The 57,671-nt window shown below is 32.9% G+C and carries 50 protein-coding genes and 1 pseudogene (2 of these 51 cut by a window edge); 36 read left to right on the top strand and 15 right to left on the bottom strand.

Going from position 1 to position 57,671, the window contains the following annotated elements; translation table 11 throughout:
- From KO493_RS10485 to KO493_RS10460, 6 genes are all read left to right on the top strand, one after another.
- A protein-coding gene (locus KO493_RS10485; RefSeq protein WP_216067916.1) for a hypothetical protein crosses the window boundary here: on the top strand, positions 1-160 show its 3' end. Its footprint begins 251 nt before the window's first position; the window shows 160 of its 411 coding nt (coding positions 252-411); its start codon lies beyond the left edge, outside the window; the stop codon is at positions 158-160.
- A 565-nt stretch (positions 161-725) separates the two neighbouring features.
- On the top strand, positions 726-1,565 hold the full coding sequence (locus tag KO493_RS10480) for a type IV pili methyl-accepting chemotaxis transducer N-terminal domain-containing protein (RefSeq protein ID WP_216067915.1): 840 nt from the start codon (positions 726-728) through the stop codon (positions 1,563-1,565).
- Positions 1,566-1,861: 296 nt separating this feature from the next.
- Positions 1,862-2,638, top strand: a complete 777-nt coding sequence (locus tag KO493_RS10475) for a tRNA pseudouridine(38-40) synthase TruA (protein ID WP_216067914.1) — start codon at positions 1,862-1,864, stop codon at positions 2,636-2,638.
- A gap of 447 nt (positions 2,639-3,085) precedes the next feature.
- Positions 3,086-3,247, top strand: coding sequence for a DUF1328 domain-containing protein (locus KO493_RS10470; RefSeq protein WP_216067913.1), 162 nt, complete (start codon positions 3,086-3,088; stop codon positions 3,245-3,247).
- Positions 3,248-3,325: 78 nt separating this feature from the next.
- The gene (locus KO493_RS10465) at positions 3,326-3,511 is read left to right on the top strand and encodes a hypothetical protein (protein WP_216067912.1); all 186 of its coding nucleotides are present in this window, start codon (positions 3,326-3,328) and stop codon (positions 3,509-3,511) included.
- A 112-nt stretch (positions 3,512-3,623) separates the two neighbouring features.
- On the top strand, positions 3,624-4,304 hold the full coding sequence (locus tag KO493_RS10460) for a DUF2461 domain-containing protein (protein WP_216067911.1): 681 nt from the start codon (positions 3,624-3,626) through the stop codon (positions 4,302-4,304).
- On the opposite strand, the gene KO493_RS10455 is transcribed toward KO493_RS10460, so the two are convergent.
- Complete coding sequence (locus KO493_RS10455) at positions 4,301-4,717, bottom strand: glyoxalase (protein WP_216067910.1); 417 nt, start codon at positions 4,715-4,717, stop codon at positions 4,301-4,303. The genes KO493_RS10460 and KO493_RS10455 overlap by 4 nt on opposite strands.
- 235 nt (positions 4,718-4,952) lie before the next feature.
- Here KO493_RS10455 and KO493_RS10450 point away from each other — a divergent pair, with 235 nt between their 5' ends.
- The 5 genes from KO493_RS10450 (at position 4,953) to leuB (ending at position 10,266) form a co-directional block, all read left to right on the top strand.
- Positions 4,953-5,339: an acyl-CoA thioesterase gene (locus KO493_RS10450; protein ID WP_216067909.1), complete on the top strand. Its 387-nt coding sequence runs from the start codon at positions 4,953-4,955 to the stop codon at positions 5,337-5,339.
- A gap of 209 nt (positions 5,340-5,548) precedes the next feature.
- On the top strand, positions 5,549-6,943 hold the full coding sequence (gene leuC, locus KO493_RS10445; protein ID WP_216067908.1) for a 3-isopropylmalate dehydratase large subunit: 1,395 nt from the start codon (positions 5,549-5,551) through the stop codon (positions 6,941-6,943).
- 60 nt (positions 6,944-7,003) lie between these two features.
- Positions 7,004-7,600: a 3-isopropylmalate dehydratase small subunit gene (leuD, locus tag KO493_RS10440; RefSeq protein WP_216067907.1), complete on the top strand. Its 597-nt coding sequence runs from the start codon at positions 7,004-7,006 to the stop codon at positions 7,598-7,600.
- 3 nt (positions 7,601-7,603) lie between these two features.
- On the top strand, positions 7,604-9,127 hold the full coding sequence (locus tag KO493_RS10435; RefSeq protein WP_216067906.1) for an alpha-isopropylmalate synthase regulatory domain-containing protein: 1,524 nt from the start codon (positions 7,604-7,606) through the stop codon (positions 9,125-9,127).
- 80 nt (positions 9,128-9,207) lie between these two features.
- Positions 9,208-10,266: a 3-isopropylmalate dehydrogenase gene (leuB, locus tag KO493_RS10430; protein ID WP_216067905.1), complete on the top strand. Its 1,059-nt coding sequence runs from the start codon at positions 9,208-9,210 to the stop codon at positions 10,264-10,266.
- A 201-nt stretch (positions 10,267-10,467) separates the two neighbouring features.
- Here leuB and KO493_RS10425 read toward each other — a convergent pair whose 3' ends face one another.
- Positions 10,468-11,349: an NAD(P)-dependent oxidoreductase gene (locus tag KO493_RS10425; RefSeq protein WP_216067904.1), complete on the bottom strand. Its 882-nt coding sequence runs from the start codon at positions 11,347-11,349 to the stop codon at positions 10,468-10,470.
- 262 nt (positions 11,350-11,611) lie between these two features.
- On the bottom strand, positions 11,612-13,897 hold the full coding sequence (locus KO493_RS10420) for an alpha/beta hydrolase family protein (protein ID WP_216067903.1): 2,286 nt from the start codon (positions 13,895-13,897) through the stop codon (positions 11,612-11,614).
- Positions 13,898-14,187: 290 nt separating this feature from the next.
- Here KO493_RS10420 and KO493_RS10415 point away from each other — a divergent pair, with 290 nt between their 5' ends.
- The 6 genes from KO493_RS10415 to KO493_RS10390 all read left to right on the top strand — a co-directional run bounded on the left by KO493_RS10415 (position 14,188) and on the right by KO493_RS10390 (position 21,080).
- Positions 14,188-15,741 (top strand): DEAD/DEAH box helicase, encoded by a 1,554-nt coding sequence (locus tag KO493_RS10415; RefSeq protein ID WP_216067963.1) that lies wholly within the window; start codon positions 14,188-14,190, stop codon positions 15,739-15,741.
- 103 nt (positions 15,742-15,844) lie between these two features.
- A complete protein-coding gene (locus KO493_RS10410; protein WP_216067902.1) occupies positions 15,845-16,297 on the top strand; it encodes a cold-shock protein in 453 nt (150 codons plus the stop codon).
- A 48-nt stretch (positions 16,298-16,345) separates the two neighbouring features.
- Positions 16,346-17,260 (top strand): EamA family transporter, encoded by a 915-nt coding sequence (locus tag KO493_RS10405; protein ID WP_216067901.1) that lies wholly within the window; start codon positions 16,346-16,348, stop codon positions 17,258-17,260.
- Between the two features lie 16 nt (positions 17,261-17,276).
- On the top strand, positions 17,277-18,089 hold the full coding sequence (locus KO493_RS10400; RefSeq protein WP_216067900.1) for a DMT family transporter: 813 nt from the start codon (positions 17,277-17,279) through the stop codon (positions 18,087-18,089).
- Between the two features lie 536 nt (positions 18,090-18,625).
- Positions 18,626-20,092: a circularly permuted type 2 ATP-grasp protein gene (locus tag KO493_RS10395; RefSeq protein WP_216067899.1), complete on the top strand. Its 1,467-nt coding sequence runs from the start codon at positions 18,626-18,628 to the stop codon at positions 20,090-20,092.
- Positions 20,093-20,099: 7 nt separating this feature from the next.
- A complete protein-coding gene (locus KO493_RS10390; RefSeq protein WP_216067898.1) occupies positions 20,100-21,080 on the top strand; it encodes an alpha-E domain-containing protein in 981 nt (326 codons plus the stop codon).
- A gap of 34 nt (positions 21,081-21,114) precedes the next feature.
- On the opposite strand, the gene KO493_RS10385 is transcribed toward KO493_RS10390, so the two are convergent.
- The 4 genes from KO493_RS10385 to KO493_RS10370 all read right to left on the bottom strand — a co-directional run bounded on the left by KO493_RS10385 (position 21,115) and on the right by KO493_RS10370 (position 29,215).
- Complete coding sequence (locus tag KO493_RS10385) at positions 21,115-22,041, bottom strand: transglutaminase family protein (protein WP_216067897.1); 927 nt, start codon at positions 22,039-22,041, stop codon at positions 21,115-21,117.
- A gap of 1 nt (position 22,042) precedes the next feature.
- Complete coding sequence (locus KO493_RS10380) at positions 22,043-24,604, bottom strand: circularly permuted type 2 ATP-grasp protein (protein WP_216067896.1); 2,562 nt, start codon at positions 24,602-24,604, stop codon at positions 22,043-22,045.
- A gap of 19 nt (positions 24,605-24,623) precedes the next feature.
- A complete protein-coding gene (locus KO493_RS10375) occupies positions 24,624-27,956 on the bottom strand; it encodes a DUF2126 domain-containing protein (RefSeq protein WP_216067895.1) in 3,333 nt (1,110 codons plus the stop codon).
- 443 nt (positions 27,957-28,399) lie between these two features.
- Positions 28,400-29,215, bottom strand: coding sequence for a DUF1853 family protein (locus KO493_RS10370; protein ID WP_216067894.1), 816 nt, complete (start codon positions 29,213-29,215; stop codon positions 28,400-28,402).
- 123 nt (positions 29,216-29,338) lie between these two features.
- On the opposite strand from KO493_RS10370, the gene KO493_RS10365 reads away from it, so the two are divergent.
- From KO493_RS10365 to KO493_RS10305, 13 genes and pseudogenes are all read left to right on the top strand, one after another.
- Positions 29,339-29,890 (top strand): DUF4251 domain-containing protein, encoded by a 552-nt coding sequence (locus KO493_RS10365; protein ID WP_216067893.1) that lies wholly within the window; start codon positions 29,339-29,341, stop codon positions 29,888-29,890.
- A 72-nt stretch (positions 29,891-29,962) separates the two neighbouring features.
- A complete protein-coding gene (locus tag KO493_RS10360; RefSeq protein WP_216067892.1) occupies positions 29,963-31,612 on the top strand; it encodes a S8 family serine peptidase in 1,650 nt (549 codons plus the stop codon).
- Between the two features lie 201 nt (positions 31,613-31,813).
- A complete protein-coding gene (locus KO493_RS10355; RefSeq protein ID WP_216067891.1) occupies positions 31,814-32,437 on the top strand; it encodes a hypothetical protein in 624 nt (207 codons plus the stop codon).
- Positions 32,438-32,781: 344 nt separating this feature from the next.
- Positions 32,782-33,780 (top strand): metal-dependent hydrolase, encoded by a 999-nt coding sequence (locus tag KO493_RS10350; RefSeq protein WP_216067890.1) that lies wholly within the window; start codon positions 32,782-32,784, stop codon positions 33,778-33,780.
- A gap of 132 nt (positions 33,781-33,912) precedes the next feature.
- Positions 33,913-35,253 (top strand): DEAD/DEAH box helicase, encoded by a 1,341-nt coding sequence (locus KO493_RS10345; protein WP_216067889.1) that lies wholly within the window; start codon positions 33,913-33,915, stop codon positions 35,251-35,253.
- Positions 35,254-35,260: 7 nt separating this feature from the next.
- Positions 35,261-36,574 carry a DEAD/DEAH box helicase gene (locus KO493_RS10340; RefSeq protein WP_216067888.1) on the top strand — a complete coding sequence of 438 codons (1,314 nt, stop codon included), beginning with the start codon at positions 35,261-35,263 and terminating at the stop codon, positions 36,572-36,574.
- 81 nt (positions 36,575-36,655) lie between these two features.
- Entirely contained in the window at positions 36,656-37,096 is a 441-nt protein-coding gene (locus KO493_RS10335) for a KTSC domain-containing protein (RefSeq protein ID WP_216067887.1), read from the top strand.
- Between the two features lie 168 nt (positions 37,097-37,264).
- Positions 37,265-37,939 (top strand): NUDIX hydrolase, encoded by a 675-nt coding sequence (locus tag KO493_RS10330; protein WP_216067886.1) that lies wholly within the window; start codon positions 37,265-37,267, stop codon positions 37,937-37,939.
- A gap of 101 nt (positions 37,940-38,040) precedes the next feature.
- Positions 38,041-39,496: pseudogene (locus tag KO493_RS10325) on the top strand (nicotinate phosphoribosyltransferase).
- The gene (locus KO493_RS10320; protein WP_216067885.1) at positions 39,483-39,872 is read left to right on the top strand and encodes a hypothetical protein; all 390 of its coding nucleotides are present in this window, start codon (positions 39,483-39,485) and stop codon (positions 39,870-39,872) included. Before KO493_RS10325 ends, KO493_RS10320 begins: the two are co-directional and overlap by 14 nt.
- Positions 39,847-40,605 carry a phosphoribosyltransferase family protein gene (locus KO493_RS10315; RefSeq protein WP_216067884.1) on the top strand — a complete coding sequence of 253 codons (759 nt, stop codon included), beginning with the start codon at positions 39,847-39,849 and terminating at the stop codon, positions 40,603-40,605. The genes KO493_RS10320 and KO493_RS10315 overlap by 26 nt, the downstream gene beginning before the upstream one ends.
- Positions 40,606-41,155: 550 nt before the next feature.
- On the top strand, positions 41,156-42,034 hold the full coding sequence (locus KO493_RS10310) for a hypothetical protein (protein WP_216067883.1): 879 nt from the start codon (positions 41,156-41,158) through the stop codon (positions 42,032-42,034).
- A gap of 51 nt (positions 42,035-42,085) precedes the next feature.
- A complete protein-coding gene (locus KO493_RS10305) occupies positions 42,086-43,393 on the top strand; it encodes a hypothetical protein (protein WP_216067882.1) in 1,308 nt (435 codons plus the stop codon).
- Positions 43,394-43,495: 102 nt separating this feature from the next.
- On the opposite strand, the gene trxA is transcribed toward KO493_RS10305, so the two are convergent.
- From trxA to KO493_RS10265, 8 genes are all read right to left on the bottom strand, one after another.
- Positions 43,496-43,792, bottom strand: a complete 297-nt coding sequence (trxA, locus tag KO493_RS10300) for a thioredoxin (protein WP_216067881.1) — start codon at positions 43,790-43,792, stop codon at positions 43,496-43,498.
- Positions 43,793-43,821: 29 nt separating this feature from the next.
- Positions 43,822-44,727 carry an alpha/beta hydrolase gene (locus KO493_RS10295; protein ID WP_216067880.1) on the bottom strand — a complete coding sequence of 302 codons (906 nt, stop codon included), beginning with the start codon at positions 44,725-44,727 and terminating at the stop codon, positions 43,822-43,824.
- 215 nt (positions 44,728-44,942) lie between these two features.
- On the bottom strand, positions 44,943-46,103 hold the full coding sequence (locus KO493_RS10290) for an iron-containing alcohol dehydrogenase (protein WP_216067879.1): 1,161 nt from the start codon (positions 46,101-46,103) through the stop codon (positions 44,943-44,945).
- A gap of 14 nt (positions 46,104-46,117) precedes the next feature.
- Complete coding sequence (locus KO493_RS10285; protein ID WP_216067878.1) at positions 46,118-47,119, bottom strand: NADP-dependent oxidoreductase; 1,002 nt, start codon at positions 47,117-47,119, stop codon at positions 46,118-46,120.
- A gap of 5 nt (positions 47,120-47,124) precedes the next feature.
- Positions 47,125-47,757, bottom strand: coding sequence for an NAD(P)H-dependent oxidoreductase (locus KO493_RS10280; RefSeq protein WP_216067877.1), 633 nt, complete (start codon positions 47,755-47,757; stop codon positions 47,125-47,127).
- Positions 47,758-47,779: 22 nt separating this feature from the next.
- The gene (locus KO493_RS10275) at positions 47,780-48,439 is read right to left on the bottom strand and encodes an NAD(P)H-binding protein (RefSeq protein WP_216067876.1); all 660 of its coding nucleotides are present in this window, start codon (positions 48,437-48,439) and stop codon (positions 47,780-47,782) included.
- A gap of 1 nt (position 48,440) precedes the next feature.
- A complete protein-coding gene (locus KO493_RS10270) occupies positions 48,441-49,025 on the bottom strand; it encodes a TetR/AcrR family transcriptional regulator (RefSeq protein WP_216067875.1) in 585 nt (194 codons plus the stop codon).
- Positions 49,026-49,441: 416 nt separating this feature from the next.
- On the bottom strand, positions 49,442-50,341 hold the full coding sequence (locus KO493_RS10265) for an EamA family transporter (RefSeq protein ID WP_216067874.1): 900 nt from the start codon (positions 50,339-50,341) through the stop codon (positions 49,442-49,444).
- Positions 50,342-50,500: 159 nt separating this feature from the next.
- On the opposite strand from KO493_RS10265, the gene KO493_RS10260 reads away from it, so the two are divergent.
- From KO493_RS10260 to KO493_RS10235, 6 genes are all read left to right on the top strand, one after another.
- Positions 50,501-52,042, top strand: a complete 1,542-nt coding sequence (locus KO493_RS10260; protein WP_216067873.1) for an SLC13 family permease — start codon at positions 50,501-50,503, stop codon at positions 52,040-52,042.
- 185 nt (positions 52,043-52,227) lie between these two features.
- Positions 52,228-52,596, top strand: a complete 369-nt coding sequence (locus tag KO493_RS10255; protein ID WP_216067872.1) for a hypothetical protein — start codon at positions 52,228-52,230, stop codon at positions 52,594-52,596.
- A gap of 12 nt (positions 52,597-52,608) precedes the next feature.
- Positions 52,609-53,178 carry a hypothetical protein gene (locus KO493_RS10250; protein ID WP_216067871.1) on the top strand — a complete coding sequence of 190 codons (570 nt, stop codon included), beginning with the start codon at positions 52,609-52,611 and terminating at the stop codon, positions 53,176-53,178.
- Positions 53,179-53,334: 156 nt separating this feature from the next.
- Positions 53,335-55,011, top strand: a complete 1,677-nt coding sequence (locus tag KO493_RS10245; protein ID WP_216067870.1) for a patatin-like phospholipase family protein — start codon at positions 53,335-53,337, stop codon at positions 55,009-55,011.
- A 41-nt stretch (positions 55,012-55,052) separates the two neighbouring features.
- On the top strand, positions 55,053-56,810 hold the full coding sequence (locus KO493_RS10240; RefSeq protein WP_216067869.1) for a hypothetical protein: 1,758 nt from the start codon (positions 55,053-55,055) through the stop codon (positions 56,808-56,810).
- Positions 56,811-56,999: 189 nt separating this feature from the next.
- Positions 57,000-57,671: the start of a PQQ-dependent sugar dehydrogenase gene (locus KO493_RS10235; protein ID WP_216067868.1), read on the top strand. The gene runs 2,697 nt beyond the window's last position; 672 of the gene's 3,369 nt are visible here — the first part of the coding sequence; its start codon is at positions 57,000-57,002; the stop codon falls past the right edge of the window.

Genomic DNA, 57,671 nt, shown 5'->3' with positions numbered 1-57,671 from the left:
TTACGGTGCTAAGGACGATTTTGGATATCTTGATAATGATGCTTTGGGACAATTACAGTTTGTGTCATTAAGACATTGGCTTCCAGAAGATATCAAAGATTTAAAAGATGTTTGGGAAATATATAGTCTTAATGGGAAGATTTATTTTCTGAAAACTTAATTCAACTCGAATTTAATTTTTGACGTTGATATCGACTATATGAGTCGGATTTAATGGATAAAAAAATACCATTAACGAATAATCAAGAGGTTCAATTTCTACCCCAATTTTATAATATTTATTGCTTCAACAAACTTGAAATCTCCTTAAAACGGACTTTCTTAAGCAAAAACACCAATAATTTACAGTTTTTCTAATAAAAAGGGATTTTTTATAAATAATCTTTCTAAATACTCATACTCAGTCAATTGTATACTGTTTGTTTATTTTGATTCATCTTTTCTAATCATTTTAAAAACTGTCAAAGAAAAAAAATAGATATTTTCCTTCATTTTTATTAAAAAATTGAAATTATAATCATGAATTAATGATTTCTCAAATTATAACTTAGATACTAAAAATACATTCCTTTTTTGGAAAAACAAAACCTGCGAAAACGCAGTAAATACGCCATTTTCAAGTGTAAATTCAAGGCTTATAAATAGCCTATTTTGACTGATTAATTAAAACAAGTAATTTTACTTTATGTTAAAAAACATATTAATCAAACCAAATTATTTATTTCATGAAAACCAAATCTCATTTTATAGTATTGAATATAATTCTACTATTATTAACCGTTAATATTTCATTCTCTCAATCCCAAAAATATGGTTCTATAAGCTATAATAAGGCTATCAATATTTCTGGTAAACAACGTATGTTGTCTCAAAAAATGTCTAAAGCCTACTTATTATTAGCTAACGGTATTTATAATGATAAAATAAAAAAAGAACTAAGTTCGAGTAAGTTCATTTTTGAACGCCAACTCATGATTTTAAAGGATAATGCTGAAACAGATTTAATTAAATTACGAATTAAAAATATTGAGGGACTGTGGGAAGATTTCAAACCACTCATTACATCAAATCCAGATCTTAAAACCTCTAAAAAAATCATGAATATGAACACGAAATTGCTTAAATCGTGTAATGATTTGGTACTTTCCATTGAGTCTTTATCAAGTTATAGTAATAACTTTTTTAGTGATAACAACCAGGAATTGGTTGAAATCATAAATGTTTCAGGAAAACAACGTATGCTTTCACAACGATTGTGTTTATACTTTACAGCATGTTCATTATTTCCAAAAGAAAAAGATGAATACGAAAAAGTGTTAGAAGCAACATACTCTGAGTTTAATGATAAAATAGGATACTTGCTAATTAACAGCTACAATACAACGGAAACCGAAGAAGAATTTGGTTATATCATGGGCGAATGGGAGAGCTTTCAAGTTAACAAAAAGGACTTTTTAAAAGGAGAATTTGGCTTGGAAAGTGTTTTTAATACTACCAACCATCTCACAACTAGTTTTAATAAGATTACTGGTATTTATGAGAAAATGGTAAAACAAAAAGTATAGAACTCATATTTTATAACCAAAACTAATATCATATCATTAAAAAAAAGAGAGGGAGGAGAAGTGTTTAAGCTAATCTCCATGCCAATACGTTTTAGAATTTAATTTTACTAACAACCCACAACCACGAATATTTGAAATTGGTTTAATTTGACGAAAGTTCACTTTTAAACCCTCTCTTTTTTTTATTTTAATTTATTGAAAAACAGGATTTGTATTTTAAATACTCAAAATGCTTATTGCTATTTTAATTAAATGGAGTATTTTCATCGCTTTTAAAATTCTCAATTTCTAACGCTTTGAAAAAATATTTCTACGTTTTTAATATTCAATATTTAGGGTATCGTTTTCATGGATGGCAAAAACAGCCCGACGTGAAAACTTTGCATCTTATGGTGGATAGAACACTTAATTTTATCCTAGAAGGTAAAAAATTTAAGAGTTTAAGTTCTGGCCGTACAGATGCTATGGTTTCGGCCGAATCGGCTGCTTTTGAACTTTTTGTTCACGAGCCAATTGAAGATCAAGAAGCGTTTTTAGAATTATTTAATTACAACCTACCTCAAGACATCCGTGCTTTAAGTATGCGTGAAGTTGATGAAAAATTCAACATCATCAATAACTCTAAAATCAAGGAATACTTGTATTTATTTGCATTTGGTGAAAAGTGCCACCCTTTTTGTGCTCCAATCATGACGACGATTTTAGATGACCTAGATATTGAACTGATGAAAGCGGGTGCTAAACTTTTTCAGGGAGAACATTATGTTAAAACTTATTGTTATAAGCCTACAGATCACGGAATCTACAACAGGGAGATTTTAACTTGTGAAATTGTTGAAAATACGATTTATACTGCTAATTACTTTCCGAAGAAAACCTATTTACTACGGGTTAAAGGTAAAGGATTTATGAGAAACCAAATTCGCTTAATGATGGGGACTTTAATAGATTTAGGTAAAAGGAAACTTACTTTGGAAGATATAAGAATCAGTTTGCTTCCAGAAAGCACGGTTAAGATGAACTACATCGCACCTGCTTCAGGTTTAATTTTGAACAAAATAGACTTCATTTAATTATTTCATTTTTCCTAAAAGATATAATAACCCTACCTTTATTTATACACATGTTATGTGTAAAATAGAGTAACTCCCAACTGTTTTTAAAATTTAAATAAGTAGCTTGAGTCAAGAGTAATTCTGATATGATTGGAAAAACTCTAAATGCTTGCTAGCAACTATTAGTGTAAATAATTAAACAGTTCGAGGTTTTGTAAAAATTCTTACAAGTAAATTTCCGATTTAATTGATTCGGCGTGTTTCAGAATAGGGTTAGATTATAAGTGGTTGTTTTTTATAGTATTGTAATCCTGAAAATTGTTAAAATTGAATGGAGTTAACAATTGATTTTATGAGTTAATAAATTTTTTAGAGTGTAAGTAATATTTTACTAACTTTATAAAAGTAAATAACCACAGAATAATTTAATAGTAAATTATTCAATAACACTTAAAATCAAAAATTATGTTACGTTGGACAATCACATTTGTTATTATCGCTTTAATCGCTGGGGTGTTAGGCTTTGGTGGAGTTGCAGGGGCATCAGCCGGAATTGCTAAAATATGTTTCTACATATTTATTATACTATTTATTATCTCCTTGTTAAGAGGTGTTCTTAAAAAATAGGCAAGTGTCATTTGAAGTCTACTAAAAGTGCGGGCGTACAAATAGCATAGTTTAAAAATAAATTTTAAAATTAATATTATGAGAAAAATCTTATTAGCATTAGTCTTATTATTTACAGTTTCGACGATTTTTACAGGCTGTAGAGATGAAAAAAGTACAGGAGATAAAATTGAAGAAGCGGTTGAAGACACAGGAGACGCTATTGAAGATACAGCTGATGATGTTGGAGATGTTGTAGATGATGTGGTAGACGAAGTGGATTAATTTTCACTTTAATTTCAATCGAAATGCAAGTTGTTTCGTTGTATAAATATTAAGAAAAGTCCCGATTTATTGGGGGCTTTTTGTATTTTGGAATATTATAAAAAATAAATTAATGAGCAATTCAGTTCCAAAATCCGTTTTTACATTCTTTAGTAGATTGGAAAAAAATAATAATCGTGATTGGTTTAATGAAAATAAGCCCGAATTTAAAGCTTTAGAGAAGGAAGTGAAAGCTTTTTATAATGCAGTTTATGAAAATTTAAACATTCACGATGAAATTGATAAACTGAAAATTTTTAGAATTTATCGCGATGTGCGATTTTCAAAAAATAAATTACCTTATAAAACGCATTTTGGAGGATCGTTTCATAGAGCAAAACCACGTTTAAGAGGAGGGTATTATTTACATCTACAACCAAATAATGAAAGTTTTATCGCAACCGGTTTTTGGGAACCAGCTAAAGAAGACCTTTTAAGAATTCGAAAAGAATTCGAAATGGACGACTCTGAAATCCGTGAAATTATTGAAAATAAAAAATTTAAATCTGTTTGGGGAGAACTCGTTGGTGATCAAGTGAAAACAGCTCCAAAAGGCTTTAATAAAGCGCATGAAGCTATTGATTTGATAAGAAAAAAGCAGCATATTTTCGTTAAAAAATATAGTGATGTGGAAGTTTTAAATGCTAAATTTTTAGATGAAATAAGTGATGCGTTTAAAACAATTCGCCCATATTTTGATTATATGAGCGCTGTTTTAACTACAGATTTAAATGGGGTTTCAACTATAGATTAAACCGCTGTTAACAATTCTGGTTTATCAAATAATTGTATTTGACTTAATAAACGGTCTTTCACAAGATTCATCATTCGTTTGTTAAGCGCTGAAGAATTTTCTATGTAAATTTGGTATTCTTCAACAGTAAACTGCCCTATAATCATGCCTTTCATAGAATTTCTAAGTTTCATATCTCTTTGAATGGCATTTTCAACGTAAGACATGCGTTTTTCTAAAGTAAAATCATGGAAAATAGATTTGTGCTTTCTAATGTAATTTTTAAAAACTTCTACAAGTAAATCATTTTGAAGTTTGATGATTGGTCTTAAAACTAAGTTTTGAAAACGTTCATCACTACTCATGTTTTCTTTAATCGTCTCGCCTAAAATCTCAGGTCGAATGTTAGTCAGATTTGATTGTCTAGTGTTCATTTTTATGGAGATTTTACTTAAAAATAGAAATTAATAGAGCTGTTCATGTTAATTTAACTTTATATTTATTAACGAGTTTATTAACATAGAAGAATTTCATACCTTTATTCATTCTAAAAAATAACGTAGTTTTTGACTGGTATTTAAGGCTAAAACACGTGTTTTTGTACATCTATAAATCGTTTTGATTTATAACTAAATTTTTAAAGCAAAACTTAATACTTAAAACTAAAAGATGAATTTTCATACAAGAAAATGGATTAAACCTGAAGATTTAAATGCAAATGGAACTTTATTCGGAGGACGATTATTAGACTGGATAGATGAAGAAGCAGCGCTTTACACAATTATTCAACTAGAAAACCAAAAAGTAGTAACCAAATACATTAGTGAAATTGATTTTAAGGCCTCAGCAAGACAAGGTGATATTATCGAGATTGGTATCACGCCTGTTAAATTTGGAAGGGCCTCATTAACCTTAAGTTGTGAGGTTAGAAACAAAATGACAAGAGAAACTATCATTACCATTTCTAACATTGTTATGGTAAATCTTGGTCCTGACGGAAAAGCCGTTCCTCATGGAAAAACAGAAGTAGAATATGTTAAAGATAGACTGCAATAGGGCTGTTTGAAAAAAACAATCAATTTTAAGAATTTGTTGAATAAAATTCAATTTATAATCTATCCACTAGTAATTTTATAAAAATTAAATAACAAAGGGGCTTTAAGTTTTAAATACATGTAATAAAACATAAATTTGTAAGCCTTTATAGGCTCTTAGGTATTAATATGCCTAAGCTTGAAGCAACTTTAATACAAAATATAATATTTATGAGTAAATCATTGTTTGACAAAGTGTGGGATTCACATGTTGTAAGAAAAATTGAAGATGGTCCAGATGTGTTTTATATCGATCGTCATTTAATTCATGAAGTAACAAGTCCTGTAGCATTTGTTGGTTTAAAAAGTAGAGGTTTAAGCGTATTATATCCAGAGCGTACATTCGCTGTTGCCGATCACAATACACCTACAATTAATCAGCATTTACCTGTTGAAGATCCATTATCTGCTAATCAATTAAAAACATTAGAAAATAACGCGAACGAATACGGAATTAGTCACTGGGGCTTAGGGCACCAAAACAATGGTATTGTTCACGTTGTAGGACCAGAAAATGGTATTACACTTCCGGGAGCTACTATAGTTTGTGGAGATTCACATACATCAACTCACGGTGCTTTTGGAGCGATTGCTTTTGGTATTGGTACATCTGAAGTTGAAATGGTTTTGACAACGCAATGTATTATGCAGCCAAAACCAAAGAAAATGCGCATTAACGTAAACGGGACATTAAGTAAGGCTGTTACGGCTAAAGATGTTGGTTTATATATAATTTCTCAATTAACGACTTCTGGAGCAACAGGTTATTTTGTTGAATATGCTGGTGATGTTTTTGAAAACATGAGTATGGAAGGTCGTATGACGGTTTGTAACTTATCTATAGAGATGGGTGCACGTGGTGGAATGATTGCTCCAGATGAAAAAACTTTCGAGTATATCAAAGGACGTCCAATGACTCCAAAGGGAGCGGATTGGGATAAAGCCATGACATACTGGGAAACCTTAAAAACGGATGAAGGTGTAACGTTTGATAAAGAATTTAATTTTGATGCTAGTGATATTGAACCTATGATTACATATGGTACAAATCCTGGTATGGGAATGAGTATTTCTAAAAACATTCCTACTGCAGAATCTGTTGAAGGAGGAAAAGCAACATATGATAAGTCTTTAGCTTACATGGGTTACGCTGAAAACGATCAAATGATTGGAAAGAAAATTGATTACGTATTTATTGGTTCTTGTACTAATGGTCGTATTGAAGATTTCCGTGCATTTGCATCTATTGTAAAAGGAAGACAAAAAGCAGACAATGTAACGGCTTGGTTAGTTCCAGGATCACATATTGTTGAAGCTAAAATAAAAGAAGAAGGGTTATTAGCTATTTTTGAAGAAGCTGGTTTTGTTTTAAGAGAGCCAGGTTGTTCTGCCTGTCTAGCAATGAACGATGATAAAGTACCTGCTGGAAAATATGCAGTAAGTACATCAAATAGAAACTTTGAAGGTCGTCAAGGACCAGGGTCTAGAACATTACTTGCAAGTCCTTTAGTTGCAGCAGCTGCAGCAGTTACAGGAGTAGTAACAGATCCTAGAGATTTATTATAATCATTGAATTTTGAATGTTTCATTTAAACAAATCAACGATTAATCAAAAAAACAACAAAAATGGCTTACGATAAATTTACAACACTAACAAGTACTGCAGTTCCATTACCAATCGAGAATGTAGATACAGATCAAATTATACCAGCACGTTTTCTTAAAGCAACAACTCGTGATGGTTTTGGGGATAACTTATTTAGGGATTGGAGATATAACGGTGACGATACACCAAAAACAGATTTCGTATTAAACAACCCTATCTATAGTGGTAAAATTCTTTTAGGAGGTAAGAACTTTGGTTCTGGTTCTTCTAGAGAGCATGCTGCATGGGCGGTTTACGATTATGGTTTCCGTTGTGTGGTATCTAGTTTCTTTGCAGATATTTTCAAAAACAACTGTTTGAACATTGGCGTTTTACCAGTGCAAATTTCTCCTGAATTTTTAAATGAAATTTTTGAAGCGGTTTACGAAGATCCTAAAACAGAATTAGTAATCGACTTAGATGCTCAAACGATTACATTACCATCATCTGGTACTCAAGAATCATTTGATATTAACGGTTACAAAAAAGGTAACATGTTAAATGGTTTTGATGATATTGATTACTTACAAAGTATGAAAGGTGAAATTGAAACTTTCACAGAATCACGCCCTTTTTAGAGCATGAGTTTGAGAAAAATAGAAATAATGGATACGACATTACGCGACGGTGAACAAACCTCGAGTGTGTCGTTTTCTGCTTCTGAGAAATTAACAATTGCTAAGCTTTTATTAGATGAATTAAAGGTTGATCGCATTGAAATTGCGTCAGCAAGAGTGTCTGAAGGTGAACTTCAAGCCGTTAAGGATGTCACAAAATGGGCTGCTGAAAACAACCAATTAGAAGCTGTTGAAGTATTGACTTTTGTTGACAAAGGCATCTCCATAGATTGGATGCTTGAGTCAGGAGCCAAAGTGCAAAACCTGCTTACCAAAGGTTCGTTAAATCATTTAACACATCAACTTAAAAAGACGCCTAATCAGCATTTTGAAGAAATAAAAGAAAATATTTCTTTAGCTGAAAAACACAATATTATAACCAATGTTTATTTAGAAGATTGGAGTAATGGCATGCGCAATTCTAAGGCTTATGTTTTTGAGTTTCTAGAATTTCTTTCAACACAACCTGTGAAGCGTATTATGCTTCCGGACACCTTAGGGGTATTAACACCTGAAGAATCTTTTAATTTTATTAAAGAAATAAAAGAGAAGTACCCAAATTTACATTTTGATTTTCATGCGCATAATGATTACGATTTAGGTGTGGCTAATGTTATGGCAGGTTTAAATGCTGGAGCAGATGGTTTGCATTTAACGGTAAATGGTATGGGCGAACGTGCAGGGAATGCACCAATGTCTAGCACGATTGCTGTGATTAACGATTTCATGCCTCATGTTGAAATTGGAGTGAATGAAAAAATGCTGTATACAGTAAGTAAATTGGTTGAAAACTTTTCAGGATTGGTAATTCCTTCTAATAAACCCATTGTGGGAGCAAATGTTTTTACGCAAACTGCCGGCATTCATGCTGATGGAGATAATAAAAACAATCTATATTTTAGTGATTTAATGCCAGAACGTTTTGGTAGAACACGCCAATACGCTTTAGGGAAATCCTCAGGGAAAGCTAATATTCAAAAGAATTTACAAGAATTAGGACTTCAACTTAATGACGAAGACTTAAAGAAAGTAACACAACGTATTATCGAACTTGGTGATAAAAAGCAAGTTGTTACGAAAGAGGATTTACCTTATATTATTTCTGATGTTTTAGATAGAACTTATGAAGAAAAAGTAAAGGTAAATACTTATGTTTTAACGCATTCTAAAGGGTTAAAACCTACAACTTCAGTTTCTATAACTATTGAAGGTGAAACTTTTGAAATTAACGCTCAAGGTGATGGACAATTTGATGCTTTTATGAATGCTATTAAGAGTATTTTTAAGAGAGAAAAATTGATTGTTTTACCAGATTTAATCGATTACGCGGTAAGGATTCCTCCGGGAAGTCGTTCGGATGCTTTATGTGAAACGATTATTACTTGGAAAAGTACCAAAAAAGAATTCAAAACACGTGGGTTAGATTCAGATCAAACAGTGTCAGCCATAATAGCTACTGAAAAAATGCTGAATATTATAATTAATTAAAAAATAACCAAATACTTAAGTTTCTAACTGAAGTAAATGGTATTCATATATAATAAAACAAAGATTAAAATTAATAAAAAATGAAATTTAATATAGCGCTTTTAGCCGGAGACGGAATAGGACCAGAAGTTATTGATCAAGCAGTAAAAGTAAGTGATGCTGTAGCAAAGAAATTCGGACATGAAATTACATGGCAACCTGCTTTAACAGGTGCTGCTGCAATTGATGCAGTTGGTGAGCCTTATCCAGATGCAACGCATGATATTTGTGCTGCTTCAGATGCCGTTTTATTTGGAGCTATTGGGCACCCAAAATACGATAACGATCCTTCTGCACCGGTAAGACCAGAACAAGGTTTACTTAAAATGCGTAAAAAATTAGGTTTATTTGCTAACGTTCGTCCTACTTTTACTTTCCCATCTTTATTAGATAAATCACCTTTAAAACAAGAGCGAATTGAAGGTACAGATTTAGTTTTCTTAAGAGAGCTAACCGGAGGTATTTATTTTGGTGAAAAGGGTAGAAGAGATGGAGGAGAAACAGCTTATGATAATTGTGTTTACACAAGAGCTGAAGTACAACGTTTAGCTAAAAAAGGTTTTGAATTGGCCATGACCCGTTCTAAAAAACTATGTTGTGTTGATAAAGCTAACGTATTAGAAACATCTCGTTTATGGAGAGAAACCGTTCAAGCTATGGAAAAGGATTATCCAGAAGTTGAAGTTAGTTATGAGTTTGTTGATGCTGTAGCGATGCGTTTGGTACAATGGCCAAATAGCTACGATGTGTTAATTACTGAAAATTTATTTGGTGATATTTTAACTGATGAAGCTTCTGTGATTTCAGGATCTATGGGGTTAATGCCATCGGCATCTATGGGGTCTGATATTGCTTTATTTGAGCCAATTCACGGGTCTTATCCACAAGCAACAGGGTTAAATATTGCTAACCCAATGGCAACAGTATTATCTGCTGCTATGATGTTTGAAACAGCGTTTAACTTACCAGAAGAAGGAAAAGCGATTAGAGATGCTGTAAATAAAGCGTTAGCTGAAGGGTTTGTTACTGAAGATTTAGCCGATGGTGGTAAATCTTACGGAACAAAAGAAGTAGGTGATTATTTAGCTTCTAATATCTAGTATAAAGTTATAGTACTCTATATAAAATTAAAAGCCAGAATAACTAAGTTATTCTGGCTTTTTAATTTTTAAATGCTATCAAAAGTACTTTAATGACGTCTTGCTGAGTTTATTTTCAGTACATCATATATCTGATAATCAGACCTGATGAACATTTGAATCAAGTTCAGATAGACGAATATTTTCTTTTGAAATAGCTTCTTATTTTTGAAGTTTCACGAAATAATCGAAAATTTCAGGAACATTTCCGTTACCCATTTCAGCATTCACAGCTGCAGTAAGGTTACCAGAAGTCGCTTTTGCAATATCAGAAACAGATCCTAAATCATCCATCATTTGCACAAAGTAACCTAAATCTTTATTAGCATTTGCAATAGAGAATCCTAAGTCACTTACATTGTCAACAGCATAGTGCTTACAGAATTTCATGAATGGTGAGTTCGAAGGGCCAGCAGACATGATATCAAACAATTGTTGTCCATCTACACCAGATAATTTAGCGGCAGCGAAAGCTTGAGACATAGCTACTACAGTAGTCATTCCCATGAAATTGTTTATTAATTTTGTAGTATGTCCAGCACCAAGAGCACCTAAATAGAATACGTTTTCACCTTGTTCTTCAAGAACTGGTTTTACCTTTTCAAACGTTTCAACATCACCAGCAGCCATAATGTTTAATAAACCATCTTTAGCGTGTGCAGGAGTACGACCAAGTGGAGCGTCTATCATGCCAGCTCCTTTCTCAGCAAGATCTTTACCAATCTTACGAGTAGATGCAGGAATTGATGTTCCGAAGTCTATTAAAACAGCCCCTTCTTTAATGCCTTCAAGAATACCATTTTCACCATAAACGATTTTTTCAACTACAGCAGAAGTTGTTAAACAGAACATGATGATATCACTCTTTTGAGCCAATTCTTTAGGTGAAGCCGCTTCAGAAGCATTACCGCGAGCAATAACAGTTTCAACAGCGTCCTTATTAAGGTCCATAACTATTACTTCGAAACCTCTCTTTTGAAGGTTTTCAACCATATTTGCGCCCATTAGGCCGAGTCCGATAAACCCAATTGTCGGTTTTTTCATATTATTTATTTAAATTTATTATAATCTGCAGCAAAGGTAAGCATTAACGTAATTATTTGAAGGTTCAGGAGTCTCTTTTTTATTAAATAAAGGTTAAATAAAATTCTTTAATTAACTGATTTTTAACCTTTACACTGTTTTTTTTAGTTATAATCGACATTTATATCTTTAATTAATTCAAAACAATAAAAATTTTGAAATAAAAAAAAAGCCTTACACTAAAGAAGTATAAGGCCATTGATTTGTAAATAGAGTTTTTAATTTAATTGTTTAAGTGCTTAGCATAAAAACCAAGCATTGCCTTGTAAAGGTCTAACCTGTTTTCTTCTTTGTGAAAACCATGTCCTTCATCGTATTTAACCATATAAGGGACATCGTTCCCTTTAGCTCTTAAAGCCTCAACTATTTGATCAGATTCATCAATGTTAACTCTAGGGTCATTCGCGCCTTGTACAACAAATAGAGGCTTTTTTATTTTATCAATTTGATACGCAGGCGATACTTCTTTCATAATAACTTTTTCTGAAGCCACATCTTCATCATACCAAATTTCTTTCATGATTTTTAAATAAGGTTTCCAATATGGGGGAATCGTTTTCATGAATGTAAATAAGTTTGAAACACCAACATAATCAACACCGCAGGTATATAAGTCTGGCGTTTTAGTTAAGCCTCTTAAAACTGCGTAACCGCCATGACTTCCACCATAAATAGCTACATTATTTTTATCTACCCAACCTTTATCGATTACGAATTGTAATCCATCTTCAACATCATCCATGGCTTTTCTGCCAATTTGTTTAAAACCAGATTCTAAAAATGCCTTTCCATAGCCTCCAGAGATTCTAAAATTCACTTGTAACGTTGCATATCCACGACTTGCAAATAATTGCGCTTCTGGATTAAATCCCCAAGAATCTCTAATACCTTGTGGTCCGCCATGCGGATTTACAATTACAGGCACTTTTTTACCCTCTATAGCTGCTTTAGGTAAGGTAATGTATCCATGAATATGCTTACCATCTCGACTTTTAAATGAAATAGGACGCATAACCGCCATATCTTCTTCCTTAAGATTTGGCATTAAATTATAAAGTAATTTGAATTCATCTTTAATGGCATCGTATGAATAATAAGTCCCATACAATTTATCACTTTGAAGGAATATTAAGTATTTGTCTTCATCATCTGTTACCCCTGCAATTGAATAATCATAGTAAGGGAATTTTGAAGTAATTTTTTTGTGTAGATTTTTATAATATTGACTAACCGGAATTATTTCTTGTTTTTCACCTTCAAAAGCAAAATAATCTAATTCATATCCTCTTTTTCTTGATAATCTTAATCCAGAAACATCAAAATCTTCATTTGAAAATAGTTTTTTAATAACCTTATCTTCTTTTAGATCATATAAATATATTTCTGTTTTATCACTCTCCAAATTTGAAACTACATAGGCATCATCTGGGTTTTCACTTGCGTAATTAAATGAAGCAATACTAAAGCTGTCTTTCCAATTTAATTTCTTTTTTATTTCATAATTCTTTCCATCGGTTGTGTAATACAAATCGATGTTTACGCCATCACGAAGTCTTGAAAAACCTCTTAATTTCCCATCTTTATCAAACTCATAACCATCAATAGGGTTTTCTGCATCATCATTTTCATATAACTGAACCAAATCACCTGTTACAATATTAATTTTATAAGGTTCAAATATTTGAGGGTTATTCTGGTTCATTGAGATAATCATGTGTTCTTTATCTTCTTTTAAACCATTTAGAATATTCACTTTTACACCATCAAAAGGTGTTAATTCAACCTGATTGCTGCCATCCAAGTTTACTGCAAATAAATGGTAGTTCTCATTTCCACCTTTGTCCATGATATAAACCAATCTATTATCATTAGCCCATCCAAAACCGCGAATTAATTCATCTTCTTCTTTAATAACTAAAGTAACCTTATCGTTTTCAAGGTTTTTTACATAAACATGATTTTTCGCAGCGTCATCTTTCTCTTTATATGCGAGGTAGGCTCCGTTTGGCGAAAAAGAAAAAGAACTCGCTTTTGGTTTTGCAAAGTAATCTTTAACTGAATATTTATAATTGCCGTCACTAAAATGCTCTAATTTGTCTAGTTCGGCATCCGAAGAAGGTAGGGTAGTATTCCCTGGAAGTGTTTTTACCGTTTTTGTTAAAGTTAAGGAGTGATCCTCAGTTCCTGTTTGGTATAATGTCCCCTCAAAAGATTTGCTTTTATATGTGCCAATATATTTTAAACCAACTTGTTTAAGTTTAATCGTTAATATGTTTTCTGAAAAAGTAATTTCGTCCATTGGGATATCTGTTGCACCCTGAGTAGGGCTATCCATGGTACACGTTAGACCTGAGTCTTCTTTTTTGATATTGAATATTATAGGAACTTCTGTTTTTTGAAGTTTGATGTTTCCTTTCCATGCTCCGGAAATGTCTTGTGCATCTGTTTGTGTAATCATACTTAGAAATAAGAATAAAGCACTGCTTAATTTAAAAATTGTTGTTTTCATTTAAAGGTGTAAATTTAAAGATTCTATAATAGAGTGAATTAATTAATTTGGAATGATTAGAAGCAAAAAGTGACTTTTTGTTAAATAATTTTCACTAAAAAGCGTTTTTTTTATTATTTACTATAAATATATCGCTTTTTTAGATATTATTTTTTCATGTAAACACGCAATTAATTCCTTAATACTCTTTTGCTTAGTAGATTCTAAAAAATCCTAGAATAATTTTAAGAGCAATCATGCATGATAAACGCTCTAAAGATGTTATTTTTGCACGTCATAAAATTTTTAGCATGTCGGCAACAAAAGCGGAATTAGAAGAAAGAAAGGAAGGGAAAGATTTATACAGCTACCAGAAAGGGGCAATAGATAAAATATTTAACGCCTTTGAGGAGTCTCCAGATGATTATCATTTGTTATATCAATTACCAACTGGTGGAGGTAAAACGGTTATTTTTTCTGAAATTGTTAGACAGTATTTAAAGCATCACAAAAAAAAGGTTTTAGTGATGACACACCGTATTGAGTTATGCCGACAAACCTCTAAAGTTTTAACCGAATTTGGTGTTCATAATAAGGTCGTTGATAGTAAAGCGGATTTAAGTGATCAGGCAGATTTCAGCTGTTTTGTTGCCATGGTTGAAACCTTAAACAACCGTTTAAATGATGATAAACTTGATATTTCTGATATAGGTTTAGTTATTATTGATGAGGCGCATTACAATTCATTTACAAAACTTTTTAAATTTTTTAGTCAATCTTTTATTTTAGGAGTAACGGCAACACCTTTAAGTTCGAGCATTGAGTTGCCAATGACCGATAATTATGATGAACTTATTGTAGGTGAAAGCATTGAATCTTTAATAGATAATGGTTTCTTAGCGCGAGCTGAAATGTTTACTTATAATGTAGGTTTAACGTCTTTAGTTGTAGGTGCTAATGGTGATTATACTGTAAAATCATCTGAAGACCTATACACCGATAACGATATGTTATCTAAGCTTTTACAGGCTTATGAAGAACGTGCAAAAGGGAAGAAGACCTTAATATTTAATAACGGTATTAACACATCATTGCATGTTTACGATACTTTTAAAAGAGCGGGTTATCCCGTTGCGCATCTAGATAATACAAATAGCAAAAAAGAGCGCGCCATGATATTAAAATGGTTTAAAAATACGCCAGATGCTATTTTAACATCTGTAAGTATATTAACTACAGGGTTTGATGAGCCTACTGTTGATAGTATCATTTTAAATAGAGCAACAAAATCGTTAACGCTTTATTACCAAATGATTGGTCGTGGTTCTCGTATTTTGAAGAATAAAAAAACCTTCTCGGTTATAGATTTAGGGAATAACTTCCACAGATTTGGACCATGGGGAGAGGATTTAGATTGGCAACGTATTTTTAAATCACCAACGTATTATTTAGATTCTATTTTAAGTGATGAAGATTTAGAGAGTAATTTCAGGTATGAAATGCCAGATGAATTACGAGCTGAATTTGGAAAATCTAAAGATGTATATTTTGACATTCAAAAAACATATGTTGATTCAATTCGAAACGGAGAATCTTCAAAAGTTGTTTTAGAACGTTCAATTGAGCAACATGCAAAAATATGTATTGAAAATAGTGAAGATGTTTACGATGCTTTAGCCTTGGCAAAAATGCTAGGTGACGATATAGATTTTAGAATTCAGCGTTATACAAAATGCATTAGTAAAAGTACTTACAACTTCGTAGATTGGTTAAAAGGGGATTATAGAAAAAAACTCAATTCTTATTTGCGTTCTAATTTTGATGAAGTTTTTGAGGAAATTCACGGTTTTCCACCCGAAGATTAGGGTATAACTACAAATTATAACACATAATAATTGTAGCTTACTTAAAATAAGGTTTATCTTTGCAGTATTATTAACTCATTAAATCTGTACGATTAGATAAACTATGGCAAAATCGCAAGTTACCTTTAACAAAATTGAAAAAGAAAAGAAACGTTTAAAGAAACGTGAAGAAAAGCAAAAAAAGAAAGAGGCCAGAAGAGCTGAAGCTAAAGAAAACCCACAAGGGATTCAATTTGCTTACGTTGATTTCAACGGAAATTTAACTGACACCCCACCAGATCCTGCAATGCGCGAAAAGGTTGAAGCTGAATCTATTGAATTAGGGATTCCTAAGAAAGAAGACAGAATTGAAGAAGAACCAGCAGCAAAAGAAGGAAAAGTGTCTTTCTTTGATCATTCTAAAGGTTTTGGTTTTATCATTGATAGTATTAATCAAGAGAAGTATTTTGTTCACGTTAGTGGTACATTAGAACCTATTGAGGAAAATGATAAAGTGACTTACGAATTAGAACGTGGTCAAAAAGGAATGAACGCTGTTCGAGTTAAAAAGATTTAACTTTTTTCTTATAGCGTAGTTTCAAACTACAAGATCCAATAACATTGTATGAGTGCATCGCGTAAAACGATTCTTATCATTTTAGCATTTTTTGCCATTTATGTTATATGGGGTTCTACTTATTTGCTTAATAAAATAGCTGTAACAAATTTGCCGCCTTTCTTTTTGGCATCAATTCGTTTCGTTACGGCTAGTATTTTAATTTTTATTATAGCCAAAATTTCAAAATTTAACTTAAAAATTAGTTGGCCGCAATTAAAAAATGCGGCTATAGCTGGTTTTTTGTTCTTAACCTTTGGAAACGGTGTCGTTGTTTGGGCACTAAAATATGTAGATAGCGGTTTTGCTGCACTGGAAATATCAGCACAACCACTAGTTGTTCTTATTCTGCTTCGTATCCTTCAAGGTAAACGCATTTCGTTAATGTCCTATGTTGGCGTTATTTTAGGATTTTTAGGCATTTTTTTATTAGTTGGTCAAAAAGAACTATTAAATCAGGACGGGCAAATTATTGGTATGATCACTATTTTGTGTTGCATGATTAGTTGGTCTTATGCTAGTATTTTTGTGGGTAAGGCAGATTTACCAAGCAACCATTTTGTGAATACAGGGTATCAAATGTTGCTAGGGGGAGTCTTTCTAGGGGTAATAAGTCTTGTTTTGAACGAGCCCTGGTCGGTCCCGACAATCTGGCCAAAAGAAGTACAATGGGCCATGTTAGGCTTAATTTTGTTTGGAAGCCTTATCGCCTTTACCGCATTTAATTACCTCCTAAAAACAGTGTCTCCAGAAAAAGTGGCTACGTCTACTTATGTGAATCCTATAATAGCCCTGATATTAGGTTGGTGGATTTTAGATGAACATATTTCAATGCAATCAATATGTGCAGCAGTTATTCTTTTAACTGGTGTATATTTTATAAACTCTAACCGTAAATTTAAATTTAGATCAATTGGACGTTAAAAAAGCATTACAATTTATGCTAATTAGTACATTAGCTTTCACCTGTATGAATGGTATCGTAAAATATTTAGCCCATTTTGATGCTTTTCAAATTGTTTTTTTTCGATCTATAAGTTCCTTGTTTTTTACATTCGGATTTCTTATCAAAAATAAAATTCCAATTTTAGGAAATAAAAGAAAACTACTAGTATTAAGAGGTTTAGTTGGTGTCACTTCAATGGCTTTATTTTTTATGTCTACCAAATATTTACCTATCGGCACGGCGGTTTCACTACGATATATGGCTCCGATTTTCGCTGCTGTTTTTGCGGTTTTAATACTTAAAGAAACGGTTAAACCTATACAATGGTTATTTTTTGTTGCTGCGTTTATAGGTGTTATTATTTTAAAAGGTTTTGATACGTCTTTAGATAGTTACGGACTTATATTAATTTTAATTTCTGCTATTTTTAGTGGGCTAGTTTATGTTGTGATAAGTAAAATTGGAAAAGCAGATCACCCTGTAGTGGTCGTTAATTATTTTATGGTGATATCAACTATTACGGGAGGGCTAGTCGCTATTTTTAATTGGACAACTCCAATAGGTGTGGAATGGTTAATGCTATTAGCTTTAGGTGTTTTTGGTTATTTTGGACAAGTATATATGACAAAGGCTTTTCAAATCGCAGCAACTAATCAAGTGGCGCCTTTAAAATATTTAGAAGTAATTTTTACTGTATTATTTGGGGCTTTTATATTCGGTGAAGTTTATACTCTGTGGAGTTTGTTAGGTATTGCTATGATTATTACAGCCTTGGTCCTAAATGCACTGTATAAAGGCAAGAAATAATCTTGCTATATGTTGTAGATTTCTATACAATTCAATTAAAAAACACATACATATATCGCTCGTCCTTTGGGTATATAGTCATGTGTAATCAATCTTTTATAGAGTTTAATGAAAAGTGATTTATTCATTTTATTTAATACCTATGATAAGGGGGATACCTGTTGTAATACCTAGCACTTATTTATTAGAATATTTTTTCAATAAAGCTACTAAATATTTACAAAATAAGTATTGAGTAACATCAAATTTCGTGTAACTATTTCATTTCAAAAAACATACAAGTTGTCTGATTTACTTTTTTAGGTTAATTACTTATTTTAAATTTTATGAAATATGTAATTTTATTTGAAATATTACGGTTTAGTACAGTAATTATGCCGTCAAAAATCCCGTATTGTTAATAATATGTCATTTTATTATTAAATATGTATCGTTATAATTTTTTTAAAAAAATTACTTAAATCATTTAGTAGTTTGTCCTAAAATATTTATTAAATTTAATGAATTGTCGGAGAGTATTTACTAAAATATAAGATTTGAAAGAAGCTATTAATTTGCCATTATTTTCATCATACGAATTCGATTCTAGGTTTTACGATGAATTGTTTGCAAAAAGAGAAGATGTAAGAAGTATTTATAAAACGTTATTTGAACTTTTTGGGACGTATTCAGTACCTGAATTTAATAGGCTTAATATTCAAGCGAAGGATTCTTTTTTTAATTCAGGAATCACATTTCAGGTTTATGGAGAAAATGAAGTCAATGAAAAAATATTTCCGTTTGACCTCTTTCCAAGAATTATTGATCATAAAGAATGGGAAACGATTGAATCGGGCGTGTTACAAAGAAGTAAAGCGTTAAACCATTTTCTTTGGGATGTTTATCATGATCAAAAAATTATTAAACAAGGCATTGTTCCTAAGGAACTTATAGAGTCTTCAGTGAATTTTTTACCTGAAATGGTTGGTTTTGACCCACCCGAAGGTGTATATAACCATATTTCTGGAACCGATTTAATTAAACATTCCGATGGTAAGTATTATGTTTTAGAAGACAATATACGATGCCCTTCAGGAGTAAGCTACGTAATTGGTAATAGAGGCGCCGTTAAGCATGCCTTGTTTGGTGTTTTTAACCAATACAATACACATACTGTTGTTAATTATGGGTCTAAATTATTAGATACGATGCAATCTGTTAAACCAAATGGAGTAGACAACCCCGTTTGTGTAATTTTAACTCCAGGGGTTTATAATTCGGCTTATTATGAGCATTGTTTTTTAGCCAAACAAATGGGAATTCTACTGGTTGAAGGACGTGATTTGTTTGTTGAAAATGACTTCGTTTATATGAAAACCATTTATGGTATTGAAAAAGTGGATGTTATTTATAGGCGTGTAGATGATTTATTTATTGATCCATTAGTGTTTAATAAAGATTCTGTATTAGGCGTTCCAGGTTTATTCTCTGTTTATTTAAAAGGTAATGTGGCATTAGTGAATGCACCAGGAACAGGGGTAGCAGATGATAAAGCGGTTTACACTTACATGCCAGAAATTATTAAATATTATCTTGACGAAGAACCTATATTAAATAATGTATACACTTACCATTGCAGTCGTAAAGATGAATTGAGTTATGTACTTGAAAATATTGATAAATTAGTAATTAAGCCTGTAGATGAATCTGGAGGTTATGGAATCTCTATTGGAAACAAACTCACGAAGGCTGAAATAGAAAAAGTAAAAGAAACCATTAAAAAAGAACCTCGTAAATATATTGCTCAGCCTATTATGTCGTTGTCAACACACCCGACTTATATCGATGATACGCAATCTTTTGAATCTAGACATGTAGATTTAAGAACATTTACTTTATTGGGGAAAGATGTTGATTTCGTGTTAAAAGGTGGGCTAACCAGAGTGGCACTTAAAAAAGGAAATTTAGTGGTAAATTCATCTCAAGGTGGAGGGTCAAAAGATACTTGGGTATTAAAAAAATAGAACATATATGTTAGCAAGAGTAGCAAATAATTTGTTTTGGATGGGGAGATATATCGAACGATCTGAACATATAGCACGATTTTTAAGGGTAAATTATTTTTCTTCCTTGGATGCACCAGATGAATTGTCTCAATCCAGACAATTTGTATTGCGTTCTATTATGTACATGGCTGCAAATGAAATTATAGATTCAGATATCGTTTTAGGTGAAGAAAAAGTTTTATTTAACGTTGGTTTGAATCAAGAAACGCCTTATTCCATAGTTAATGGTTTTATTAATGCTCATGAAAATGCTAGAAGCGCTAGAGATTTAATATCTAACGAGCTGTTTGAAACCATTAACCGTATAAAACATAATATTAAAGCTTATCCTGTAGAGAAATTGGTAAAAAGTCAACTGTATGATTTTACAATAAATGTTGTAGATGCCACTTCTGAAATTAAAAGTAAAATTCAAAGTACGCTTTTACATGATGAAGTTTATGCTATAATCATGTTAGGTATTAATATTGAACGCGGATTGCAAGTAGCTAGAATTATTAATTCTAAAGTAAGTGATGCAAGCACTGTTAAAAAGATTTATGGTGATTTAGTAGATGGTAATTACCAATGGGCAACTTTGCTAAAATGTGTTTTGGCTTACGACATGATGCGCAGAAGTTATAAGAAAACACCGGAAAGAACCAACACTTTAGAATTTTTAATACTTAACTCCAAGTGCCCACGTTCGATTAAAAACTGCCTAAATCAAATGAACAATTATATTTGTATGATTTCTAAGCAGCACGAAAAACCGGTGAATTCAGCTGCTTTTCTAATAGGAAAAATGACTTCTCAATTTGAATATAAATTGATTGAAGAAATTGATAATAATTTAGAAGATTTTATGGCACAGCTAATTGAAAAATTGGCTGAAATTGCTGTGAAACTAGAGGAAGATTATTTCGACATTTCACATACATTGGACACTAAAAAAGTAAAGGCTTAATTTAATTATTACCAGAGTAATAATTAATACTATTTTATTGTTTTTGAGTTTGTTGCTGAAGCCCTGATTCTTTTGCTGGTCTTAAATCTACTGAGATTTCCATGTCATTCTTTCCAGTTGAATAAATAACTCCTTTCAAAGGTGGGACATCATAATAATCACGGCCATGAGCAACCACAATATGTTGATCTTTTGGGATTTGATTATTAGTAGGATCAAAATCTACCCAGCCATGAGACGGAATAAAAACAGAAAACCATGCGTGAGAAGCATCGGTGCCTATTAGTTTTTCTTTGCCTTCCGGCGGAAGTGTTTCAATATATCCACTTACATATCGAGCTGGAAGCCCTATAGATCGTACACAAGCAATTGCCACTTGAGCAAAATCTTGGCAAACTCCTTTTTTCGCTTTCATCACTTCGTCTAAGGGGGTGGCAATATTTGTAAATCCAGAAACGAAGTCAAAATCTATAAAAATGCGCTGCATGAGTTCATGAGCTGCTTCATATAAAGAGCGTTTAGGTTTAAATGAAACCTCTGCATATTTTTTTATTTCAGGTGTTGTTTTTGAAATAAGAGGCGAAAATAATACAAATTGCCTTGCATCGATAATATCATGAGCTACACCTTTAAGTAGTTTTAACGCATCCCCAACCGTAACATTATCTCTAGTATTAACGTCTTCTTGTGAAACTTGAGCATTAAAATCTCTAGCAATTTTACTGCGTGAAATAACGATTAACTCTTCATGGTGTTCTTGAATAGAAAAAGTAGCCACCGTGTTTCCGAAAAAATCTACATGTTCTGATATTTCGGTTGGCAAAGGACTAATTTCTAAACTGTAGTCCAATAGTTCTTGTCCTTTAAAATTTTTAGGTTTTAAGGTTGCTAAATTATGACAAAATGAAGCGCCATGTTCATATTTGTATTTGGTTTTATGCCAGAGATCAAAAACTACCATATTAATTCGTAATGTTTCGGTTAACCAATTGCTTTTGTTGTTGAGAATGATTGAAATAGGTGTCTGAAATTGCCATAGAAGTTACATGGAACAAATCACTTAATTCAGCTAATAAAGCATCTAATTTCATGCGTATTTTAGATTTATCATCTGTATACAGAACATCTTCTAAAGTAATATTTTGAATTAAACTCAAGGCTTTTTCAATATTCTTTTGGCAATTCGTGTCTTCGTTATTAACGTTGTTGTTGGGTAATTTACTGATATCCTTTTGTAGTCTACTAATTTGATAAGTTAAAGACCTTGAATATTCATTATCTAAAAGCAATAATTTTAATACGTTTTCAATACTTAAATACGATTTGTAACTATACCTATAAATATTTAAACTTTCATGACTAGATAATAGCGATTCTAAAATTTCATATTCTAAATCTTCATCGTGAGTGACTACAATAAGGGCTCGGAATTTTTCTATAGTCATAGAGGCTTCTTCTAATTGTAAACCAATAAAATAGAGTAGTAGCCCTTGTTTTACCATGATACTTTCTTCCGTAAGCGCCATAAATGCAATTAGTCTTGTGATAATTTGGTCAAAAAACTTAGTGAGTGCATAAATGCTATAATTTTTTTCCTGTTTAAATTTTTTCCAAATTTTATCAATACTATCAAAAACACGCCACATGTCTTTCGACCATAAATTTCTTAATGTATAATAGGAACCATTAAAACTTTGTAAACTTTGGGCGAAACTTCCAATTCGTTTTTCATCAATAATTACAGAAATAATTTCTTTTAACGGGGTCTTAAGCATTTCTTCAGACTTATCTTCATCGAAAAATCCTGGAAATGTTGATGTTATGGTTGTTATTGACTGGTATAAAATATTTAACCCTTCAGAGTCGGATTGGTATCTATTTGTGTATTGCACATTGGTCATTTGATTTAATACCATGCGAACATATCTTGCCGTTAATAATGTTCTAGCTACATATCTACCAGACCAAAATAGGTTTTCTGCGGTATTACTAGGAACATCATTGATGCTAATGATGTTGTTGGGAGATGTTTTATTCCAAGAATAAAGTTGTAACTGGTCCTGGTTTTCTTCACCAATCACCCAAAAATCTTTACTGGTTCCACCACGTTGGTTAGAAACAAAAAGCTTCTCACGTTCTGCAGCTACTCGTACTAATCCACCAGGCATAACGCTATAATTGTCACCTTTGGCGATAGAAAATGTACGGCATAAAACCTTGCGAGGTTCTAGCTTTTCATTTACAAAATTAGGTGCGGTTGAAAAATAGATTTTTTCTTGAGCTACATATTGATTCGGATTAGAAAGTATGTTTTTCTTGAGTTGTTTTAATTCCTTTTTGCTTAAAAATTCGCAGAAAATGATGTTTTCACGTTGCGATCTGTCAATTTTTTTAACAACAAAAGAAGTAAGATTTTCAAAAACATGATTACGTTCCTTTTCTTGTCCGCACCACCATGAAGCAATTTGTGGCAAAATCAATTTCTCGTCTAGGAAATATTTACAAATATTCTCCATAAAAGGAATCAACCCCGGGTTTTCTAACACACCGCTACCAATAGGGTTAACTATGGCTACATTTTGAAGTCTTACAACTTCTAATAAACCAGCCACACCTAAATAGGAATCTTCACGTAGTTCTAACGGATCCATAAAAGCATCATCAACACGACGTAAAATAACATCAATTTGCTTAAGTCCTTTTAAAGATTTCATCCAAACTTTACCATTACGAACCACTAAGTCATTGCCTTTAACTAGTGGATAGCCAAGAAAATTGGATAAGTAAGAATGTTCAAAATAAGTTTCATTATGAGGTCCTGGTGTCAAAACGACAACAGTAGGATTATCTTTGTGATCTGGAGCCGCAGTTAATAATAACTGATTAAAATCTTTGAAGAAATTTGATGGCTGTATAACATTAATGTTATCAAATATTTCAGGAATCACTCTGCTTTTTGAAAATCTATTTTCCAAGGCATATCCCATTCCAGATGGTGCTTGGGTGCGATCGTTTACCACCCACATGCGTCCGTCTGGTCCTCTTGCCAAATCTACGGCATGAATAGATAATTGTTTGGCCGTTTTATATTGAATTTGATCACAAGATCTTAAAAAACCACGGTGTGCATAAATAACTTCAGGAGGTATAATACCATTTTTAAGCAATTTACGTTCACCATAAATATCTTTTAGAACGAGGTTTAAAATTTCAGAACGCTGCTGAATACCTTTTTCTACCAATTCCCATTCTTTTTGTTGAATAATAAATGGGATGATATTTAAGTTCCACGGGCGATTTAATCCATTAGGATCGTTGTATACGTTGTATGTAACGCCATTTTCTGCTAAAAGCCAGTCTATTTCAGACTGTTTAGAAGCGAGTTCTTTGTTACCAATTTTCAATAAATTATCCAAAAGGCTTTTCCAATCAGCCTTTATAGTTAATTCAGAAGTTAGTAACTCGTCATATTTACTAAAATCTTTAAAATAATTTTCGAATATGATATTTTCTTTTGTCTCCATTAATTGGAATCCTTAACTCTTATTTTTTTCTTAAATCCAGTGTGTAAGGGAATTCAAAATTAATAGGTAATTCTTTGTATTTAAAACGTTTAGAGCTTCCTTTTTCTTCAACACTTCTATTAGGATTATCGGTATCTGGGTTTATTTCTTCCACAGGGTCTATTTCACCTTGTGTATGACCAAACTCCCAGAAACGGTTAATTCTTCTAGATTCCGCCTCAAAGCTATTTACTGGATACGACTCGTATGATCTTCCTCCAGGATGCGCTACAAAGTAGGTACATCCTCCAATGGAACGTCTGTTCCATGTATCAACTATATCAAATACTAAAGGCGTATCCACTGGAATTGTAGGATGCAATGCAGAGTACGGATCCCAAGCTTTATACTTGACTCCGGCTACATATTCACCTTGTACACCAGTGCTTTTTAATTGAACTTTTACACCGTTGCAAGTTAACACAAATCTTTCATCTATGAAATTAGAAACTTTAACTTGAAGCCTTTCTAGCGAAGAATCTACATAACGTGCTGTTCCGCCACCAGTCATCTCTTCACCTAACACATTCCAAGGCTCAATACCTGCACGTAGTTCCATGTGAATTTTATTGATTTCAACCATACCATGTAGTGGAAATCTAAATTCAAAAAATGGATTAAACCATTCCTCTTTGAAAGCATATCCGGCACGATTGAGCTGTTCAACAACATCTTTGATGTCTTCACGAACATAATGTTCTATTAAAAACTTGTCATGCAATTCGGTTCCCCAACGTACTAAATTATGCTCATACGGTTTTTTCCAGAACCATGCCACTAAAGTTCTCACTAATAACATTTGTGTTAAACTCATTTGTGGGTGTGGAGGCATATCAAATCCACGTAATTCTAAAATCCCTAAACGTCCTGAAGAAGAATCAGGTGAATAAAGTTTATCAATACAGAATTCTGCACGGTGTGTGTTACCAGTAAGATCTGTTAAAAGATGCCTGAATAATCGATCGGTTAACCAGTATGGTACTTCACCATCTTTTGGAATTTGCTCAAAAGCAATTTCTAACTCATATAAATTTTCCATTCTGGCCTCGTCAATTCTTGGTGCTTGACTTGTGGGCCCAACGAATGCCCCAGAAAACAAATAAGTTAACCCAGGGTGATGTTGCCAAAAGGTAAGTAGACTGCGCAGTAAACTAGGTTTTCTCAATAGCGGACTGTCTTTTGGAGACACACCACCTAGAGTTACGTGATTCCCACCACCTGTTCCGGTATGCTTGCCATCAAGCATAAATTTTTCGGTACCTAAACGAGATTGTTTTGCGAGATCGTATATGGTAAAGGTGTTATGACATAATTCTTCCCAGTTTTTAACAGGATGTACGTTAACTTCTATAACTGCAGGATCAGGTGTGATTTTTAAAGATTCTAATCGATTGTCTTTAGGCGGTTCGTATCCTTCTAAAATAACAGGAACATTAAGTGCTTTGGCTGTCATTTCAATAGAAGCAATTAAATCTAAAAATATTTCGGCAGATTCAAGAGGTGGTAAAAACAAATACAATTTACCTTCTCTAATTTCTGCACATAGGGCAGTACGAACAAAATAATTAGGTGTATTTGGGTCTATACCCTTTGTGCAATAATCATTATAGCGCTCTTTTACTATATTTTTAAAACTAGGAAGCCTTCCTTTTATGCCAAACATTTCTGGTTCATAAATAGGGAAAATTTCATGTTCAGGTTTAGCTTCTAACGAAGCGAGCGGTAAACGTAAACCAATAGGGGAGTCACCAGGTGTTAAAAAAAGATGATTTCTTCTAAAAGTCCAAGCACTTGTAAACCATTTATTTTCAGTTTTATTTAACGGAAGTAAATACCCAACAGGGGTAGACGTTCCGTTTTCAAAAATTTGATTTATTTTTTTCTTAGCCAACTCACCATCCTTGTCTTCTGCTGGATCATAATCTGTGGGTAAATTACCCTGTTCATATAAATAGTAAAAAGGATCTTCGTAAGTTGGTTTTATATGTTCGTTAGTAACCCGTAAGTATTTTGTAAGTGTTTCTAAAAATAATTTATCCGTGTTTTGAGGAATAAAATAATCATCAACATAGGTGGCTAATAGGTTTTTATTGTACCAAATTGGCCTACCATCCTTTCTCCAGCATATTTCAATTTGCCATCTAGGTAAAGGTTCGCCAGGATACCATTTTCCTTGTGCATGATGTAATACACCACCTTTGCCGAAGGCATCATGTAATTTTTTAGATAAATCTTTGGCTAATTTACGTTTTAAAGGACCATCGGCCGTGGTATTCCATTCGGGAGATTCTAAATCGTCAATAGAAACAAAAGTTGGTTCACCGCCCATCGTTAGGCGAACATCTCCTTTTTGAAGTTGTTTTTCAACTTTATTTCCTAATTTATAAATGTCCTTCCATTGTTCTTCTGTATAAGGTTTTGTAACACGAGGCGATTCAAAAATACGAGTGACTGAATTCTCAAAAAAGAATTCGGTTTCACAAACGTCGGTCGCTCCTGAAACTGGTGCAGCACTTTCAAAAGATGGTGTACAAGCCAAAGGAATGTGCCCTTCGCCAGCGAGTAGGCCAGAAGTGGCATCAAATCCAATCCAACCCGCACCAGGAAGGTAAACTTCCGCCCAAGCGTGTAAATCGGTAAAATCTTCTTCTGGACCAGAAGGACCATCTAAAGATTTTTCGTCAGATTTTAATTGTACTAAATAACCAGAAACAAAACGTGCACCAAAACCTAGGTGGCGTAGTGTTTGAACAAACAACCAAGCAAAATCTCTACAAGAACCATTTTTTCTTTCTAGAGTTTCTTCACAAGATTGAACCCCAGGTTCCATCCTTATATTATAACTTAAATATTCATAGATTTTTCTATTAATATCTATTAAGAAGTAAATGGTTTTTCTAGGCGAGTAGTCTATGGTTTTAATGAAATCTTTAATGAGGTCACCATCGTCGGTAATTTCTAAATAAGGTTGAAGTTCCTTCTTAATAGTATCTGAATACTTAAAAGGAAACTCTTCAGCCGATTCTTCAATAAAGAAATCAAATGGGTTTATCGTTTTTAAATCGGCTATAATTTCAACATCGATAGATAACTCGTCTGTTTTATCAGGAAAAACTAAACGTGCCACATAATTACCAAAAGGATCTTGTTGCCAATTAAAAAACTGGTTTTCAGGTTTTATCTTAATAGAGTAAGATTCTATTGGTGTCCGTGAATGTGGGGCTGGTCTTAGTCTAAAAATATGAGGTGACAACGATACTTTTCTATCATATTTGTACTTAGTTTTGTGCGAGATTACGATTTTTAATGCCATGTATTACACTATAATTTTATAGATTAAACTACTTAGGTTCAACTTGATAGGTGTTGCTTCTTTTTTAGATCTAATTTTCTAACAAAAGATGCTAAAGGTTAAAGTACTACAAATATTTATAACCACACTCATGGTGTCATGAGTTTAATTTAAAATTAATAATAAAAGCTTGAATTCCACATAAGAATGCTTGTAAAAAAAGACTTATTATCTTTAAAATAATAGTTTTTTGCAAGGATAATTATGAATACGATAATATGATTATTCTGTAAAAAGATATTTTAATGATTATTTTCATCCAAATCGTCGCGTTCTTAGGATACAATTTGAACAAAGGCTTGGTTCAAATTTTTTTAATTGACTATTTCTTTACTAATTAAAGCAGCAGATGGCTTAATATTTAAGTTAATCGATGGAGAAAAATTTGACTATGCATTTATATGCTACCACCATACAACAAAGAATTTTCTCACTATGCCTTTAGTTGATTTAATCCAGCATAGTGGAGCCATTTTTTTATTTATAAGGTTTACTGTTTTTTCATAAAAACTTATGTAATCCAGCCAATCGACATCATTTACTGGCGCTATTAACCAATCGATCTTATTAGGTATGAAAAACGTACAATTTTTAAATTGATTAATTCTTGAATAGTGAATGTAATAACCACTCAGGCAATCCGCATTAAGTAGATTGAAATCAGGCAGTTTTTTATTATATGGAACAAATAATTGTGCTTTAAAATATACATGTTGTATAATCTTTTTGTAATCCACATTTAAATTGCTCAAAATTTTTGTTGTTGAAGGATTGTGAATTAATGGTAACTGTTTATCACGTAATTTAGTAAGTTTTTTTATTAAGGAGTCATTTCTATTTGGACCGATCCAGTGTTCTATTTCTGTACTTCCTTGCGTTTGGTCATATAAATAGAATTTGTAAACAATCTCCAAATGTATAGGATTATTATCCTGTACTAGAATGCAATCGATTTCTCCAATAGTTTGTTTTTTTTTTTGGATTTGTGTGTTTTTTAATAGGATACTAATGTTATGATGTTGGTCTAATTCTGAAAACACAAATTGCTCAACACGCTTACCTAAACGTGTATTTAATTTTTCTTTTTCATCAAATTGACTAATCGGTCTTTTTGGGAGATATAATTGATTTAAACTCAGCACACTATGGTCTTTCCATAGTGTTGGGGTTTTCAAAAAGCCATGAAACTGCCTTTGTAGTTCATTTAAATTATAACTCATATTTAATCAAAATTCAATAAATAACCCTCAAAAATCAACATATTATACGTAATTTAACATGCTGTATTTTTATTTTAAAATTACTAAATAATGCTAAAAGTATAAATTGTAAATTTTGTAACTATGAAAAAGACGATTTTTAAAGCACTAAGTTGCTTTTTTATTTTAACAGTAATGGCTTGTGGATCTTCAAAAACGCCGGTATCACAAGCAGAGGCAGATAATTTGGAAGCGCTAATAAAGAAAAAGAATTTCAGAATTGAATCTGATTGGGCGTATCCTACAGCAAGTATGGCAATGCAAAAAGCTTCACGATTGTTAGGGCCAGGAAACAACCCAAGTTCAATTAATTTAGCAGGCAATAGTAACTTTTTAAAAATTTCGGGAGATAGTATAACTTCCGATTTACCGTATTATGGTGAACGGAGTGGAGGAGGAACCTACGGAGGGACCGACAGTAGCATTAAATTTAAAGGTTTAATGAAAAATTATAAATTAGAGCAAAAGAATAATTCCAATTATGAAATTTCTTTTCAAGCAAAAAGCAATTCTGAAAATTTTCAGGTTAGAATTAATGTATTTCCAAACTTAAAGTCAGATATGACCTTATCAGGTAACACCCGTTCTGTTATTCGTTATTCTGGCAAACTAATACCTGTTTCAAAGAAAAATTAGCATTTGATATATGCTGTATTAAAAATTTATAATCTATAGCCATATGAAAACTCAACTGTATTAACGTGTACTATGGCATCCCTATTACTTTTTGGTTGTCACTCAACAAAAGAGAACACATCGAATTCTATTTGGGATAAAACGGTGCCAACTGGTGATGCATCTGCACTTACTACAACAGCAAAATCCTCAGCCTTCTCAGAGGTCGAGAAGCAAAAATGGCCGCATACCGATTTACTTACCGATTCCGTTCCTGGTATAAGTTTGCAAAAAGCTTATGAGTTTTTGAAGGGGAAAGAAGTGCAACCAATAACAGTAGGTGTGATTGATTCTGGGATCGATATTGACCATGAAGATTTAAAAGATTTACTTTGGACTAATCCGGTTGATAATTCTGTAAACAATACCGATGATGATAAAAATAAATATACCGATGATGTTCATGGTTGGAATTTTCTTGGAGGAAAAGAAGGTGAAGCAGCATATGAACGTAACGAACTAACTCGTGAATATGCTAAATATTCAAAACGTTTTAAAGGTGTTAACGAAGCTTCGGTTGAAGACGTTGATAAAGCAGCGTACGCAAAATATTTAAAGCTAAAGGCTGAATATGAAGTTGGTGTTAATCAATATAAACCGCTTTACGATAGTTATACAGCTTCTGTAAAAGCGGCAAAAGCTGCAGATTTAGAGGTGAAATCTGCGTTGAAAAAAGATAATTATACCCTAGAAGAAGTGAAGGCGCTTCCAGAAACGAAGAATACAAAAATGATAATCCAGGTATTGTCGCAAGGGCTTACTGTGGAGGATGCCATAGCTCAATATGATGGCCCATTGAAAATTTTAAGTACTATAATAGAGCAAAAATTTAATCCAGAATTTAATGGACGTCAAACAAGTGATAACCCTGAAGATATATCAGATGTTGTTTATGGTAATAATTATGTAAAAGGATCGCTTACTGAAGAAAGTCACGGCACACATGTAGCTGGAATAATTCTTGGTAATAGACACAACCAAAAAGGCATTCAAGGGGTAACAGATAAGGCAAAGTTAATTACTGTTAGAGCGATTCCCAATGGTGACGAGCATGATAAAGATGTTGCTTTAGCTATTCATTATATGGTTGATAATGGTGCTAAGGTAATAAATATGAGTTTTGGTAAAGGGACTTCTCCAAACCCTGAGTGGGTTTATAATGCCATGAAATATGCCGCAAGTAAGGATGTATTACTTGTAAAAGCAGCAGGTAACGAAGGGAATAATATAGATGAGATTATGATGTTCCCTAATGACGCTATGGATAATGTGAATGAATTTACAAATAACGTCATAACAGTAGGTGCTAATACGCGTTTCTTTAACGAGAAATTAGTAGGAGACTTTTCAAATTACGGAAAAATTAGTGTTGATATTTTTGCTCCTGGAGATGGAATTTATTCTACAATCCCGAATAGTGAGTATGACTATAAAAATGGAACCTCAATGGCTTCACCACAGGTTGCTGGTGTTGCAGCTTTGGTTAGAGCGTATTACCCGCAGTTATCAGCAGCACAAGTAAAGCAGATAATTATGAACTCTGTTACGAAAGTAGATATGGATGTATTTGTGCCTAAAACAGCAGGTAAAAAGAAGAAAAATTTTAGCGAATTTTCAAAATCCGGACGTATTTTAAATGCTTATAATGCTGTGAAAATGGCAGATGATATGGTTTCAGAGTAATAATAAACCATTTTATAAAAAAAGCGCTTGTTTAAATATTTAAACAAGCTTTTTTTTTATAATAGATTGAGATTCAATCATACGACAATAGGTATTTGAAAATAGTTCGTCATTTATCGTGTAATTTCTGGTTCTGTCGATTTTTTTTCAGATGAAAAAAATAATACTCTAATTTAAAGTATTCACAAAAACATAGCACTTATGAAAAAAGTCACTTATCTATTAAGTTTTATCGTTTTAGTTAATAGTTTCTTTAGTCTTAATGCACAAGACACAATTTATATTACTGGGACTAAAGCTGAAAATTATAAAAAAAGAAGTCCGATTTTCGATTATTCAGAAAAGAATTTAAATCATATAGATACCATTCCTGGGTACGTAACACAAAGCAACAAATTAAAAATCACTGGAACCATTTACGAAAGTGATGGTGCTACTCTTGCCAAGAATGTGATACTTTTTATAGAACAAAGTGATGAACATGGAAATTTTCAATTACGTAGATATAATAAAAAACGTTATGTAGAACATCGTGGATGGGTTAGAACCAATGATAAAGGAGAATATACGCTTTACACTTTTATTCCTGGGAGTTCCATGTATGGTAATGACCCCAAACAAATTCACCCCATTTTAAAAGAACCTAATAAAGCACCATATAAAATAGAGCCTTTTCTCTTTGATGACGATCCGCGTTTAACCGATAAATGTCGTGAGTTGGTAGAGCAAACGAACCCAAGAAGAATTTTGAAACTTGATAGAAAAGAAGGCGTGTACGTCACTACGAGAGATATTATACTAGGAGAAGAAATCCCTATTAAATAAAAGTTCGATTTGGAATAAAAGCATTTGAATAGTTTATAAATTGATTTTCGAGGTCCGTAGCTAGTTTCATGATTTTAAGTTGAGTTTTGGTCGAATGTCAGATTGAGCGCAGTCGAAATCTTGATTTCCTACTCAACATTTTATATTTTCTTGACAAGATTTCCATTAATACCAATTTTACTGTATAATGTCGTATTCTAAATTTGAATTATTTTTTGTTCAGATAAAATAGAAAATCCAAGCATAGCCTTAGCTACGGTTTTATTTTATATTGAAATATGGGCAAAAAAGAAACAAATTATATGCGATATTATATGGTTAAATTGGTATAAGTTTGTAAACCTATGGATTCATTGACGCAAATTGTTTTAGGAGCGGCTGTTGGCGAAGCTGTTTTAGGGCGAAAAGTTGGTAATAAAGCACTTTTATACGGGGCTATTGCTGGTACAATTCCAGATTTAGATGTTTTGGCTAGTCATTTCACTGATACGGTTTCCGCTCTAGAAATTCATAGAGGCTTTACGCATTCCATAGTTTTTTCCATTGTTTTTGCCCCCATTTTTGGTTGGTTAGTTTCCCGTTATGAACGCTGTAAAGATTTCAAAGGATGGTCTTTGTTGTTTTTCTGGGGCTTTATTACACATCCACTTTTAGATGCCCACACCACCTGGGGTACCCAATTATTTTGGCCTTTTGATTTACGAGTCGCCTATAAAACCATTTTTGTAGTTGATCCCTTATATACCTTGCCTTTTTTAGTCTGCATAATATTAGTCATGTGCTACAAAAGAACTTCTGAAAAAAGGAGATTTTATAATCGTTTAGGACTCATAATAAGTTCTAGTTATTTGTTAATTACGTTAATCTTAAAGGGATTAGCTTATACTAAGTTTGAAGCCGCATTAAAAACTCAACAAGTTCAATATTTTGATCTTGATACACGTCCGTCGCCATTGAACACTGTATTATGGACTGCCAATGTAGACACTAAAGACGCCTATTTAGTGGGGTATTATTCTTTTTTCGATACCAAACCTATTACATTTTATCGTTACCCGAAACATCATGAATACTTGGGTGATTTAACAGAAAATAATAAGGTGCAACGCATGATTGCAATCTCCAATGGTTGGTACACCATAACTAAAACTAATGATACTCTATATTTTAATGATTTACGCTTCGGAACTATGGGAATAAAGCCTGACCCCAACCAATTTGTATTCAAATATGAAATTCAACAAGATTTAGATGGTACTATTAATTTTGTTGAAACGCCAAAGAATAGTGAAGATGCTAAGGGATTAGTATCTGAATTATGGCAACGCATTAAAGGCAATTGATCTTTTAATTCAGCTTAAAATTTTAAAAACGAACTCAATTTACTTGCTCTCACTTTATACAGGCACAGAATAAGCAAGTAATAAATACCGGTGACAACTAAACTGTAGTTATCTTTGCGGAAAAATTTTCCCATGTTAAAACAATTTTCAGATTTAGGTATTCATGAATCCTTTCAGCAAAGCTTATCCGATTTAAGCATATCGAAACCTACAGATGTTCAAGAAAAAACCATTCCTGTAGTTTTAAATAAAAAGGAAGACTTGGTTGTTTTAGCAAAGACAGGAACTGGAAAAACAGCTGCTTTCGGGTTACCATTATTACAACTAACAGATACAAATGAAGTAAATATTCAAACGCTTATACTTGCACCAACAAGAGAATTAGGCCAACAAATATTTACGAATCTTCATGCTTTAGCTGCCGAAAACCCTGAAATAAAAATAGCTTCTATTTGCGGTGGTACCCCTATAAAACCTCAAATAGAACTGTTAAAAGATCCTACACAAATTGTTGTGGCTACACCTGGTCGTTTAGTCGATTTATTAAAACGTGAAGTCATCAATCTTAATCATTTGAAGCACTTTGTATTAGATGAGGCCGACGAAATGATAACCGCATTAAAAGTAGAGGTCGATTACATTATAAAAGTCATTCCTAAAAACAGAAGAACTTTCTTGTTTACGGCAACAATGCCCGGTACCATAAAGCAATTGATTCAGAATTACATGTCTAAACATGTTATTCAAATTGAAGCAAATATGGAAACTACTGGTCATCAAGATATCGATCATCAATATGTGGTGGTTGAGCCTATTGAAAAGTTAGACGTTTTGCTTCATTTCTTAAATTCAAGAGCAGGGAAGCGTGGTATTATTTTCTGTAAAACAAAAGCGGCTGTAAATAAATTAGCTAAAAATTTAGCCATAAATAAATTTTCTTCTGGAGCTTTACATGGAAGCTTGTCACAAGGCATTCGTGATCGTATTATGGGGCAATTTAGAGAAGGACATATTGATATTTTAGTAGCAACCGATTTGGCTGCTCGTGGTATAGACGTTAAAGAGTTATCTTATGTGGTTAATTATCATTTACCAGACACTTATGAAGCCTACGTACACCGAAGCGGAAGAACAGCTAGAGCGGGAGCAAAGGGACTATCCTTAACCATTCTTCAGGAGGAAGAAGTCATTGATATCGCTGACTTTGAAAATGAATTAGGCATTACATTTAAAATCTTTAAAAAGGCAGATGCCCAAAGTATTGAAGAAAACAACACTTTATTATGGGCTAAAAAAATATTTAAAACCAAACCGAATCGTGAGGTTTCAGAAGATTTAAAATCTCAAATAAAAACCATTTTTCATCATTTAACTAAAGAGGAATTGGTCGATAAAATATTGGCACATTATTTAACTGAAAACACAACGGTATTACCCAAAGAAACCGTTTCTAAAAAGCGAAAAAAGCACTAATAATTCCATGGCAAACGAGATTAAAAATCAGCAAGATATTTTAGCTAAACTGAATATTGAAGCTTTAAACCCTATGCAAGAAGAAGCGCTTGCGGTTATGGAAGTTTCAACGAACACTGTGCTATTGTCTCCAACAGGAACAGGAAAAACATTGGCTTTTTTATTGCCATTATTGAAGGTTCTAAACCCTGAATCGGAAGACATTCAAGCTTTAATTATTGTGCCTTCTCGAGAATTAGCCATTCAAATTGAGCAAGTCGTGCGTTCTATGGGTTCTGGCTATAAGGTGAATGCGGTTTATGGCGGCAGACCTATGTCTAAAGATAAAATTGAAATTAAGCACAATCCCGCTATTTTAGTAGGTACACCAGGACGAATATTAGATCATTTTGATAGTGATCGCTTTTCAAAAACTAGTATAAAAACACTTGTTTTAGATGAATTCGACAAGTCTTTAGAGGATGGTTTTGAAGAAGAAATGAAAGCGATTATTGGTCAGTTACCTAGTATCAATAAGCGTATTTTAACTTCAGCCACTCAAGGTGTGAAAATTCCAGGTTTCGTAAGATTAGATAAACCCGAAGTTGTTGATTTTCTGAAACAAAAAAGGACCTCACAATTAGCTATTAAAACAGTAGTTTCTCCGGATAAAAATAAATTAAAAACCTTATTGCAATTAATGCATCACATAGGGAATAAGCAAGGGATTATATTCTGCAATTTAAGAGATAGTATCGGTGAGGTTAGTCGTTTTTTAAAACGCAATAAAATAAGTCATGCTACTTTTTCTGGGGGCATGGAGCAAAAAGACAGAGAGCGTGCTTTAATAAAGTTTAGAAATGGAAGTTCGCAAGTACTATTAGCTACCGATTTGGCTGCTAGAGGTATCGATATTCCAGAACTTAATTATATTATTCATTATGAATTGCCTCGACATGAAGAGGAATTCATTCATAGAAATGGAAGAACCGCCCGAGTAAATGCAAAAGGCACAGCCTATATCTTAAAATGGCAGGATCAATTATTACCTGAGTTTATTAAAGATGTAAAAGGTATTAATATTTCTAAAAAAGCTGAATTTATTCCTCAATTTTGGGAAACTTTATTCATTTCTGGAGGTAGAAAAGATAAAATTTCAAAAGGTGATATTGCAGGCTTATTTTTTAAAAATGGGAACATTAACAAAGATCAGTTAGGTATTATTGAGCTAAAACAAGACTGCGCCTTTGTTGCAGTACCGTTAGCGATTGCAAATGAGCTGGTTGAAAAACTAAACAATTCACGATTAAAGAAAAAAAAGGTGCGTATTACCATTTTGTAAACATCTAATATTTAGTTGAAATTTAAGATGGTGCATCAGTTTTTTACATGTACTTTTGCCGCTTCAAAAATAAAATTCAAAATGAAGCGTATTAACGAATATAAAAAACTCTTTGGGGTTGAAAACGAGATCGAATTAGGGACCTTAAAAAAGAGTTACCGCAATTTGGTTAAAGAATGGCATCCTGACAAATTTCAAGATGGAGACGCTTTAAAGGAAGAAGCCGAAATTAATAGCCGTAGGATTATTGATGGTTATCATTTCTTGGTGAGTATGGCGCCAGAAACTTTAGAAGCCAATTTACCAGCTTATACAGAAACTATTACAAATTCTGGAATTGCCGATTACCAACATAAAGGACAATTATTAGAAATTACTTTTATGGATGGTTCTACTTACGAGTATTTTGGAGTAACTAAACAAGTATACATTAAAATGATAAATAGCGGTAAATTAAATCGGTTTGCCAAACGTGCAATTTATCCGAACTATAAATACCGCATGTCAAAGCGTGAGCTATAAAAATTTTAAGCTTATAAAGGCTATTTAAAACCTCAAAAACAAAAAAGCGCGATGTTATTAATATCGTGCTTTTTTTATTTTAAAGTTTTCATCATTAAACTAATCAATATCAATCTGTAATAGTGTTTAAGTAATATTTTATATTTTAGCGTAAAAATTACGCATAATATGGAACAATCTATAAAACTATCGGTAGATGCAGTAGTGTTTGGTTATGAATCAGGAACGATTTCGGTGTTGCTCATTAAGAGAAAATATAATCCTTTTAAAGGAAAATGGGCGATTCCTGGTGGTTTTGTTTTGAATGATGAATCTTTAGAGGAAGCAGTAGAAAGAGAATTAAGGGAGGAAACAGGTGTTCAAATCAATTACTTAGAGCAACTTTATACTTTTGGAAACCCAAAAAGAGATCCTCGAGGAAGAATTATTTCTGTGGCCTATTTTGGACTAGTTCATCCTAATGCGTTTAAAATTTATGCTTCAACAGACGCAGAGGAGGTGCATTGGTTTAAAATAAATGAACTTCCAGAACTTTCTTTTGACCATAAGGAAATCCTTGATTTAGCAATTTCTCGATTACAGAGCAAAATTACTTATGAACCTTTAGGGTTTGAGTTGCTAGATGAAAAATTTCCTTTTTCAGATTTAGAAAAATTATATACTACACTTTTGGGACGTGCTATCGATAGACGTAATTTTAGAAAAAAAATATTAAAATTAAATGTATTAGATGAACTTTCTGAAAAAGTATCAAAAGGTTCAGGACGACCAGCTAACCTGTTTAAGTTCAATGAAAAACGCTATTTTCAATTGAAGAAAGATGGTATCGTATTCGATATATAAGAGTCATTAATTTTACTTTGTGTAAAAAAAACACAAATAATATTTTGTACAACAAAAATGATGTTATATATTTGCGTTATAATTACACAAATATATAAATTATGAACGGTTTACTATTAACTGACGGTTACAAAACAGGACATCACCAACAATATCCAGAAGGAACAGAAGAAGTATATTCAAACTGGACCCCAAGAAGTAATAAATACGCTCCTAAAGGCTGTGAAAAAGTGGTGTCTTTCGGACAACAATATGTATTCATGTGGTTACATGAGTTCTTTAAAGATAATTTCTTTTCTAAACCTAAAGCTGAGGTTTGTAATGAAATTAAGGAAGAATTATCTATGTACTTAGGTACTGATTATGATGTATCTCATTATGAAAAATTACACGATCTACAATATTTACCAATTAAAGTGAAATCTTTACCAGAAGGGGTAGAAGTTCCAATTAGAATACCGATGGTTACTATTGTAAATACTGATAAGGAGTTTTATTGGATTACTAATTTTTTGGAAACTATTTTATCTACTATGCTATGGCAACCCATGACTTCGGCTTCTATAGCGCTACGTTATAAAAGGATTTTCAAAAACTGGGCTTTATTAACAGATGCGGAGAATTTGGCATTTATTGATTTTCAAGGCCATGATTTTTCAATGCGAGGTATGGGGGGGGTTACAAAGTTCAGTAGCTTCAGGAATGGGACATGGGGCTGTTTTCTTTGGTTCTGATTCCTTACCTGTAATTAGTAGTTTTAGAAAATATTATGATGCCCAAGGCTTTGTGGTAGGTTCTGTGAACGCAACTGAACACTCAGTAATGTGTGCAGGCACAAAGGATGATGAATTGGGTACTTTTAGAACTTTAATGAACACCTATCCCAAAGGTATATTATCTGTAGTAAGTGATACTTGGGATTTATGGAAAGTACTTACCGTATACTTGCCAGAACTAAAAGAAGAAGTGTTGTCAAGGGATGGGAAATTGGTAATACGTCCTGATAGTGGAGATCCTGTAGATATTATTTGCGGAGAAAATAGAGCACTTGGGGGAGAAACACCTAAAGATAAAGGTGTTGTTGAATTACTTTGGGATATTTTTGGCGGTACTATTAACGCTCAAGGTTTTAAAGTTTTAGATACACATATAGGTGCTATTTATGGTGATAGTATCACTACAGAACGCGCAGAGAATATTTGTATGCGTTTAAGTGAAAAAGGTTTTGCTTCAACCAATGTGGTTTTGGGAATAGGTTCTTTTACTTACCAATTTAATACTAGAGATACTTTTGGTTTCGCTATGAAGGCTACTTCTGTTGTAGTAAAAGGACAGCGTCGAGAAATTTTTAAAGACCCTATTACAGACGATGGTATGAAAAAGTCTGCAAAGGGACTAATTAAAATGGATCTCGTAAATAATGAATATGTTTTAATAGATGAAGTTACACCCGAGGAAGAGCATGAAGGTGCTTTAAAAGTTATTTATGAAGATGGGAAATTTATCAATAAAATTAGTTTAGACGAAATAAGAACACGTATCAATGGATGTATTTAAATTTGATTACTACCAGAGATTACGAAAAGATTATTTAGAGCATAATAGTCTTTTTGTAGCATATGATTATGATAACACCGTTTTCGATTATCATAATCAGAATATTAATTACGATAAAATCATTGAACTGTTAAGAGTTTGTAGGTCTTTAGGCTTTACGCTAATACTTTTCACAGGAAATGAAGGAGAGAAACTAGATCATATAAAGGAGGATTTACAAACGAGGGATATCCCATTTGATTTAATAAATGAAAACCCTTTGATGCCTACAAGAAAGCCATATTATAATATATTATTAGATGATCGAGCTGGATTAAAAGAGGCTTATGATAATTTAAAAAAATTGACTGATGAAATACGAAATAAAGAAATTTAAAGATGGACAGGTAACTGCAAAAAATATTGAAAATGACCATATTCATATTAAAATTAGAGGCAATAGTTACGAGGACTTATTTGCTATGGCCACAATAAAAGAAGCTTGGGACGCCGAAAATGCTTTGAATAAAAATGCAGTAGCAAAATTAACTATTCATTGTCTGATTGGGCAGCGCTCAGATAGGCGATTTAACAAAGAGGAATCATTTGATCTGAAGGTAATTTGTAATTTTATAAACGCTATGAAGTTTAATAAAGTTTATATTTTACACCCACATAGTCCAATTTCATTAGCGTTAATAAATAATTCTGAACAAATATCGCATTTCGATTTTGTAAAAAGGGCTTTTAATAAAATTGGCAATCCTATTTTAGTGAGTCCTGATGCAGGTGCCTATAAAAATACACACGAAATAGCCGAGCGATTAAATGCAGATTTAGTACCCTCTAACAAAGTTAGGGTTAATGGAGTGCCTGAGATTAGTATTCAAGGAGATGTTAAAGGGAAACCATGTTTAATTGTTGATGACTTAGCAGATGGCGGACGAACTTTTAAGTTTTTAGCGGAAGCTTTGAAGCATCAAGGAGCTTCTAAGGTTTATTTGTATGTTACGCATGCTCAGTTTAATTATGGTTTTGAAGAACTAAAAGAAACTATTGATCGCATATACTGTACAAATAGCTACAAAAATATTGAAGATGCTTTTGTAACGCAATTCATCTTGGAGTAAGGTTTTAATAAATTATCAAAAGACTGTTTATTTAGTAAAGTTTTTGTCTACTTGATTATAAGGTTCTCATTACGCTTGGATAGCTATCTAATGAGAATCTCAAACAAGTTAAAAAGGGCGTAACGTTTGCTATATAGACGGTCTTTTTTTTGTTGTTTTTTCTATAAAATGAGATTTTTAAAGTCCTAAAAATCAATATTAAAATGAACTAAGAATGCTGCCCCCAAAAAAAATACAAAATGCAGGGAATTTTAAAAGAAAGGAATTTATTAAATAAATCTGGATACTTCTTAATAATCCCATTGTAATAACCGTAAAATTAGCCTTGTTTTTGGCTTAAAATATATACGCCTATTCATGTATTTGATATATTATATATGGCTTTTTATGTAAGATAATTCCGTTTTAATCTGGTGAGACTGAGGTAGGTATTGTGTTGTCGATTATTAAAACCAGTAAAATAAGTACTTAAACGATTTTTTTTGAAATTATAATAGGTTCGTCTTTACATTTGATTATCCCCTCATCTAGCGAACTTAATTTATTAATTATGAAGACTTCATTTTTATTGTCAGTTCTTGCATTTCTATTAGCCTGTAATTTACATTCACAAGAAAAAGATTATAAATTCAACAGACTTAACACCAGAAAACAAACATTAAAGGGGCAATCTGCTTCAAGTATCTATGCTGTTTCTTATGCTAAATTAGAGAAATCAATAAATCCTGAATACACAAAATTGATTAGTGAATTGGATCATGTCTTAGCAGATAGTATTTCTATTAAAGCGAATTACAACAAGGCGCTTATTAGATTTAATGATATTTCTACTATCAAAAATAAAGTTTCAGCATTTATTAGCTCAACAGAATTGTTTGGTAATAAGGTTATTCTTTTAAAGGAAGCGCAAATTCTTGCCTCGAAGCATAACATCAAAGAACTTTTGTATTCAGATAATGAGATCAATAAGGAAATGAAGGCTGGATTTATACTCCTAAAGTTGAATACGAATCAATTGAAAGCCCATTTAAACAGGGTTTTAATGAGGTTGGATAATAAAATTAAAATTATAGAAGAACCGATATACCCTTCTACTGTTAGTTTAAGAAAGCAAATATCCAATACTAATAAAATAAAAAATGAAAATGACCTTAAAAACACAAGAGGATACATTTTGCAGAATAGTATAATTCCTCCTGAAGATATAGCAGGCGATTTTAGTGTTGTAAATAGTTATTTTGTTTTGAAGACACCAACTAATGGATTTATTAAAAATCAATTAGTATCTAAAAAAAATGTCTATAAGTTGGGTATATCGCGAAAAAAGTTGCTCCCCTTTAAAGAGAAAATGTTAATACAAAATAAGAGAACTAAAAGTATGTATTTAGTTGATCATAGTTTTTTAGATAACTTTTCTGTAAAAAGTTAAAAAACACTATGATGTGTATTAACATGAGTTTAAATGAAAAAACATTTTATTATGAAAAATTTCACATGCATAATAACATTGCTAATTGTAGTTTCAGGGAGCCTTAACGCTCAACCTGAAAGAGGTATAACAAGCACTAATAATTGGCTAAGTACGTGGACAGAATTTATTCCAAGTCGAGTTAATCATGGAGAAAATTTTCAAATATTAACAGGTCACATAAGCGAAGATACCATACTATATAAAAAACACATTTATTTGTTGTTAGGAAACGTTTTTGTTACAAATAATGCCATTCTTAGTATAGAACCAGGAACCGTTATTTTGGGAGATTTTAAATCTAAGGCAACACTTACCATAGCTCCAGGTGCTGCTATAATAGCAGAAGGAACTCCAACAGATCCTATTGTATTTACATCTAATAATCCAAGAAAAAAGGCAGGAGACTGGGGCGGCATTATAATACTTGGAGATGGGTATACCAATACATTTTGTAAAAGTTACGTAGCTTCTTTGTATTCAAGTATGGATTCTTCAATGATTGAATACACAAATTTTGGTGGAGAAAATGTAAAAAATAATTCTGGATTTATCTCATATGTAAGGATAGAATATGCCGGAGGAGCGTCTAGTGGCTCTCATACTACTAATGGGTTGTTGTTAGCTGGTGTTGGGGGTAAAACAACAATTAATAATGTAATGGTTAGTTATTCGGGGGGTAACTCCTTTAGTGTTATTGGAGGAGAGGTTCATATGAACCAATTGATTTCGAATAAAGCTAAAGGGAATGATTATGATTTTAGGTTTGGAGCAGTTTGTTATATAGACAACGCTTTGGCTGTTCGTTCACCATATATATCATCAAGTGGATCAAGGTGTATGAACGTTTTGTCTAATACTATTACTGCCGAAATTGATAATATTAATAAAGGAACAGTGGTCGTGGCAAAAAACATGACACTTCTAACAGATTCTGAAGACTTAGATTATGATATTAAAGTGGGTTTAATAAAGGAATCTATATGCATTGGTGAGGGGGCAAATTTTAGTCTGGAAAGTAGTGTTGTTTCTGGTTTTAGTAAAGCCGTAATTCTTAACGAAAACATCAAAATTAATGAGGCTAATCTGTCTAAAATTCAGCTAAAAAACATACGTTTTAACAAGTGTAATGGTAATATTTATTCAAACCTAAAGGAAGACAATGTTGTTTTAGAAAATTGGTATAATAACCCTTCTTTTTTCAATGATTTTACTAAAACGAAGCATTCAGAACTCTTCATGACGTTAAACGCTAATAAAAAAGCAGATTATAGATTGCGTATCCCAAAAACTATAGCCATGAATAAAGTATTAGAATGAGCTGAAAATTAATAGTTAGGATTTTTTGCTTATGAATTGCCAAATCATTTTCAACCAACTTTTATCAAAAAACACAAAATAGTTTACAGTCCCTAATATAATTTAACTATTATTAGAAATCACATTAAGGATTTCATTTTTCTGAAGGACACCAGACTGTCTCCATACTTGTTTTCCGTTCTTAAATAACAACATGGTTGGCACACCACGTACTTGATATTTTGTAGCAAGTTCTTGATTTTTATCCACGTCTATTTTAACAATAGATACGTTATCGCCTAAGGTATCTTTCACTTCTTTTAAAATTGGTCCCAATGTTTTACATGGTCCGCACCAGGTTGCAAAAAAATCTACTAAAACGGGCTTATCTTGATTTATTATTTCTGAAAATTTACTCATTGTATTCTAAGTTTTTATGCTAATAATTCTTATAAGTTTTTTCTAATCTTGGCTTGATAAAATTGATTCTTGAAAAGAATATCATTTAAAAAAATAAAGGCTTGATGGAAATCTTTATTTGGAAGATTGAAAATATCATGACCACGATCTTTATAGCTGTACAATAAAAAACTCGAGTTTAATTTAGTTAATTTTTCTGTGATTTTTTCTGAACCTTGTAAAATAAAAAAACCTTTTTGAAAGACAGTACATGAATGGTGCGCTCCTTTACCGTAGGGGACAACTGGGTCTTTTTCACCATGATAGAAAACACCAGGAACACCATTGCCCTTTTTAATGGCATTAATGTCGAAAATAGCTCCTGAAATAGATAATACCGCCGCAATTTTAATAGCATGGTGACGGGGCGATTTACTCATTAATGGCCTATTATATGCAATATTTAAAATGTTTTCTGCACCGGCGCTGCTTCCTGTTAAAACAATTTTGGAATCATCAATATTAAATTCTGTTTTATAATCGATTAAAAATAACAAGGCATCCATAACATCCTGAGCACCTCTTTTATAAACCTGAAAGATTTTATTTTGAGATACCCCGCAACTTACACTATGACGGCCTGTAGTTAATCGATAATCTATACTAGCTACATTATAGCCTTTTCTGGCTATGTTTTTAGCCATAGATATCATATATGATTCGTTTCTTTTTCCGGTGTAAAAACCTCCACCATGTACTAAAACCATTAAAGGCTTTTTTATAAGACTATCTCCAATTGGTTGATAAAGGTCAAGTTTAAGTGTGTCATTAGCTTTAATGGCGTATTTATAAGTACGCACATTAACTTCGTCGAAAACAGGATCGATATAGCGTGTTTGAGCACTTACTGCTGAAAACACAAGGAAAAATAAAATGCTTAATCTAAAAGATATCATGGTTAGCGTAATCACTAATTCGAAAGGCTAATTTAAAGTGAATTTTTTATAACTAATATACAGTTAGGATTATATTGTGAAATCTAACTCCAATTTAATCTAAAAAGGTTGCCTATGAGAGACAACCTATATCAGTATTATTGCATGAAATTAGCAGTATATTAATTTGATGAAACCCTGAATCGAGTTCAGGGAGACGTATGAATTACATGTAATTAGTACGCCATTTTTACTATTTCTTCAACTTTATCTGGTGATAAATTTTGGCGTTCTCCTAAGGCAACCCAACCACGATCGTTGAATCGTTTTGAGATTTCTTCAGCGGTACCTATATAATCTTCAGTGTAATCTGATAATTTCGTATCGATTCCTAATTCATGGAAAAAGGCTACTGTTTTTTCAATGGCTGTATGTGCTTTATCTTCGATAGAACCTTCAGTGATGTTCCAAATACGTTCCGCATATTGCGCTAATTTCTCTTTTTTAGCTTCAAAATTAAATTTATAATGACTAGGTGCAATTACAGCTAAGGTTCTAGCGTGGTCGATTCCAAATAAAGCAGTAAGTTCATGCCCCATGGCATGTACTGCCCAATCTGTAGGAACACCTTTTTGAATTAAACCGTTTAAAGCCATGGTGCAACTCCACATAAAATTTGAAGCCGCTTCATAATTTGTAGGGTCTGCAATCACTTGTGGAGCCACTTCAATAAGTGTTTGCATGATACTTTCAGCAAAACGATCTTGAAGCAAGGCACCAGTAGGGTAGGTCATATATTGTTCTAAAACATGAGTAAAAGCATCAGTAAGCCCATTGGCCAATTGGCGTTGTGGAATAGACTGTATTACTTGAGGATCTAGAATTGAAAACTCTGGAAATAGACCAGGACCACCCATACCTAGTTTTTCTTTAGTTGCAGTATTTGTTATTACGGCACCAGAGTTCATTTCAGAACCTGTAGCTGGTAGGGTTAAAACCGTCCCGAAAGGCATGCTTTTTTCAGTTCTAATTTTTTTGCTCAAAATATCCCAAGGGGTGTCGCCTTCAAATAAGGCAGCAGACGATAAGAATTTAGTCCCATCAATAACAGAACCACCACCAACAGCTAATAAATAGGTGATATTTTCAGATTTAATTACTTTTAAAGCCTTCATTAAAATAGCATATTCTGGATTTGCTGGAATACCACCAAATTCTAGAACGTTAAACTCAGTGAGTGCCTGTTTAACTTGATCGTATATGCCATTCTTTTTTATGCTTCCGCCACCATAAAGTAGGAGTATTTTAGCGTCTTTTGGAATTTCATTTTTTAATTTTTCTATAGTGTTCTTACCAAAAATAATTTTGGTAGGATTTTTAAATTCAAAAGTGTTCATAATTTTCGTTTTGTTTAAATTTCAACAATCATTTTCCCTTTGTTTTTACCTTCAAATAAACCGATGAAAGCATCTGGGATATTATCGAAACCACTTACAATTGTTTCGGTGTAAGTCAGTTTACCTTCAGTTAGCCAAGTGGATAATTCTTTTATGGCATTAGGGAAAATTTCAGCATAATTAGATACAATAAAGCCTTGCATTAAAGCGCTATTTTTTACTAAAAAGGGTTGTACGCTAAGGCTTTTAGGAATTTTGGTATTGTTATAAACAGAAATAGCACCACAAATAATGATCCTAGCAAATCGGTTAATATTAAACAATACAGCATCAGAAATTGGTCCGCCTACATTATCAAAATAAATATCAACACCGTTAGGCGCTAATTTTGAAATTTCAGCATTCATATCCTTTGTGGTGGTGTAGTTTATACCCGCATCAAATCCGAATTTACTTTTAAGCATCTCAACTTTTTCATCAGTTCCTGCGATACCTATTACTTGAAGTCCGAGAATTTTTCCAATCTGTCCCACAACACTACCAACAGCCCCAGCTGCCCCAGAAACGACTAAAGTTTCGCCTTTTACAGGTTTTCCTATTTCTGTTAAACCACAATAAGCAGTTAAACCAGTCATACCTAAAACACCTAAATAAGCACTCAATGGTATTTTAGATCCATCAACCTTTAAAAGAGCTTCACCAGAAGAAAGTTGTTTCGTTTTCCAATGCAACATTCCAGAAACATGATCACCCTCATTAAAATTATCATTTTTAGAAGCAATCACTTTTGCTACTACGCCAGATTGAACAGGTTTATTGAGTTCTAAAGGAGGAACATACGATTTTGCATCGCTCATTCTTCCTCTAAGATAGGGGTCAACCGATACATATCTCGTTTCTAAAAGAACTTCTCCTGAATTAGGTTCTAGGTTTTCATCTTCAGTTATAAATTCAAAATCTGAAACTGAAGGTTTTCCTTTGGGTCTGTTTTTAAGTAAAATACTTTTTGTCTTCATCGCTTTTATTTTATAACGGTTACTAAATGCTCCATTGGTTTTCTCACTTTAGCCAAGTTAACCAACCAATCGCTTTCTTCCTTTCTGTAGCCTAAAGGCAGCATAACGGCGCTTCGTAATCCTTTAGGTTTTAAACCTAAAATGTCGTCAACAGCCGTGGGGTCAAATCCTTCTAATGGTGTAGCATCAACACCTTCAAAGGCAGCAGCAATCAATGCTTGTGAAAAGGCAATGTAAGCTTGTTTTGCAGCATGATGGAAGTTTTCTTCGGCAGGTTTCTGCGGGTATGAACCTAATAACATCTGACGGTAGTTTTCCCATCCTTCGTTTTTGAAACCACGAATTTCATTTGTTAAATCAAACATGTAATTGATCCGGTCCTCGGTATAGGTATCCCAAGCCGCAAAAACGAGTAGATGAGAACAATCGGTAATCACAGATTGGTTCCAAGCCACAGGTTTAATTTTTTCTTTTATATCTTGATTTTCAATTACAATGATTTCAAAAGGCTGTAAACCACTTGATGTTGGCGCAAGACGTGCAGCTTCCAGTATACGTTCTATTTTATCTTCAGCTACAGTTTCACCATTCATGGCTTTTGCCGCATATCTCCAATTTAATTTATCTAATAATTCCATAATTGTATCTATTTATTTAATTCTATTTTGAAAGCGTTTTTATGTTGTGTGATGTGATAATCGATTCTGTTTGAGAACTTGAATTAGCGAGGTTTATCATCCCTTGAGAAATCGTTTCAGGTTCAATGATTTTATAGGTTTTTAATGGTCCGACGAACAAGGGTTGAATGACTTTAAATACAGCCAATCCAATCTTTTCTAGCGTTCGTTGTTCTTCACGTTTGCCCCCAATTAATGAAGGTCTTAAAACAAAGGTGTTTTTAATGTTTTGCTGAAACACATCACGTTCCATTTCACCTTTAGTCTTGTTGTAGAACACAGAACTTTTAACATTGGCTCCCATTGCGGAAACAACCAAAAATGTTGAAATGTTATTATCTTTTGAAAGTTTTGCTGCGGTTAGCGGAATCCCGTAATCTACTTGTTTATAAAGTATTTTATCGGGTGTTTTACTAGATGTAGTGCCAATACAGCAGTACACTTCGTCTGCAGTGAAATCTGTTTTAAATTGTTCTAACTTTAACAGGTCACCTATAAATTGAGTGACTTTATTAGGAAGATTTTCAATTTTAGATCGAGAGAACAGTTTGATTTGGCTGTATCTATCGTCTTTTATTAACTTTTGAAGTAAAATACCGCCTGTTAAACCGGTTGCTCCTAATATAATGGCTGTTTTATTCATATTATTTGTTAAGTTTTATACTATCCCAAGCGGCCTGATACGCTTCTTCAATTTGTACACTATCTAAGAGAAAAGATCCTCTTTTTTGAGCAATCATTAAAAATGATAATGGATTAATCGAATAGGCATATAATAAATAATCGTGAATGGGTTTAATGATGCCCTCTTGTTTACCGCGTGCCCATAGATCGAGTAGAGGCTGTAGGTGTTTGATACCTTCTTGTCTACATGTTTCATCTATAATTGGGGTATTGTCACATTGGGCAAGGAAAAAGGCATATTCAATTTCTTTCAGTTTAAAATCTGCTATACGCTTCCAAATCACTTCAAAACTTTTTTCAACACATGCGTCTTCATTATAATTAGCGAATGCATATTTGGTGTATTCAGCTTTTACTTCAATGTAGGTTTGATTTACCAAATCTTGCTTGTTTTCAAAGTATAGGTAAATCGTTCCCGGCGAAACATTAGCCATTTTAGCTATTTTACTCATGGGTGTGGCATGGAAACCGCTGTTGTTAACCAACTTAATAGTGGCTTTAATTAAGGCATTTCGCTTGTCTGTACTTTGTTGAAGTTGTGCCATGTTTTTCAAATTTGATTACAAAGGTATCAGAAAAATGAACGTTCATTCATTTTTTAACAAAAGTTTAGTTTTGGTTGTTAGTTGTTGGTTTCTAGTTGTTAGTTTTTGGTGCTTACTGTTATGAAGATTATAACGCAGAGCTACGCTGAGATTTCACAGAGGGACACAGAGAATTTTTTAGACACAGATTTCACTGATTTTCACAGATTATTGCGTGATATACTTTGCGACTTCACGGCTTTGCGAGAAATATTTTTTTTAGTTTTTGGTTGTTAGTTATTAGTTTCTGGACACTTACTCTTGCTAGATTATTGCACATCAGCTGCGCTAAGAACTTATTAGACACCAATAAAACGGTGATCGAGCGGAGTCGAGATCTGTTAAAAACCTACAAACAAGAATAGCACAACCAATACCTACGAATACAAAATCAAAAAGACACCAAGCATAATCCCCACAAGTGGCACTAGTTTTTTACGTTTATTTTGTTCTTTGAAGATGAGTCCGCCAACAAGTACAGAAATTAAAATCTGACTCCTTTTTATAGCCGAAAGCAACATGATTAAGGCCTCTGGGTCCTGTAATGCTTTGTAATAAAAATAATCGGCAGACAATAATAATACGCCAACAGCAGGAATAGACCAACGCCAAATGAACGCCTTTCGTTTTTCAGCATAAGGGAACCAGGTAATACTTAAAATAACCAGCAAGATTAGAACTACATAAAAACTAAACCAAAAAATTAAGGTGAATGGCGTTAAGTTTAAATATTGAATTAAAAATTTATCATATAATCCGCTTGAAGCTCCTAAAAATGTGGCTGCGATTATGGCCAATATCCATTTATTCTTTTTAAAAACGATGCCTTCTTTTTTTCCAATTTTTGAATAGAGTAGGACTGAAGAAATTATAAGAAAAAAACCAATCCATTGCAAGAAATTCGGATTTTCATGATAAATAAGTATCGCCCCAATAAAGGTAAAAAATGGCCCTGCCGAACGAATGGGGGTTACAATAGTAATAGGTAAGTGCTTTAAGGCTTGGTAAGCTAAAATCCATGATGCTGCCATAATAGCCGATTTTATGAAAATAAAGCCATGTAACTTCCAGGATATGGTTTCTATGAATAAACCATTTTTTTGAGCGTATTCTGGGGCATAAACGGAGGTTAAATACAAAGGAATAAGTAATAAAAAACCAGAACCTATCGTGCCTAAAAGTACGGGGAAAACTTCGTTCCCTCGAACAGCATGCTTTTTACATAAGTTATGTAAGCCTAAAAATAACGCGGCTAAAAGCCCTAAATACATCCACATGGCCGCGAAGATATGTTAAAGCTGTTTTTTGAGGAATAAATTTCGTTTTTAATTTAAATGTTGATTTTAAAAACCAAATTTTGATGTATTTTTAAAACGAGATAAAAACAGTATTATGTTTTAATTTCTAAAAAAAACCTAACCAAATCCACCAGTTTTATGTCAACTTTAGAGTCGAGTGCCGAAATTAATATGAAATTAATAATCGCAGGTTTACTCGTGTTTTTTAGTATCATTTTCTTTGTTGATCTTCAACCGGGGAAACCTGAAGTCACTTATACCGCTGCCATTGCTTTTTTAATGGCTTTTTGGTGGGTAACCGAAGCCTTGCCCATTGGGATTACATCGTTTCTTCCTATTGTTTTGTTTCCTACGCTAGGTGTTTTAGACGGTAAATCGATTTCTGATGCTTATATCAATTATGTTATCTTTTTATTTATTGGCGGTTTTGTAATGGCCTTGGCGATGGAAAAATGGAACCTCCATAAACGAATCGCCTTAAAAATACTGTCGCTAGTAGGAGGGAGTCCCTTTAGAATCATGCTGGGTTTTATGCTTGCTTCTTCTTTCTTATCCATGTGGATGTCTAATACCGCAACGGCGATGATGATGCTTCCCATTGCCTTTTCAGTCACTACGGCTTTAGAAGAAGTTTATGGTGAAGGAAAAATTAGTTCGTTTGCTGCGGGTTTACTATTGTCTATTGCACATGCTTGTTCTATTGGAGGTATTGCAACTTTAGTTGGAACGCCTCCAAACCTATCATTTTTAAGAATATTTGAAATTATCTATCCTAATGCTCCTGAAATTTCATTCGGACAATGGATTACCTTTGCATTTCCCATAACGGTCATGATTTTTTTGTTTTCATTGGGTTTACTTTATTTTACTTATCGTCCTAAAGGGCAAATAGAAGCACTTGATAAATCGTTTTTTAAAGATAAATACCTAGCGCTTGGTAGGGTAAGCGCCGAACAAAAAAGAGTGTTTATCTTATTCGTATCATTGGCGTTATTATGGGTTTTTCGATCTAATTTAAACTTAGGCTTTATTAATATACCTGGTTGGAGTACTTTTTTTAAAAATCCGAAATTTTTAAACGATGGTACTGTTGCTATTTTTATTGCGATGCTATTATTTATTGTACCATCTACAAAAAAACGAGAAGCTTTGGTGGATTGGAAAATCATGATGAAACTCCCTTGGCATATTGTTTTCCTCTTTGGTGGCGGATTTGCGCTAGCCAAAGGGTTTATAGATTCAGGTTTATCGACTTATGTTGGCGGACTTTTAAGTGGAACCAAAGACTTGTCGCCTATGATGTTAGTAGGATCTTTAACAGCTTTAATGTCTACACTTACCGAATTCACCTCCAATACTGCAACCACCGAAATGTTACTGCCTATCGTTTCTGGTTTAGCATCAGAAATTCACGTAAATCCGTTGTTAATTATGATACCGGTGACTCTAGCTGCTTCCATGGCTTTCATGCTACCCATTGCTACACCTCCAAACGCGATTGTTTTTGGAACAGGAAAACTCAAAATGGTTCATATGATTAAAACCGGTTTAATCATCGATATTTTTGCAACCATCATCATTGTAATCATGACGCTTGTTTGGGGTACCATCATCTTCGATATCGACCCGAGTGTTTTCCCTGAATGGGCTCATAATTCCGCGGAAGCGATAAAACATTAATAAGTAAATTACTTACTAGTTTTAGACTAATCTCGTTATTCTGTTGTGGCCGATATACATATAAACTCGACTTTATTTTAATAATTACAAGGATACTACTGTAGTTTGATTCTTGTTAATTTTTAATACATTCGTTTTTTTTTAAGAATATTATCATTAATACTAATAAGTTATGCGCTTCTACTATGTCACAATTTTATAAAGTCATTCTTGTGGTGATTTTAATAATTTCAGCCAGTAATTTGCTTAAAACTCTTTTTGAAGATAATGCTTTAAAAAATATAGAAACGCAATTGAAACTTACCAAAAGAAGCTTGGATTCAGCTATCACTTCAAATCATAAAGCAAAGAAAGAAGTTGAAAATTTAAATCAAATTATAGAGCAATACCGCTTGAAAAACGAGAAATTTCAAAACGAAATAGACATCATTGATTTGGAGTATGAGCGCTCAAAGGTGGCGACACTTAAAAGACGTAAAATCATTGATTCTTTACTAAAAGTGAAAAATGAACGTCTCATTATTTTGAAAGCTAAGGATAGCATATTCGATTAACCCCCAAATACTATGAAGAAGTTATTTTTAATTAATGTATTTATTATATCAGCTCATATTCAACTGTATGGACAGCATGCTAATGAAAAAGCTCTAGACACTATTGTTGTGCATGCCGTATACACAGACCAACTACAAAAGCCTATTGTTATTGAAAGTTCTCAATATTTAAGAAACGATTCGAATACAGAACTTTATGTTTTTAATAGGCAAAGCTATCTATATTTTCAAGAATTACGACAGTTATTGAAGGATCAAAACAAGGCGGAACTTTCCCAGATTATCGCCAATTATGATCAAAGTATTACTGATAATCAAGGTTTTTATGAAGCTTTATTGAATACATGTGGAAGGCAGCAAAAACTTTATGAAAGCACAATAAAGGATTTTGAATTGAGCTTGAAAAGTCTAGAAACGACAATTGATTTGACACAAAAATCCTTGATTCAAGCAAATGCGACATTAGAAATAGCTACCGAAGAATTAAAAACCTATCGAAAAAAGCAATTTTGGAAAAACATCAAAAAATTTGGAGTAGGAGCTGTTGTTGGAGCAGCTATTTGTTTCTTGGTTGTAAATTGATAATGGTGAACTAAGTGGAAAAGATATATAAGTGTTCTCTTGTGTTTTAATTGAAAAAACCTACAAAACAGCTATATTTATAAACTCTAAATTTTAGTGTTTTCTGTAATCATGCACAATCATGTCTTGGAATTAGGAATTAAAAATGAATAAATCATGTCTGAAAAATTTAAACCTTTCGAAAAAATAGGACTCTGTTTTAGTGGAGGCGGTTATCGTGCAACGTTTTATGCCCTAGGTATTTTATCTTACTTAGAGCAAGTTTCATATAAAAATCGGACTTTGTTGAAAAACGTCAAAGCGATTAGTACAGTAAGTGGCGGCACCTTAGCGGGTGTTGCTTATGCGAAAGCTGTTCAGGAACCAGATTATGATTTTAACGTGTTTTTTAAAAACTTCTATACTACGTTTACCCCTGAAAACGACAAACTCTTAGAGAGCGCTATTTCAAAATTAGAAAATGACCAAGTTTGGAAAAACAATCCGTACAAAAAAAGATCACTCATTAATGCTTTTGCTTTAACCTATTCTGAAATGCCTTTGTTTCAAGGTTCATTTGAAAATTTTAGAAAAGATGAGATCAAACAACTGGATCAAGTTTGTTTTAATGCTACCGATTTTTCATTCGGACTCACTTATCGCTTTCAAAATCACGGATACTTTGGTAATAATCCGTTGTATAAAAACAACCAAAAGGAAGTGAATGCCTTGCGTTATAAAGTTGAATTGGGAGACGTTATAGCCTCATCATCTTGCTTTCCTGTGGGGTTTGAACCTTTAGTTTTCCCTGACGATTATTTTAAAAATCATAACGATGTTGATTATAAAAACTTAAAGGCTTTAGATCATTTTATTGATGGTGTAGGCATTATGGATGGTGGTATTGCCGATAATCAAGGTATTGGCAGCATGATGCTAATAAATGATCGAATGAAAAATGATTTAGATTTAATTATCGTGAATGACGTGGGGAGTTTTAAAATGCCCCCTTGGAAACCTAGCGACACTGAAATTGAAAAGAAATCGACCCTTAAACAGGCGATCAATAAAATTTTAGAATATTTTACCCTTAAACCAATTTATTGGATCATTTTACTGATTGGTATACTCATTCTTGTCTTAAATAACATGCTTGTTTTTGGGCAAGAAGCTTATAGTAGTCTTTATATACTAGGTGGTGTTATTGCGGGCATGGGAGTGCTTCTAACAGTATTTGGCTTGGTGGCATCGGTTATAAAAGCTTCAACTTTATCAAGATTAAAATTAATATTTAAAAAGACGGTGCCAGAACCGTTGTTGGATGATGTTTTGACCTTTCAGAAATTAGATATCAGTTTGGTTCAGCGCATGTTGTCAGAGCGTTTAACTTCGGCGATGAGCATGATAAACGATGTATTTTTAAAACAAATGCGCCGTTTAAATTATGACTTATTTTATTCTAAGGATGCCTTAAAAAACAAGCGTATTACAGCGACAATTTATAAATTAAATGGTCAAAAAACACCTTATAATAGCGGAACAACTTTTAATGGTGAAATTCAACCAACACCAAGTAAAATATTGAAAAACGTTTGTTTAACAGCTTCCGAAACCCCTACAACTTTATGGTGGGATAAAGTAGATCTGGCTAAAAACCGTATGGAAACTTTAATAGCCTGCGGACAATTCACCTTGTGTTATGAGCTCATGGATTATATTTTAGATCTTAAAAATAATGACGACGATCTATTTACAAAGTTGCCAGAAATAGAAACACTTTACAAATCCTTAGAAACCGATTGGGTAGCTTTTAATAAGTCACCACTATGGTTGGTAGATCAGATAAAACCCTAATTCTACCTATAAATTTATATTTTATTTTTTAAACCAAACCAATGACTAAACCAATAGCCGACCTACACTGCCATCCTTCATTTAAACCTGCCAATAATCACGAAATTAACGATATATGGAGTTACAAAAGAAACCCTTGTACTAAATTGATGTTTAAAGGGGTTTTGGGTGTATCTGTAAGACGCATACTTGTTAATCTATTTGTTAAAGATTTAGCTACGTACACACAATCGAATTTAGACAGCTGTCACGAAGGAGAAAATAGGCTCTTGTTTTTATCTATTTACCCGATTGAAAGGCAGTTTATTAAGCCAGACAGGCCGTTTCAATCGGCTTCATTCACCCAGCGAATTATTCTTGGAAAAGTTTTTGGCATTGGGTTGAAAAAACACTTAGATTCTAAGATATTTCAAGTGCTTACAGGGTTTTCTGAAGCTAAGGTGACCAATTATTTAGAAAGTGCTCATGAATCACGTTGTATTGATTATTTTGATACCGATTTGGCCTGCGAATATCAATACCTTAACGACAGCCATAACACCCAATCCCCAAATATTGAGGGTGCAAACCAGCCTTCCTTTAAATTAGTCTCTAATTATGAGGAATATGTCGCATTGGCCAATCAAAATATAATTGCTGGCATTGTAACCATAGAAGGCATGCATGCTTTAGGAAAATATCGGTCTGATGATTTATTTGGTGATAAACTGATTGATGGCCTATCAGAATCAAATCAAACCGAACTAAAAACTAATTTTATCCTTAATGTTTCTAGACTTAAAAATAAAGCGGAGTTTAAGTACACGCCATTTTTTATAACATTCGCACATCATTTCAATAATTTACTTACGGGGCATGCTAAAAGTTTCGGAGAAGCAAAAAACAAAGCCATCCCGGGTTTCTCAAACGTTTTTAACCAAAAAAGCGGATTGGATTTTGGAATTAGCAGTTTTGGCAAGGTTTTAATTAAGAAACATTTGTTGTCAAGAACCAATGGGCAACGTATTTTAATTGATACCAAACACATGTCTTTAGAGGCTAGAAATGATTATTTCGACATCGTAAAATCATTAAGAGCCGAGGGTGATCAGGTACCCATTGTAGTTAGTCATACCGCTATAAATGGTATTCCAACACGGGCAAGAGCTGCAAAACAACCAGACACCAATCAATTGGATAAGAACTCATATATAAGTCGTTGGGATATTAATATTACCGATCAAGATATTACCGAAGTCTTTGATTCTAATGGAATTATTGGTGTTTGTATGCATGATGGTAGAATGCCGGGAGGGAAGTTTAAAGCTTTAATGAAATCCTATAAAAGACGTCTTTCTAACCCAGAATCGCTTAAAAGACTTCATACTCAAATGTTTTTAACCAATATTTTTCATATTGTTAAAGTGAATTTAAACCACATTAGAGCCTATAATACATGTAATGAAGCTAATCCTATTCTCGAAATTGATGCCTGGAAAACCATATGTTTAGGTTCTGATAATGATGGTATTGTCGATCCTTTTGATCATTTCAATAAATCGAGTCACTTAAGTGATTTTAAAAACAGGGTTATAAAAGGGATAGATCTTAATTTTGACCCGGTTTGGAGAAACTTTAAAATTCTTTCTATTCAAGAAGATTCTTATTCCGTTTTCACGGAAAAAGAATTACAAGATTTAATGTGTGGTCAAACTTCAGAAGAAATTTGTGATAAAATCTTCTCAGATAATGTCCAGGAATTCTTGAGCAATTATTTTACTAAAGCGTATTTAGAAGAAGGTATTATACAAGATATTTAACTGGTTAATTGTTAGTGGTTCATAAAAAAATATTTTGGTTAACCAATTTTTTGCATTCTAATATATTTTATATAATTTGATGGCTTTAAACTAATAACCAACCAAACTATTTCATTAACCATGTTCAAAAACATACTGGCATTTGTATGCGTTTTTTATTGTGCTACCTTATTTGTAACGGCGCAATCCATGAACCAAGCACAAGGCAAATCAACTCAACAGAGTAGCACTAATTCAACTGGAACTTCTAATTTAGTAGTTGACAATAATACCGCTACAATTTCTCAAACAAATAATGAATTAAATGCTTGGTGGCAGGTTGATTTACAGAGTAATACTAACATTAACTTAATTAAAATATTTAAGGGTTCGGTAAGTCTATCAAACTTCTATGTTTTCGTTTCAGATCAGGATTTGTCGGGTATGAATTTTGCTAATATCTTATCAGATTGTTCGGTAGATTATATATATGTTGCTGATACGGTGTTGGATGAATTAAATATTCCCACAGCATTATCTGGACGTTATGTACGTATACAATTGGCAGAAACCAACGTATTATCTTTAGCTGAAGTTGAGGTGTATCAAGATACTTCATCAAACCCTGTGTGTAACGATTTTTGTCTAATCGAAGATTTTGATAGCAAACTGAATGGGAGTATTAGAGATCAAGATGGTTGGAAGGCTAATCCTGCAGGTGCTTTAGATGGGGCAATTGTAGATTCTGAGCCTACTGAAGGTTTCACAGGGAAAGCCTTGATGTTAGACCCAAATGGTGTTGTGTTTCGTGGAAATGCCTATAAACCTTTGAATATTAACGCTATTGCGGAAGGTGATATGGGAACACTGTTTTTTCAGGTT

The sequence above is a fragment of the Pseudotamlana agarivorans genome, assembly GCF_018860245.1.
Classification (GTDB): domain Bacteria; phylum Bacteroidota; class Bacteroidia; order Flavobacteriales; family Flavobacteriaceae; genus Pseudotamlana; species Pseudotamlana agarivorans_A.
This window is presented reverse-complemented; position numbering and strand designations above follow the sequence as displayed.

Excerpts from the sequence above, each read along its gene's own strand:
- KO493_RS10480 (WP_216067915.1), top strand. The coding sequence starts at position 726 with ATGAAAACCAAATCTCATTTTATAGTATTGAATATAATTCTACTATTA.
- KO493_RS10470 (WP_216067913.1), top strand. The coding sequence starts at position 3,086 with ATGTTACGTTGGACAATCACATTTGTTATTATCGCTTTAATCGCTGGG.
- KO493_RS10465 (WP_216067912.1), top strand. The coding sequence starts at position 3,326 with ATGAGAAAAATCTTATTAGCATTAGTCTTATTATTTACAGTTTCGACG.
- KO493_RS10460 (WP_216067911.1), top strand. The coding sequence starts at position 3,624 with ATGAGCAATTCAGTTCCAAAATCCGTTTTTACATTCTTTAGTAGATTG.
- KO493_RS10455 (WP_216067910.1), bottom strand. The coding sequence starts at position 4,717 with ATGAACACTAGACAATCAAATCTGACTAACATTCGACCTGAGATTTTA.
- KO493_RS10450 (WP_216067909.1), top strand. The coding sequence starts at position 4,953 with ATGAATTTTCATACAAGAAAATGGATTAAACCTGAAGATTTAAATGCA.
- leuC (WP_216067908.1), top strand. The coding sequence starts at position 5,549 with ATGAGTAAATCATTGTTTGACAAAGTGTGGGATTCACATGTTGTAAGA.
- leuD (WP_216067907.1), top strand. The coding sequence starts at position 7,004 with ATGGCTTACGATAAATTTACAACACTAACAAGTACTGCAGTTCCATTA.
- KO493_RS10435 (WP_216067906.1), top strand. The coding sequence starts at position 7,604 with ATGAGTTTGAGAAAAATAGAAATAATGGATACGACATTACGCGACGGT.
- leuB (WP_216067905.1), top strand. The coding sequence starts at position 9,208 with ATGAAATTTAATATAGCGCTTTTAGCCGGAGACGGAATAGGACCAGAA.
- KO493_RS10425 (WP_216067904.1), bottom strand. The coding sequence starts at position 11,349 with ATGAAAAAACCGACAATTGGGTTTATCGGACTCGGCCTAATGGGCGCA.
- KO493_RS10420 (WP_216067903.1), bottom strand. The coding sequence starts at position 13,897 with ATGAAAACAACAATTTTTAAATTAAGCAGTGCTTTATTCTTATTTCTA.
- KO493_RS10415 (WP_216067963.1), top strand. The coding sequence starts at position 14,188 with ATGTCGGCAACAAAAGCGGAATTAGAAGAAAGAAAGGAAGGGAAAGAT.
- KO493_RS10410 (WP_216067902.1), top strand. The coding sequence starts at position 15,845 with ATGGCAAAATCGCAAGTTACCTTTAACAAAATTGAAAAAGAAAAGAAA.
- KO493_RS10405 (WP_216067901.1), top strand. The coding sequence starts at position 16,346 with ATGAGTGCATCGCGTAAAACGATTCTTATCATTTTAGCATTTTTTGCC.
- KO493_RS10400 (WP_216067900.1), top strand. The coding sequence starts at position 17,277 with ATGCTAATTAGTACATTAGCTTTCACCTGTATGAATGGTATCGTAAAA.
- KO493_RS10390 (WP_216067898.1), top strand. The coding sequence starts at position 20,100 with ATGTTAGCAAGAGTAGCAAATAATTTGTTTTGGATGGGGAGATATATC.
- KO493_RS10385 (WP_216067897.1), bottom strand. The coding sequence starts at position 22,041 with ATGGTAGTTTTTGATCTCTGGCATAAAACCAAATACAAATATGAACAT.
- KO493_RS10380 (WP_216067896.1), bottom strand. The coding sequence starts at position 24,604 with ATGGAGACAAAAGAAAATATCATATTCGAAAATTATTTTAAAGATTTT.
- KO493_RS10375 (WP_216067895.1), bottom strand. The coding sequence starts at position 27,956 with ATGGCATTAAAAATCGTAATCTCGCACAAAACTAAGTACAAATATGAT.
- KO493_RS10370 (WP_216067894.1), bottom strand. The coding sequence starts at position 29,215 with ATGAGTTATAATTTAAATGAACTACAAAGGCAGTTTCATGGCTTTTTG.
- KO493_RS10365 (WP_216067893.1), top strand. The coding sequence starts at position 29,339 with ATGAAAAAGACGATTTTTAAAGCACTAAGTTGCTTTTTTATTTTAACA.
- KO493_RS10360 (WP_216067892.1), top strand. The coding sequence starts at position 29,963 with ATGGCATCCCTATTACTTTTTGGTTGTCACTCAACAAAAGAGAACACA.
- KO493_RS10355 (WP_216067891.1), top strand. The coding sequence starts at position 31,814 with ATGAAAAAAGTCACTTATCTATTAAGTTTTATCGTTTTAGTTAATAGT.
- KO493_RS10350 (WP_216067890.1), top strand. The coding sequence starts at position 32,782 with ATGGATTCATTGACGCAAATTGTTTTAGGAGCGGCTGTTGGCGAAGCT.
- KO493_RS10345 (WP_216067889.1), top strand. The coding sequence starts at position 33,913 with ATGTTAAAACAATTTTCAGATTTAGGTATTCATGAATCCTTTCAGCAA.
- KO493_RS10340 (WP_216067888.1), top strand. The coding sequence starts at position 35,261 with ATGGCAAACGAGATTAAAAATCAGCAAGATATTTTAGCTAAACTGAAT.
- KO493_RS10335 (WP_216067887.1), top strand. The coding sequence starts at position 36,656 with ATGAAGCGTATTAACGAATATAAAAAACTCTTTGGGGTTGAAAACGAG.
- KO493_RS10330 (WP_216067886.1), top strand. The coding sequence starts at position 37,265 with ATGGAACAATCTATAAAACTATCGGTAGATGCAGTAGTGTTTGGTTAT.
- KO493_RS10320 (WP_216067885.1), top strand. The coding sequence starts at position 39,483 with ATGGATGTATTTAAATTTGATTACTACCAGAGATTACGAAAAGATTAT.
- KO493_RS10315 (WP_216067884.1), top strand. The coding sequence starts at position 39,847 with ATGAAATACGAAATAAAGAAATTTAAAGATGGACAGGTAACTGCAAAA.
- KO493_RS10310 (WP_216067883.1), top strand. The coding sequence starts at position 41,156 with ATGAAGACTTCATTTTTATTGTCAGTTCTTGCATTTCTATTAGCCTGT.
- KO493_RS10305 (WP_216067882.1), top strand. The coding sequence starts at position 42,086 with ATGAAAAATTTCACATGCATAATAACATTGCTAATTGTAGTTTCAGGG.
- trxA (WP_216067881.1), bottom strand. The coding sequence starts at position 43,792 with ATGAGTAAATTTTCAGAAATAATAAATCAAGATAAGCCCGTTTTAGTA.
- KO493_RS10295 (WP_216067880.1), bottom strand. The coding sequence starts at position 44,727 with ATGATATCTTTTAGATTAAGCATTTTATTTTTCCTTGTGTTTTCAGCA.
- KO493_RS10290 (WP_216067879.1), bottom strand. The coding sequence starts at position 46,103 with ATGAACACTTTTGAATTTAAAAATCCTACCAAAATTATTTTTGGTAAG.
- KO493_RS10285 (WP_216067878.1), bottom strand. The coding sequence starts at position 47,119 with ATGAAGACAAAAAGTATTTTACTTAAAAACAGACCCAAAGGAAAACCT.
- KO493_RS10280 (WP_216067877.1), bottom strand. The coding sequence starts at position 47,757 with ATGGAATTATTAGATAAATTAAATTGGAGATATGCGGCAAAAGCCATG.
- KO493_RS10275 (WP_216067876.1), bottom strand. The coding sequence starts at position 48,439 with ATGAATAAAACAGCCATTATATTAGGAGCAACCGGTTTAACAGGCGGT.
- KO493_RS10270 (WP_216067875.1), bottom strand. The coding sequence starts at position 49,025 with ATGGCACAACTTCAACAAAGTACAGACAAGCGAAATGCCTTAATTAAA.
- KO493_RS10265 (WP_216067874.1), bottom strand. The coding sequence starts at position 50,341 with ATGTGGATGTATTTAGGGCTTTTAGCCGCGTTATTTTTAGGCTTACAT.
- KO493_RS10260 (WP_216067873.1), top strand. The coding sequence starts at position 50,501 with ATGTCAACTTTAGAGTCGAGTGCCGAAATTAATATGAAATTAATAATC.
- KO493_RS10255 (WP_216067872.1), top strand. The coding sequence starts at position 52,228 with ATGTCACAATTTTATAAAGTCATTCTTGTGGTGATTTTAATAATTTCA.
- KO493_RS10250 (WP_216067871.1), top strand. The coding sequence starts at position 52,609 with ATGAAGAAGTTATTTTTAATTAATGTATTTATTATATCAGCTCATATT.
- KO493_RS10245 (WP_216067870.1), top strand. The coding sequence starts at position 53,335 with ATGTCTGAAAAATTTAAACCTTTCGAAAAAATAGGACTCTGTTTTAGT.
- KO493_RS10240 (WP_216067869.1), top strand. The coding sequence starts at position 55,053 with ATGACTAAACCAATAGCCGACCTACACTGCCATCCTTCATTTAAACCT.